Origin of the sequence: Acidithiobacillus thiooxidans ATCC 19377 (assembly GCF_009662475.1) — a bacterium.
Taxonomy (GTDB): domain Bacteria; phylum Pseudomonadota; class Gammaproteobacteria; order Acidithiobacillales; family Acidithiobacillaceae; genus Acidithiobacillus; species Acidithiobacillus thiooxidans.
In genome coordinates this window covers 3,220,866-3,276,840 of sequence record NZ_CP045571.1, presented here as the reverse complement: position 1 = coordinate 3,276,840, position 55,975 = coordinate 3,220,866, and the positions used below count along the sequence as shown (strand labels likewise).

The window sequence follows — 55,975 nt, the reverse complement described above, 5'->3', positions numbered from 1 at the left end:
TGCGCCTGAATATGGGCGCGCAATTCGGAGATGACTTGTTCCTGACGTGCCTGGACAGCTGCTGCCTCGTCCTGCTGGCGACGTAAGTTTTGCCGGCTCAAAAAAAACAGAATACCCAGACCGAGCAGCATCCCGGCCAGAAAAACCAGAAAAAGTTCCCAGATCACATGATCCACCCGTGTACATAATGAGTCATGAGCATACGGCAAGTGCGCAGGAAAGGCGAAGGGGCTCTCAGTGAGCGGGCTTCGCCAAAGTAATTACCTGATCAGGATTCCAGTTGGGAGGTGCAACTGGGGCAACGCGTAGCCGCCAAAGGGATGGAGGAAAAGCAATAGGGGCAGTTTTTGGTGGAAACCGGTGCAACAGGCTTGGGGTAGAGTTTGTTGATGACGCGGACAATGGAAAATATGACCAGAGCAATGATGAAAAAGCTGATCAGTGACATGATGAACAGGCCATAATTGAGGGTGACTGCGCCTGCTTTTTTCGCCGCAGCGAGGGTCAGGTAAGGACCGGGAGTGCTGCCCTCTTTCAATATGACGTATAGATTGGAAAAATCGACCTTGTCGAGCAGCAGGCCGATGGGCGGCATGATGATGTCGCCTACCAAAGCGGTGACTATGGCAGAAAAAGCCGTACCAATAACAAAAGCGACCGCCAGATCGATCACATTCCCACGCTGCAGAAATGTTTTGAAGTCTCCTATAAAATCCTTGAACATGGTTTCTCCCTTTTTGAGTTATGGGCAGGAAAATCTTTTAGTTAATTGTAAGGTAATTGTTTTCTACCGATTTTTATCCTACTCAATTTCTCCAGAGATGCCTATAGAGCTTCGCCTTAAAAAGTGGCCTGGATCATTATTTATTGGTGCATGCAAAACTGATTCACCTGCTTCTTCTCCTGATCCATTTGCTGATGTCCTGAGGCTTGGGTACATGCAGCACCGCCATCTTCGCAGGTCATGGCCCAGCTTTGGGCCAAATCGAAAAAGTGTGCGGCATGCCCTGCGGGTTCCGCGTAGGGGCTGTGGGTGAATAAAGGATGCAGAGCATGAAAATATTGGCTTTCTTCGTTGGTCCATTGGGCAACCGCCTGCCAGCAGGCGGATTGGGCATTGATCGGCATTTGGGCGCAGCCGATAGCATTATTACGGGCGTGTAGGAGTGCCTGTTGCCAGTTGGGACAAAACTGCCGTTCTGCAGTAGCCCGTTGGCCAGCAATGGCTGCCAGGTGCCGTTCGGCCAGTTCAGCTTTTTGTTGCGCAAGTTGGGCGCTTTGGGTGGCGGCGCTGCTCGTCAAATGGTTGGGCCCGGAGGGCGTTATAGTGGCGCAGCCGGCCAGGCTGGCAAGGACCAGTAATAACAGGATTTTTGCAGGCATTACGGACTCGCTATTCTACGGATAGTTGTTCGTTATATATCACAATTCAGTGATAATGCAGAACTTATCCATTCAGATGTCATACCGAAACAGGTCCGCGCAGCCTACGGCGCGGACCAAGGTCGCTGCAAAGCTTCCCGCCCAAGCGCCGTTTTGAGGTTTATGGGTGATCCCCGGAAATCCCCGGGCTGCTCTGTGCCGGCTGAGGCTGGCGTCGCCAGCGTCCTTTCCAGTTTTCAAAAAGTACATAAAAAGCGGGAGTGATATACAGGGTCAAAAATTGTGAAACAACAATGCCCCCGGCTACCGCAACACCCAGCGGAACCCGCGATTCTGCACCAGCGCCGATGCCGATGGCGATAGGCAAAATACCCAATACCGCCGCAAGGTTGGTCATCATGATCGGGCGAAACCGGGTAATGCAGGCATCGACAATGGCATCTTCTGCGCTGGCACCCTCGCGACGCCGATGGACGGCAAAATCCACCATGATAATGCCATTTTTCTTGACCAGACCCACGAGCATAATAATGCCCACAAAGCTGAACAAATCCAGTTCCTGATGGAATATCCACAAAGCCAGCAGCGCGCCGAAACCTGCCAGTGGCAAGGCGGTCAGAATGGTCAACGGGTGGATGAAGTCTTCGTAGAGAATGGCCAGAATCGCATAAATCAGGGCGATGGTGGCAAGAAGCAGCAAGGGCAGCGTGTTCGTGGATTGAGAAAAGGCCGCTGCCGAGCCGCCAAACTCACCCTGCACGTTGGCGGGAAGAATTTGTGCGGCAGCCTTTTGCACCCTTTGGGTGGCCTCTCCCAGGGAGACACCGGGGGCCAGATTGAAGGAAATGGTGACACTGGGCAGGCCATCATAATGACTGATACTCAAGGGCCCTACGCCATAGGCAAAATGGGCGATGGCTGCCAGGGGGACCAGACCGGCAGTACCGGGAATGGTAATTGCCGAAAGGGCTCCCAGATTTTCCTGAAACTTTCTCTCCAGATCAAGAATGACCTCGTACTGGTTGGTGGAAGCATAAATGGTGCCAACCTGGGTGCCACCGAAGGCAAAGTTGAGGGCCTGCTCAATACCTTGGGGTGTTACCCCGAGGGCCTGGGCACGTTGGTGCATTACATGGACCTCGATTTCGGGGTTGGCTAGCTGCAGATCACTATTGACGGCCTGGAGTCCCGGCACTTTGCGCAGGGCTTTTACCAAATGGGGGACTGCTTCGTTGAGACTGTCCTGATCTTCGCTCTGGAGAATGTATTGGTAGTGAGACTGCGACGATACCGGCCCCATCTGAATGGCTGGAGGCAACTGGAAGCTGGCCTCGACACCATTAAAGTGACTGACAATTTGGCGTAACTGGATGATGACCTGCTCTCCGGAAGCTCTTTGTCCCAGGGGCTTCAGACGGATAATCAGGCGTCCGGTATTGGCGGACCCGAAAGCGCCCGCTCCCTGCCCGGCACTGGACATGACCGCCTGTACGGCCTTGTTGTGACCTACGGCCGTGGCGATACGTTGCTGGGTATCTTCCAGTTGACTGAAGGAAATACCCTGAGGGTACTCCAGATTGCCCATGATCATGCCGCTGTCTTCGCTGGGAATGAACCCTTTAGGCAGAATGACGAACAGGCCGATCATGCCCAGCAGACTGAGCAGTGCAGCTATATACACCCAGCCGCGATGCTGCATGGTTTTGCGCAAGCTGCGTCCATACCAGTTGCGCAGCCGCGAGAAGCCCGACTCAAAGCGGCTGGGACTATGATGTTTTACCCGCAAATAACGGGCGCAGAGCATGGGGGTCAGGGTCAGCGAGACCAGTCCGGACATGAGGATGACGATGGCTATCGTGACCCCGAACTCCCGGAACAAACGACCAATAATGCCACCCATAACCAGAAAGGGCAGGAACACCACAGCTAGCGAAAGCGTCATGGAAATGACGGTAAAACCAATTTCCCGGCTGCCGGTAATGGCCGCATGGAAAGGTTCTTCACCATTTTCTTCGTGGCGGGTGATATTTTCGAGCATGACCACGGCGTCATCCACCACAAATCCGACGGCCAAAGTCAGGGCCAGCAGCGTCAGGGTGTTCAGGGTGTAGCCCAGTTCGTAGATAATGGCGAAAGTGGCCAAAATGGAGGTTGGAATGGCTACTGCCCCAATCAGCGTGGGGCTTCCCCGGCGCAGGAACAGCCAGAGCACGCCCGCTACCAGCAGGGAAGCCAGAAGCAAGGTGATTTCCACTTCTTCCACGGCGGAGCGGATATAGTCCGCTTTGTCATAAACCACCGTCATTTTCGCCCCGCCGGGCAGACTGGCAGCAAGCGTCGGCAGGCGCTTGCCGATGGCATCGGAAATGGCGACCGTATCGGCGTCGGGCTGACGGACGACCGCCAGAATCAGGGCGCGCTGGTTACCAATCCAGCTGGCAATCTGGTCATTATCCACCCCATTGCGCACCTGAGCGATGTCGGAAAGGGGGACTACAGCGCCGTTGGCAAAAGTTACGGGCATGTTGGCAAAAGCCTGGGCGTCCTGTAGCTGACCATGAACATTCACCGCGTAATTACGGACGGCGCCCAGAACCGTTCCCTGGGGTAAATTCACATTGTGATTGTTGATGGCCGTGCTGAGATCCTGCAGGGAAATACCATGCGCCTGCATGGCAAATGGATTGGCATGAATGCGTACGGCGTAATTCTGCTCACCAAATATTTGCACCTGCGCTACCCCGGGAATCCCGGAAATGGCTGGCACCACCTTGTCTACTGCGTACTCATTGAGCTTGTAGATGGGCATATTGGGTGCGGAAAGGGCGATGAATTCGATGGGGGCCGCAGAAGGATTCAGCTGTTTGACAAAAGGCAGGCTGGTCATGCCGGGTGGCAACAGATGACTGGCCTGGGTGACGGCATTGGATACATTCTGGGTGGCTACGTCGATATTCTGGCTGAGATCAAACTGCAGAATGATGCGTGTGGAACCCTGATTATTCACGGAACTCATCGAAGACAGTCCGGGAATGGAAGAAAACTGTTTTTCGAGAGGCGTGGCGACGGCACTGGCCATGGTCTGAGGGCTGGCGCCAGGCAAACTGGCCGATACCATGACGGTTGGGAAATCGACGCTGGGCAGGAGGGCGACGGGCAGATTGGTAAAGGCAAAAATGCCGTAAATCACCAGCCCGAGAATGATGATAACGGTCATCACCGGGCGCCGGATGAATAACGCCGAGAAATTCACGAGGGGCTACCTTGATGCTGCTGCTTGGTAGAGTGCCCGGCCGCACCGGTTTGTACGGCGGCACCGGGATATAGTCGCGCCGGGAGCGGGAAAATGACCCGGGTTTGGGGCGTAATACCACTGATCACCGCCTTTTTTCCTGTTTCCCAGAGAACCTGAATGGCCTTGTCCGTTGCTTTGCCCTGTTCGACGGTATAAACGAAAGGACCGGAACTACCCTGCTGCACAGCTCCTACGGGCAGAACCAGAGCATTAGCGATGTGCTGGACCGGCATTTGCACCAGCACGTACTGACCCGGCCAGAGTTTATGGTTGGTATTGGGTACCGTGACCTGCAGGCTGACCGTGGCGGTGCTGGCGCTGACGGTGTTATCAATAAAAGTCAGCTTGCCTTGAGCCAGTAGGGTCCCGCCTTTTTCTTCCTGGATGGGCAGGTTGGTGTTTTGGGATTGTGCTTGTCTGGCGGCCCCCAGTTGTGCTTGAGGAACACTGAAGTTGATGGTGATGGGGTTGATTTCATTGATGGTGGTTAATTGGGTTTGATTGGCGACCACCAGATTCCCGGCTTTGACCAGCGCCAAGCCGATGCGACCATTGATAGGTGCGGTAATCCTGGTGTAAGACAGATTAATCCGAGCCTGCTGAACAGCAGCTTGATCCTCGGCCACCTGAGCCGCCGCCGCCTGCGCCTGGGAAACCGCCTGGTCAAAACTCTGGCGGGTAATAAAATCTTTTTCCGCCAGGGGGCGATCCTGATCAACCAGATTGCGGTTGTAGCGGGCAGTAGCCTGATCAGCAGCCAGTTTGGCCAGAGCCTGGGCAAGCTCCGCTCGGGTTTGAGCTGGATCAATGGTAAACAGGGTTTGACCCTTGCTGACCATGGCCCCCTGCGTGAAAGAGATGTTTTGTAGCAGTCCCGAAGTCTGGGGAATGACGGTGACGGTCTGGATAGGCGTCACGGTTCCAAGATAACCGACGTAGTGGGTCATATTTTCTTGGGTCGGAGTGGTCAACTGTACCTGAAGCGGAGGCATTTCATGGCGGGCTTTGCCCTGACAGCCCGTCAGACCCAAGGTAACAGCGGTCAGAAGAAAAATAAGGGGATAACGCATCACGGTTGTTGTGCTCCCAAAGGCATGCCCACGGCCTGACTGAGTTGCGCCAGTGCCACGTAACTGCTGACCAGATTTTGAATGAGGGTGTAACGCGCCTGCGCCAGGGTGGATTCTGCCAGTAACACATCCTGGATGGTGGCTTGCCCAACGCGATATTGTGCCTGTACTACTTCCAGAGCTTTGTCGGCGTTTTGCAGACCACTGCGAGCTCCTGGCCATGCTGCCGTCGCACCCTGAAAATTATGATAATCCTGCCAGACTGTGCTTTCGGTGCTGTTACGGCTGCTGGCAAGGTTGGCTTCAGCCTGATCACGCAAGGCCTCGTTCTGGCGAACCTGGTAGTGGTTATTGAAGCCCGTAAACAATGGAACGGTCAGAGTAAAACCAACGGTCCAGGTGTCGCCGGGCCGAAAGCCACCCTGAAACAGGTAGCCATAGGAACTGCTGGCCCCCAGAGTGGGCAAGCCGCTGGCCTCAGCACTCCGCAGATTGGCCTGGGCTGCAGCCACCTGGGCTCGTGCTTCCTGCAAGGCCGGGTTGGCGCTTAGTGCGGATTGCATCAGGGTGTCTGCCGCATCGTGCAGTTGCGGGGGTGTCTGATTGAGTTGCAGCGGGTGAATTTTCAGAACGGTTTTGGGGCTCAGGCCGAGGGTGCTGGCCAATACGCCCTGACTGCTACGCAGGGTCTGCTGTTGGGCGGCAAGGGTGGATTGTGACTGAGCCATGGCCGCCCGCGCCTGATACAAGGCTCCAACTGTTGCTTGACCGGCGCGGTGCATGACTTCTGCGGCTTCCAGGTTTTTCTGATTTTCGGCAACGGTTTTTTCATCGGCAAGGAGCAGGGACTGGTTGCCGAGCACCTGATAATAGGCCTGGGCCACGCTGAAGGCCACAGACTGGATTTCCTGATTCTGGGTGAAGCCGGCTACCCATTCCTGGGCTTTTGCCGCATCGGTTTTGGCGGAGCGCAGGCCAAAGTCCCAGAGGGTGTAGCTGAGGGTCAGATTCGGATTGACGCTGTTGCGCGCGGGTACGGTAAAGCCCGCCGTAGAAGCCGACTGGCGACGTGAAGCCGAAGTGCTGAGGGTTAAAGTCGGCAACCAGGCACTTTCTGCTACACCCACTCCTGCCGCTTCGGCACGCAGAGAATCCCAGGCGGCTGCTGTTTGCGGATTGTGGGCAAGGGCATAGGCGGTCAGTTGCGGCAGGCTCCAGACCTGCTCCTGTTCAGCCTGAGCAAGCGTATGGGCATCGGGTATGGTCGGCAGTTTACTGGGGCCGGTCCACGGCTGTCCGGGTTGCTGGCTGATTCCGCCATCGGTATCAAAGGGATCTGCCAACCAGCCCATCACCCCGGCATCCGCCTGAGTCAGTCCGGTGACCGCCAACCAGACGCCAGTGACGGCGTTTAGCACTTTATGGGGCACGCTCAAGCTCCTCATTCGTGGAGCCTGCATTCTCCTGAAAAAGCGTCAGGGAGGGAAGTAGGTTTTTGTGCAAAATTGTTGCAAAGTGTGAATGGATTCGGTGCCTTATTCACAATTATTGACAATTTGTCGCTGGCAACAGAGGGGGCAAGCCGTTAACGTGTATTCCACGGAAAGGGACGAACCTTTTCCCCCTGAGAGACGAGGAGCAATACAATGTCGAAACTGAAATATGCAGTATCCGGTTTGATGATTGCCGCATTCGGTATGACTGCTTTGCCGGCATTTGCCGAAGATGCACCCCCGCCGCCCATGGCCGGACATGGCCCCATGGAACCGGGGATGATGCATGGCCATCACGGACCATGGCAGCATGGACCCATGCGTGGCCCCTGGATGCAGAATATGCCCGTTCCCATGTTGATGCCTATTGTCTGGCAACACGCGATTGACCTGAAATTGACCCCGGCACAGGAGAGTGATCTGAAAAATTGGCGGAATACCCAGCGTAAGGATTTTCCGGCCTGGCGTCAGGGCATGATGGCGCATAACAAGGCATTGCGCGATGCTCTCCTCAACGGTGAATCGGGGGCCGCACTGGCACCCCTGAAAGCGGCCGTGGTCAAGGATCATGAAATGATGCTGGATCGGGGTATTGCGCAGGTCCAGTACCTGCACAAAATCCTGACCCCGGTACAATGGCAGACCGTCGTGAAGATGGCGGAGCACAAGGGCCATCGTCCAGGACCCTGGGGTAAATAAAATGGCTGAGAACGGCAAGATACTGCTGGTCGATGATGATCCCAGAGTGCGGACCATGCTGGTCCGCTATTTGGAAGGGCAGGGTTTTGCCGTTCAGGCAGTGGGGTCCGGGGTACAAATGGACCGCCATCTGGAGCGGGAATATTACGATTTGCTGCTTCTGGATGTCATGATGCCCGGCGAAGATGGTTTCAGCATCTGTCGTCGCCTGCGTGCGCAGGAACCTCATCTGCCAATTATCATGCTCACGGCACGGGGCGACCTCAGTGACCGGGTAGAGGGGCTGGATGTGGGCGCCGATGATTATTTGCCCAAGCCTTTTGAACCCCGTGAACTGACGGCCCGTATTCGGGCGGTGTTACGGCGTAGTCAGGAAATCCGGACGGTGGATCCGGCGCCTGGGGCCATAGAATTCGGCCCCTTTCGTCTGGCTCTGGATACGCGCAGCTTGTGGCGGGGAGCGGAAAAAATCTCCCTGACCGATAGCGAGTTTTCCATTTTACATGCCCTCGCCAGTCACGCCTGGCAACCCTTGTCCAGAGAGCGTCTGCTGGCCATGAGTCATGGGAATGAAGAAGTCACTGCGGGATCGCGGGGCGTTGATGTATTTATTTCCCGGTTGCGGCGCATTGTCGAAACGGATCCGGGTGATCCGCGTTATATACAAACCGTGTGGGGACGCGGCTATGTGCTGGTGCCCGATGGTGGCAATGCTGCTGCGGAGCCGGATGAAACCTAGCACCCCCAGGTTAAACCTAAAAACGGCAGTTGCCGTGGATGCTTTTTGCTCCATTGTTCCTTGCCTGTTGTTCTAAGGCTCATCCTGCTGTCAGGAGAGAACTCGCCCTACGGGCTCAAACAGCTCTCCTGACGGGCGCTGGATTTCGCCAGGAACAACAACGGCTCGAAACAAAAGTCGCTGCAAAGCACCCACGGCAACTGCCGTTTTTAGGTTAAAGGGTTATTTTTGACGAGGGCATTTTGGGCAAGGCCGGGGCGGTGCTTCTCCGACATCGCGCTCTGTTGGTTCAGAATGTCCTCGTCAAACAGTGCATTGGGATGAAGGATTATGAAAAAAAATCAATTCTGGTGGCCGGATACTCTGTTTAACCGGATGTTTCTGATTATTGCCGGATTGCTCTTTCTGAGTCAGTTAGCGGTTTACTGGTTTTTTAATATTTATCAGGCTAATCCCCAGGCCGAGCATATGGCTCAGAATTGGGCGCAGGTTCTGACCCTCAGCGAAACCCTCAGTCCTGCCCAGCGGACCGCCATTCAGCCGATTTTGTCCCGGCAAGGTTTGCAGGTGTTGCCGGCCAGCGCGATGAGCGGGCGCAATCCTCGCATTCCTCCCTTGGTCAATGCCCTGCAGCAACTCCGGCAGATGGGCTGGCCGGACGCCCTGTTGCGTTTTGATCCGCGCTCCGGGACCTTGTGGTTGCAGACGCATCCCGGTGCGGCTCTGGCTCTGGCCATGCCGATGCCACGTCCGGCAGGCTTACCTCTGCCCTGGTTCAAGCTTGCCGCTATTCTGCTCTTGTCCTGGTTGGGCGCGTATTTGGTTGTACGCCAGGTTACCCGCCCCCTGACGCGTTTGATGCAGGGCGTAGATCGCTTGCGCAGCGGGGATACCCTGGGGGATTTGCCGGAAGCCGGGCCTGCGGATTTACGGCGTCTGGCGGAAAGATTCAATCAGACCCTGCGGGACCTGCAGCGTTTGTGGCGAGAGCGGGAAATGGTTCTGGTGGGAGTTTCCCATGATTTGCGGACGCCTCTGACGCGGATGCGTTTAAGTGCGGAGTTTCTGCCAGCTGAGGAAGAAGCCCGGCAGGAAATCATCGACAATATTCAGGAAATGGACAAAGTCATCCATCAGTTCATGGGGTATGCGCGCAGCGGCGAACGCGAGCTGCTGGTGGAAACCGATATCGGGAGATGGTTGCAGCAACTGGTGCTGCGTCAGCAGGCTGAAGTGCGCTGGCATCCCGCGCCTGGTCCTTTGCCGAAATTGGCCATCCAGGAGGTCGGTTTGGCGCGCGCCCTGCAAAATCTGATTGATAATGCTCAGGTGCACGGCGTGGGACCCGTAGATATTTATGCCGAAAAAGTCGGTCAGCAGATGCTGATCCGGGTGCGGGATCATGGTTCAGGGATTGCTGAATCCCAGTTACAAACCGTACGCGCTCCTTTTGCCCAGGCGGGCAAGGGCGGTGGGATTGGTCTGGGCTTGGCCATTGTCGAACGGGTTATGGCCTACCATAACGGGCAGTTGAATTTGTATAATGCCCCTGATGGCGGCCTGGTTGCCGAACTCGTCCTGCCCTTGAGTCAGCCTTACTGAACCGATCTGTTCAGGGTGTCGGCTTTTGCGCCGAGCACAACTTGCGGAGATTGGCTTCGGCGGAAGGGCTGAGATCGTGCCAGGCAATATTGCCGCATTTGCCACTGAGGGGGCCTTGCAGAGAGCCTTCCTGAGAAATGGTTTTTCCCACCGGAAAGTCGGCCACGGACACTGTAGACACTGTTGGTGCCGCGAGTTTTACGGCGGCGGCCGCTTCAGCTGCTTTTTGGGTCCGTTGGACCGATTGCTTATGCTGCCAAAAGAAAAAAGCCAAAACGGCGATCAGCAGCACAATAATGACCACGATCAGCCAGCGCCAGCTTTGGTATGATTGCTCTTGCTTCATTGCTTCGGTCCCTCACGGTGTTCAGCAGGCTAACTGTAGCAAGGCATCGGCTGTTTTGCCAAAGTTGCTGCAAAGCCTCCGGGCCAACTGCCGTTTTTATCGGGAAGCATGGGTTAATGCTGGCGTAAGCGCTGAGGTTTTCGTTATAGTCGCGGGCAGAAAGGAGGTGCAGGCATGAGTGAAAAAATGTGGGGCGGGCGCTTCGCTGCAGGTACGGATAGTTTGGTGGAAGCCTTCACGGCATCCATTCAGGTGGACAGCCGGTTATATGCGGAGGATATCCGAGGTTCGCAAGCCCATGCCCGCATGTTGGGGCGGGTTGGCGTGCTGACCGCCAGCGAGGTGGAAGCCATTGTCGCCGGACTGCAGCAGGTGGAGCAGGAAATTGCCGAACAGCGCCTGCCATTTGTCGACAGCCTCGAAGATATTCACATGCATGTTGAATCCCGTTTGACCGAAATCATCGGGGACGTAGGGAAAAAGCTGCACACGGGCCGTTCCCGCAATGATCAGGTGGCCACCGATCTGCGCCTCTATACCCGCTCCTGTGTGGATGATCTGGTCGCCGCTTTGCGCCATCTGCAGGGAGTATTTGTGGACCTGGCCGAGCGCGAGGTGGAAACCATCCTGCCCGGCCTGACCCATATGCAGGTGGCGCAGCCGGTCAGCTTCGGCCACCATTGCATGGCCTATGTTGAAATGTTTCAGCGCGATGCCCAGCGTCTCCAGGACGCCCGCAAACGAGTTAATGTGCTGCCCCTGGGTGCAGCGGCTCTGGCAGGTACCACTTTCCCGATTGATCGTTGGGATGTGGCGCGGCAACTGGGTTTTGATGCCGTCGCGGAAAACAGCCTGGACGCCGTTTCCGACCGGGATTTTGTCATGGAAGTGCTGGCTGATCTGGCCATGATTGCTGTCCATTTATCGCGTTTATGCGAAGAATTGATTTTGTGGATGTCCGCACCTTTTGGCTTCATTGATCTCCCGGACAGTTTTTGTACGGGTTCCAGCATTATGCCCCAGAAGAAAAATCCGGATGTGGCGGAAATCATTCGTGGCAAAAGCGGTCGGGTAGTCGGTGATCTGGTCGCCATGCTGGTGCTGATGAAGGGCCAGCCCCTGACTTACAATCGGGATAATCAGGAAGACAAGGAAACTTTTTTTGATGCGCTGGATCAGGTGCGGGCCAGCGTCGAAATCATGAGTCGCATGTTGCCGGGCCTGCAAACCCGCCCCGCAGTTATGCGCGCCCAGGCAGAACGAGGTTATGCCACGGCTACGGATCTGGCCGATTACCTGGTGCGTAAAAGTTTGCCTTTCCGTGATGCGCATGCGGTGGTGGGTAAAGCCGTGCGTCTCGCCCAGGATCGCAATATAGGCCTGGAAGCCATGCCCTTGCCTGACTTGCAGGCCCTGTCCCCGCTTATTACCGAAGAGGTTTATCAGGTGCTGACCCTGGAGGGTTCGCTTGCGGCCCGTAATCATCTCGGCGGAACGGCCCCTGATCAGGTGCGGGCGGCTATCGCCCGTGCCCGTGCGCGCCTGGCTGAGGAGCAGTCTGCATGAAATCCCTGGCCGCTGTGGTCTTCGTCTGGGTGTTGGTCCTCGGTCTGGCGGGCTGTGGACGGAAGACGCCACTGAGTCTGCCGCCACCCCCTCCGGCACATCCTGCCGCCAATACGGCTGTCGCGCCAGCACCAATCAGCCCGACCAGCAGTGCCACGGGGAGTGCTGCGCGGCCATGAATCCCTTCCATTACCATCAGGGAGACTTGTACTGCGAGGATTTATCCCTCGCCACCATTGCCCGGCATTATGATACTCCCTGCTATGTATATTCCGGGGCGGCGCTGCGCGAACGCTACCATTCCTTCAGTAACGCACTGGGTGACGGCACGCAGGTGTGTTATGCCGTCAAAGCCAACAGTAATCTCGCGGTGCTGCGTTTATTTGCTGAAATGGGTGCCGGTTTTGACATTGTTTCGGGCGGAGAACTGGAACGGGTGCTGCGTGCCGGAGGTGCAGCGGAGAAAATCATTTTTTCGGGCGTAGGTAAGTCTGCTGATGAAATTCGTGCCGCCCTGTCTGCCGGCATTGCCTGTCTCAATGTGGAGTCTGCTGCAGAGTTGTGGCGGATTGCCGATATTGCTGCTGATATGGGCCTGCGCGCGCCCATTGCCCTGCGCGTGAATCCGGATGTAGACCCCGGCACCCATGCGTACATTGCCACCGGCCTTAAGGAAAGCAAGTTCGGGATCCCCATGGATGCTGCGCGGACTCTCTACCTGGAGGCCGCAAAACATCCTGCTCTGGAGCTCAAGGGCATAGCCTGTCATATCGGATCTCAATTACTTAATCTTGCGCCCCTCGGCGAAGCGGTGACGCGGGTGCGTGCCCTCTATGCAGACCTCTCTGCCCAGGGCCTTACCCTGGAGCATCTGGATCTCGGGGGGGGGGTGGGTATTCGTTATCACGATGAGAACCCGCCCAGTCCTGCGGATTATGCGGAGGTTCTCAACCAGGCCCTGCAGGGCCTGGCCGTCAAAAGGGCGGTAGAGCTGGGCCGGGCCCTGGTGGGGAATGCAGGGGTTCTGCTGACTAGGGTGGAATACCTCAAGGATAATGGCAGCAAGCAGTTTTGTGTGGTGGATGCCGCCATGAATGATTTGTTGCGCCCAGCTCTTTATGGGGCCTGGCACGATATTTTGCCACTCCGCCAGGATGCGGCAGCCGGGCAGGTCATGGATGTGGTTGGGCCGATCTGCGAAAGCGGCGACTTCATCGCCAAGGACCGCCCCGTTCGTGCGGAGGCAGGACAGTTGTTGGCCATTATGGGTGCCGGTGCGTACGGCTTTGCCATGAGTAGCAACTACAATACCCGGCCCCGGCCCCCGGAGGTGCTGGTCCATGGTCATCAACATCGCCTCATTCGGCGACGGGAAAACTGGGATGATCTGATGGGCATGGAGCTCCCCTGACCCCAATTCATTGTCCAGGGCTTGGTGTTTGATCTGCACCATGACTTGCCCTGCGGCCATCGCGAGTGCTCATTTTCTGCTATCGTTATATAAAGCTGGTTGTTTTTTTTGCGGGCGAAGTGATTGCACCGTTTGTCGATGTTTTGGCCAGCAGCCCGCACGTCAGTGAGGAGGCAGACATGGCAGCAGAAATGAAAGTATTCAGTACCGGAATTGATCCAGAAGACTGGATTCCCAAACGTTTCGCCCATCCCGGTGAAGGCAGGACCCCGTCCATTTTTTGGCAACATCTTCCCCCCAACACCAAGAGTCTGGTGTTGCTCATGGAACATCGGGAGGCCGAATCGGGGCAACGGGTACATTGGTTGCTCTACGATATTTCTCCAACGATCGAAGGTTTACACGAGGGGGGTCCTCTCCCCGATGGCATCCTCACCGGACGCAACAGTTTCGGGACGTTGGGTTATCGCCCCCCTGAGGCAGCGGCTGATCACCAGTTGCAGCATTATGATTTCCTGCTGCTGGCGACGGACAAAGCCACACTGGGTCTGGCCGAAGGGGCTGATTGGGAGGCGGTAAAGGCGAGATTGCATACGCCAGGCCATGACGCCGACCAGCTTGGCCCGCCCCCTGCCGCAGATCCGCGTGCCCGTGAAATGCACAGTTTGGGGCATGTGCTGGATCATGCCGAATTCTCAGGGCATTTCGCGCTGGATAATCCTTGACTTGACCGAAGCTGCTCCACCGCTGATAATACGCGGCCTTGACGCTGTTCTGGTGTCGTTTGCGTATGTATGGGAATGTAGCTCAGTCGGTAGAGCAGCGGCCTTTTAAGCCGTGGGTCGCGGGTTCGAATCCCGCCGTTCCCACCATTAAAAACAGCAACTTATAAAATCATATTGATTTAGTTTGGAATTTGTGCCACCTTTATGCCATACTTGGACTCAGAAAGAGAGGCAAGAGATGGCAACCATCAGATCCCGAGAAGACCGGGATGGTATCACGATAGGCTGGCAAGCCCAGATAAAGCGCAAGGGATTTCCTCTACAAGTTAAGACCTTTCGAACCAAAGCCGAAGCGACGCAGTGGGCAACGGTGACGGAATCGGAAATGATACGCGGCGTTTTTGTGTCGCGCAGCGAATCCGAGCGCACTACGGTGAACGAATTAATGGATAGGTATGCGCGAGAGGTGTTACCTACCCAGAAAGGTGGCCGTCGTGAAGTCTCCAGGGTGAAGCATCTAAAGGAAGGACTGGGTAAATACTCACTCGCTGCCCTGACATCTTCCTTGATTGCTGATTATCGTGATGTACGTTTGCAAAAGGTGGGTCCGCAATCGGTGAAGCATGAACTCGGTATACTGCAACGTGCGTTAAAAAAGGGTACCCATGAATGGGGTATTGCATTACCCAATGGGATACCAACTTTTCTGGTAAAGAAACCTAATCTGCCAAAAGGTCGCGAACGACGCTTGGTCGACGATGAGGAGACTCGTCTTTTGGCTGCTTGTCAATCCGTAAATCCAGAGCTTGCTGCTATAACGCGATTCGCTATTGAAACCGCCATGCGGCAAGGCGAGATCATGGGTATGACTTGGGACATGGTTGATCAGAAGCGAGGCGTTGTGCATCTTTCTGAAACGAAAAATGGGTCATCGCGTGATGTGCCATTATCATCTACTGCTGGACAGATATTGGGATCGCTACTCCATCGTTCAGATGGGAAAGTCTGGAATTACACACAAGATGGTATGAGAGCATCTTGGCGTCGTGCGCTGGCTCAAGCCACAATTTCAGGACTCACTTTTCACGACTTGCGTCATGAAGCTACCAGCCGCCTTTTTGAGAAAGGCTTTAATACGGTGGAAGTCTCGGCTATCACGGGCCATAAAACCTTGCAGATGCTCAAACGATACACGCATTTGAAAGCAGAAGATTTGGCAAAAAGGATGGACTAAAAAATACCGGATGGACAGCATTCTCACCTACTTGCAGAGCCAACTGAACACGGTGTTTTCGATGGCAAGCCGCTACACTTACGGCTGACCGTGAAGCGAGTGAGTCTCTGCCGCTTCCGATACCGTCGTTTCGCTTTCTGCAGTTTTTTTGGTGTTCGATTTGCGCTCCGCTTCGCGCTCAGCGAGTAAGGCATCGCCGGATTGTTTCCATTCCTGGAAACGGGGAGATTCCGGTCCATCTCTCCAAGTCTCTGCTGTTTCCAGCAAGCCACCGAGCAGTGCGCCTTTATCGCATTCCAGCAGCCCCGCCAGCTCCACGAGTCCCCCGACTTTGAACAAGGCATGATTACGGGCCTTACGCGCGATGGCCTTATCCTTGCGCTCCTGTTCTTTACGCAGTTTTATGAGTTCATGTTTGGCATTATTGGTCTTTTCAAGACTTTCTTTATACTGCTTTTATAAGCGTTCAACTTTTGATACCATAATGGATAACATCCTGTCTCAATTAATAGAACATTTTATCATGAGTATAGTTTAAAAGTTCCATGATAATCTATTAAAGCATTTTCCTGCTTGTTAAAGCAGGCGCGCTTTAATGTTTCTCTCCGAGAAACAAGCACGGTCTTGCAGACGGCGAAAAGAAAGATGAGGTCAAAATGGCGGAATATCATTTACATGCAAAAACTCACAACCGAGGCGTCGGCAAAGGCGCAGGCGGGCATGTGCGGTACATTCTGCGAGAAGGTCCTTACGCTCAGAAAACGGTGGAACAGGTCGACGGCAATACCGTAAAAAAGGAGCGTGTCTCCCGGGCTGATCAAGTCCTGCATGCTGAATCAGGATATCTACCCGCGTGGGCGCAAACGGCAGCGGACTACTGGGATGCAGCCGATCAGTACGAGCGCAAGAATGGGACCGTCTATCGGGAGCTCGAGTTTGCGCTGCCGCAGGAACTACCGGAAGCCGTGAACATTTTATTGGCGCACAACTTTGCAGAACGCCTGGGCGCTGTGGAAGGCGGGCATACGCCCTATACACTCGCGATTCACCGGAGCGAAAGGGACGCCTCCCTGTTGCACTGCCACCTGATGCTCTCGGACAAAATCAACGACGGGATAGCGCGGGACCCGGCCTTATGGTTCAAACGGGCGGCGGTCTCCCCGAAGAACAAAAACCCGGTGGATCCCGCTTGAGGTGGTGCCCCGAAAACCCAAGCGCGGATTGGGCAGGACTGGCTGAGCGAAGTCGTCCGGCCCTTATGGGCAGATCTGGCCAATCAAGAACTGGCGCATGCCGGCTATTCATCGATCCGCATCGATCACCGAAGTCTGGAAGTCCAGCGACAGGAAGCGGAACAGCAGGCCGCCCGGTTGTGGGAACAAGGGGACCATGACGCGCATCGGGCAGCCCTGGAACGGGTGATCGCCCTGGACCGTCCGCCCCAGCCGAAGCGGGGACGGGTATTGACCCATGCGGGCGCGGAGAAGGCTCCGGACCGGGCGGCGATGGTTTTAGGGTATGAAGCGCACAAACAAGCCCGCCAGGTGGCGGCCCAGGCAGCGGCCCAGGCCCGCCTGGAAGCCCTTGCGCTCGAAAAGGCCCTGCATGATGCGGAACAGGTTCTGGAACGTGCCCGCTTACGGCAGGGGTACCGTAGGGACAGCTGGGAGATTCGGGAGCGCTGGGCCTTTCGCCAGCAGGAACGGGCCAGGAGACGGGAGGAAGAACGGTTACTGGAAGTCCAGGAACAGCGGGAGCGGGAAGAACAGGCCCTGGATGACCGGGTGGCCGCAGAAACCGCGCCGGGTGTCCGCTATCCACAGCGCAGCCGCTGGCGGGAATGGCGGGCACAGACCCTTTCCCGGAAATACGACCCTGCGTATTCGGCAGAGATGGCCGAAAAAGACCTCTACTGTCGCTGGATGCCAGAGCATGGCGGATTGTATTTGCGCCTGGGTAAGCAGGAAGTGATTGATCAGGGGCCGTTACTTTTAGCAAAGAATGGCGCGCAGGATATTCCGCTGTTGATCGAGACCGCTCAAGGGAAAGGCTGGGAGACCCTGACGTTTACAGGCCCTGCAGAATTTCAGGAGAAGGCAGCCATCGCCGCGTTACAGGCGGGTTTGGCGGTAGCGGATGCGGAGCTCGCGCAACGGGCGCAAGCGGTCATCGATGCGCAGCGGGAGCAGGAACGGATAGCGGCGGCGCAACGGGCAGAGATTCCGGACGCCGTGGGTCTGGCCAAGAAAGTCTCTTCCGAAGTTGGCAGAAATTTGTGTGCGCTCATTGAAGAACGCCAGACCCTGGAAGCGACGGCGGACGCGCTGGCTGCGCTTGGATTCGATAGCAAAGTCATTGCCGTGGGGGTCACGTACCTGGTCAATGAGCGCTATCGTGGTCAGACAAAAGACAGGCAGCAGCTGACGAATGAAGCCGCTGCCCAGATCGGACGGGAGGCGGTATTCCGCCATCAGCAGCAGCCGGAGGTACTTTTTGCCGGGCCGGAGCCGACGGCCAAGGGAAAGAAGCGCCCGGGCCAGAACAAGGGGCATGGGTTAGGGGATTGAGCGAGTTACTGCGTAACTATGTTATATCGTGACTGGTCACAAATAAGGCGTTTTTCGGGTTCACTTGGGCAAAATTTGGGCAAATCGGCGAAAATTACGGCATGACACAGGCTGAAATGCCTTTTATTGCAGGTTTTTTATTCGATCAGACCATCAGATTATCAATCCGATGGTCTGGGAAATATCCATTACGGTAACGCGTAACCCAGCTGGTCACGCAATATAAAAACTCATCATGCAGAGCCTGAACTCAAGAAGCTGAATAAAGATTAGTCTTGAGAACGGTAACAAGCTGATTGCGATGGATCCACGCTGGATTTTCAATTTCATAAAATTATTGAAGCAGATTAAGGAGGAATTGTTGATAAGCCGCCATTACTGCCTATATAAATTCTACACACACCAAAACCATAACCATTGCAAACCGGCCGTTGAAAATTACCAAGTTCTAATCCGTCAACTGCATTAATTATATCATCTTTAAGCGTGGTCGATGGTAGAGTACTGGCGTTCATAGTGATTTGCACATAATTCCCAGAATTGACCGTGCTAGGATTTATCCTCTGAGCTAACGTCCGAGTGCCGCCTTCGGCTACAACAGATATTTCCCCATCTGTTGATGTACTATATGTGTAAGCATGATTGGTTGAAGCGTTGTCTACAGGATCCGGCGCGTTACCACTCAAAACCCCAACTGACGTGCCAGTTGTTCCACCCACGAGAGTTACCTGCTGTCCTGCAGCTGCGGCAGCAACTGCTGATTCAGCCGCAATTATTGCAGCGTGGAAGTTCGCAGCTTCGTCTGTAGCTTTGGTTCTTTCAAGATATTCTTCATACTGTGGAATAGCGATGGCTGCTAGAATACCGATAATAGCAATCACGATCATCATTTCGATAAGAGTGAAACCGGTCTCGAGACTAAACTGTGTTTTTTTTAACGAGTATACTCATTAATCCTACTTTGTACCTCCATTTAGTGATTGCTAGACTGGATTAATCCCCGTTGTTAATCGCTTGCTCTATTGCTATCGAACAGTGTTGGTGTTTTTTGGATCCCCTCAGAATTCGGAACTTAAAGTACGCTAAGCACCTAGAGCTTGGTTCTGTTTAAAAAGGGACTCCTATAAAACCTATTATACACGAGATAGAGAATGCATCACTCTGTCTCGTGGGCGTTTCTTCTCTGTCGCTAATGTACTGATTCTCCTCATCCCCGGCAAGCCGACTTTACGACGGATAACTCTGTAATCCGTTTTCTGAGGTAACTCCAATTAAAAAAAGCCCCTGAACGACAGGGGCTGCAAGCGGGGCGAGTAGAACACTTTAAAACGGAAAATTAGCGGATGATCAGTGCCTGAGACGGCAGGAACGGAAATGTTTACCGACCAGCATGAGGAACTGGATGGTTTGCTGGGTTTCCGGTTTTTTCATCATGTCCCAGAGTCCGGCGATTCCTCCCTTGGGAATGGGGGCGCTGGCGGCCTCCTCAGTGGCGCCACTGAGGCAGTGCAGGAAATCGGTGAGGATATGATCCTGATCCATTTTCTCAGCGACAGCGAGCAAACGGTCCATGACCCCGGTGCGCGTTGCCCGATCCAGCAGGCACATGGCATCGGTTGCCAAAGTGGCCAGGCGTGAGACCATCTCATCATTCATAGAATCGCCAGCGGCACCCGCCATGCGGGCCAGATGAACGATGCGCTCCAGATCGCCGTTTTCGACCAGTGCCGAGATGGCCGGTAAAGCATTGACCACCTGACTGCGGTTCACCCGATCCAGTAAATCCATGCCATCGCTGGCCAGACCGGCCAAGCGACCCACCATTTCATCGCTCATGGAATCGGCGGCGGCCCCACTCAGCCGGGCCAGTTGCACGATGCGCTCCAGATCCCCGTTTTCCACCAGGGAGCTGATGGCCGGCAGGGCCCGCGCCACCTGACTGCGGGTGACCTGATCCACCAAATCCAGACCGTCGCTGGCCAACCCCGCCAGACGACCCACCATCTCATCACTCATGGAGTCTGCTGCCGCACCACTCAGTCGTGCCAGGTGCACAATGCGTTCGAGATCCCCGTTCTGCACCAGATGGACCAGGGCTTCCTGCGCGCGTTGCAGTTCATCTTCAGAAGTTTCTGCCATGACCGCAGCCATACGTCACCTCCTCAGAGTAAACCACGGGCGGTAGCCCAATAGAGTTTGTTATAGGACATCTTGAAGGCGTGTACGGCTCCGGTAGGCGCTTTCGGCTGGGGTGGGGTTTTATAATCGAACATGGCATACGTTGCCCGGTCCTTGCCCGCCTCAATGAAGCAGAACACCTTGCCATCATAACTGCGCACCGGCCGTCCCATCTTGATGACCGCCGCCACATTCTCGGCAGCCACTTCCGCTTCGAAGTGGGCGGTTGAACCGGCCTTACTGATGGGCAAATTGGTGGTATCTCCCAGTACCAGAACATTCTTGCCATGTTCTCCTTCCATGTGCAGGGAAGAGCGATTGGTGGGAATCCAGCCGTTTTCACCCAGACCGTTCTTCTCGATGACTTCCTGACCCTTATGGGGCGGCACGGCTACCAGCAGATCGTATTTCACTGCTCCGCCTTCTTCACTCAGTACCTGGGCATTCTTACCATCCACTTCCTTCATGTTGAACAGGGTTTCGTATTTAATGCCCATCCGGTCAAATTCCGGCGCTGCCCACTTGGCGACATTTTCCAGACTGTGCACCCGGCCAATGGGGTAGGTGTAGTAGAACTCGGTCTTGTCCAGCAGGCCGCGATCCTTGATGAAGTCGTGCATGGCGAAGGTGATCTCCAGGGGAATCATCGGGCACTTGTGCGGCAGACCGACGGTGACCACGATGCGTCCACCCTTGAAGTCCGACAGTTGCTTGAAGAATTCGACGGCATTTTCTGCGGTATAGCAGTTGATGGAATTTTCCTTGAGACCGGGAACTTTCTCGGGCAGGGCACGCGAACCGGTCGAAATGACGATGAGGTCATACTCATGCACCTTGCCGCTTTTGCATTTGACATGGTTCTCGGCCAGATGAAATTCTTCAACCGGATCCACATGAAATTCAATCCCCGGCTCCAGCAGGCTTTGCTGTTCGCGGACCAGTTCATCGGGCGTCGCCCGACCCATGGCGACATACAACCAGCCGGGTTGATACACATGCTCATGACTGGCGGACAACATCGTGATGCGTGCCTTGCCGGTTTTCATTTCATGGTGAATACGCCGTGCCAGATGATTGGCAAAAATAGTACCGCCCATACCGCCACCTATGACCAGAATTCTCATGATGTCACTCTCCTTAGGGTTTTACGCCTGCGATTGTTTGTGCGCTTACTTGGCCTTGCGGACCCGAATGTGCCAGGTGCCTTCGCCGTCCTGCTCAGTATCTACCATTTCGTGACCGACTTTTTTGATCCACTCCGGCACATCCGCAGCAGAACCGGCATCTGTGGACAACAATTCCAGGGTGTCCCCGACCTGCATCATTTTCATGTTGGAAATCAGTTCCATCAGCGGCCCCGGACAAAAACTGCCACGGGCATCTACAACGCGTTCACTCATGTGCTCCTCCTTTTAAAAAGTCAGAATCTGACCATTTTCGGCGTCACTCAGGAATTTGGTCAGGCCCAGAGGCCCGGCTACGATTTCCTCCATGCCGTCCTCTTTGACGCCGAGAACATCCATAGCCATGGAGCAAGCCCAGATTTTGGCATCGCCCAGTTCCACCGCCTGCTCGAAAATCTGGTAGAAGGGGGGCACTTTACGTTCGGCCATGACTTCTCCCAGCTTGCCTTCAGCGGGGGCTTCCTTACTATGACCCTTCACAAAGTAGGGGAAGGCGTTCATCGACAGAAAAATATGGACGTCGGTTCCGGATACCGCCGCTACGGACGCCGCCATGGCTGCGAATTGCAACTTCTCGCGCTCGCCACTTAAACAAATGATGTACATGCCTGACATGATATCTCCGATGCATCGCAAAGGTTAAGTGGTGAAACTAACGCAAATTCAATGCCAACATGCTTGTCGGTTTTGATTAACCGGTAGTCTTAAGTGATTAAATGTTTACGTTAAAAATTCAATAAAGTAGCTAGACACTTAAAAATATTCATGCTTATAAGTTAAATGTAAGATAAAAATAGTCATGACACGTCATGACGTGTCATGACTATTTGCGCGGTTATTCCATGCATGAATCATTAATAATTACTGAAATTCTAATTATTGAGCCCTATATAATGCAAAATATCTTAATTTTTTCATTGTATTGTTTAACTCATCCATCGAATATTATCCAGAGAAAACAAGCGAACCACTCGACGTGAAATTGTTTCAAGCGTTTGTGTTTTGGCATGTATTTTGCTGAAAATTTTTCAGCTATCAGTCATTTCTGGTAGTAAAATTTGAATTCCTGTTTTAGGAGGAGGTTATGAAAAATATGAACGTCGTCAAATCGATGAAAAGTAAAGGATTAGCCGTTGCAATCGCTTGTGCATTAAGTGCAATAGTACCGGTAACCGCCAATGCGGCGATCGGGGCTGCCAGTCTATTTGGCCAGGGCCGCATTCTGGGCACCGGGGCAGTAACAGCCGTGGACGGTGCTGCCGGTGGTGGTATCAACCCCTGGGCCGTCATTTCGGGTTATGGCACCAATCAGCAAATTGGTGCGACCGCTTTTTATTCACACGTATTGCTGAATAACTATAACTTGAACGCCTACGGCGCTTCGGTCGGATTATTCAACCGCATTGAGATCTCTTTTGCCCGACAGGGGTTCAGTTTAGGTAATACCGGGCAAACGCTGGATCATCGTATTCTCAGTGTCGTCAGCGGAAAGTCGGTCCCCTTGGGCACTTCCACGACTTCTGCAGCACTTGGTCTGAGCGGTCCCGCATTCTTTGGCAGCAACTATGATCTGAATCAGGATATTGTCGGCTTAAAGGCAAGACTTTTCGGTAATGTTGTCTATGATCAGAATTGGTGGGAGCCGGAGGTATCCGTTGGCGTGGATTTCCATCATAACGAGATGCCCAGAAATCTGGCGGCCACGTTGCATGTGGCGCGCAATGGGGTCAGCTATTACCTGAGTGCGACCAAGGTGTGGCTGAATGGTCTGTTCGGTCTGACCACCCTGGCAGACGTAAATATTGATGTAACCAATGCGAACCAGCAAGGCTTGTTAGGTTTTGGTGGCGTCAATGGTATGGGCTATAAGGTCGTACCCGCAGCCTCTGTGGGTGTTTTCTTGAACCGTCATGTGGTACTGGGTGCAGAATATCGAGATATGCCACAGAACCAGCTGATTGCCCCGTCGAGTGGGGCCGGGAATTTCAGCACATTGGGTAATGCCGTATCCAAGACCAGTTCCTGGAAAGACGTCTATGTCGCCTGGTTCCCCTACAAGCAGCTTTCTGTGACGGCAGCCTATGTAGATTTGGGTACCATTGCCACTGAGCAGAATCAAAACGGTCTGTATCTGTCTCTGACCACCAGCTTCTGATCTGATTTTAAGAGGAGTTTACCATGTCATTTATACCAACCTCTTTCCGTCTTTCGGCTGTAGCCAAGGGTGTCGCTTTGGCGGCAGGGTTTACGGCTGTTGCCATGATGGGGATTTCGACCGCATCCGCTCAGGATTACTATGCCCAGTACGGCGGTAAGGCGGGCATTACCAAGCTGATTAATACGTTTGTGGGTAATGTGGCTAGTGATCCGCATATTAATTACTACTTCGCACATACCAATATTCCTCACCTGAAGTATGAATTGGTGCAGCAGGTGTGCATGGCGGTGGGCGGTCCCTGCAAGTATACAGGACTCAGCATGCGGAAAGCCCACGAAGGGTTACATATCACCACTGCGGCTTTTAATTATCTGGCTCAGGACATGATGGATGCGATGCAGACTCAAAAGATTCCCATGTCGGCACAGAATTACCTGATTGCTATTCTGGCTTCCATGGAACCGCAAATCGTCACCGCTAACGGCCCATTGGGCTGAACATAATTAACCGCAATGTGATTACAAATGGACGATGAAACGACTCCTCCTCCCTAAGCCTTTCGGGAGTTTCAGGCTCCACGACAGTGGGGCCTTTTTTGAAGTTCAGTAGTGAATAATGAAGTAGTAATGGCCACTTTGGCCGCTTAGCCACTTAGGAGAGTATAAAATGAAAGACCCAATTGCTATTGGTTTGTTTGGATTTGCCGTTCCGCTGTTCATCATTGGTGCTGTATTTTATGGCATTGTGCCGCTCGCTGGATTGGGTACCTTGCTGGCCCTCTGTTTCGGGTTTGGTGCGGCCGCCATGTATATGGCGGGCGGATTTACTTACCAGATGCCAAATTCATACATTGCCACCGTATTTTTTACCTACGGATCGTTTTTTCTGAGCTTTGCCATTGCGGCTATCAGCGGCGGTTTGGCAGCGACAATGAAGAGTGCGCCCCAACTTTTGATGGTGTGGTTCTGGTTGATGGCTTTGATTACTTTTATTTTCTTTATTGCATCCCTGCGCGCTAACATCGGTCTGGTGTTACTGTTTGGAATTCTCTGTGCAGCCTTTGTCCTGATGGCTATTTCCGTGTCGAACATCGCGGGCTTGCTGTTCATGATCGTTGCACTGATTGGCTTCTATCTGGCCGCAGTGCATGTCATTAATCCCGTGATAGGTAAAGCGATATTGCCCGTAGGTAGTCTGGCCCCGAAAAAGGCCTGATCAGCTGTTTTGAAGCCGCCGATATGGAATCGGTGGCTTCACGTGTTTAACCCGAAATCTAGGCTGCCAGAACTGATTTTCGCTGATTGTATAATTAAATCTTAAAGTAATTCAGAAAACAAAAAACGTTGCTCCTCGTTTTGCGATTAGATTTCAGCTTGATGATTGGAACAATGATAATAAAGGGTCATGCAGAATGATGTCCTTTTCTGATAATTTTATGACTACTGAAGCGAGTAGATAAAAATGATCCATCCAGAAGCCTCATCCAATACCGGCATCATGACCATATCCCATGAGCCGTTTGTCTTTCACTGCAACCACTACAATCGCTTTCTTCAATTGGTGATCGAAGACTGCCATTACATTGACCGTGAACCCATTCTGGTAAAATCGGCTACAGAAGTCAGCTTCCGACAACTTCAGGCGGCCTTTCGGGAACACCCGGAATGGTCCATGGCAGATCGCCTCCAGTATGCAGAAGACCTGTACCGCTTTTGCGGATTTGGCGACCTGCCCTTGGGCACCCTGCCTCACTCAGCAGAACCAGAGTTGGTACTCATCGAAAATCACTCCCATTACGGGGCCGCACTGCGCCTGAATTATGGCAAGCGGCGCTGGCCGGGGGAGCATTTTGATCTGGGCTATGCCATAGGGGCCGTATCGGCCATTTATGGACAGTCTTATGGGGGTAAAATCGATAGAGATGCGCTCTCCATGGGGCAGGTGTCGACCCGCTTTCATCTACATCTGCGCAATGATGGGGATCCATTCCCCTTGGATATACCGGAGATCCCCCAGGCTACTCTGCCCCAGGGTGCCGATCAGGTTCCTCCGCGACATATCGGCCTGCATATCGATGAAAACACCATTATGGCTGCGGTGGGCACCTTGCCACTGACCGGGGATGCCGACGGATTGATTCCCGCCTTTGGCGTTTTTCTCACGCGCCACTACGCGGACTACTACAATCTGGTGTCTTTTCGCTTTGAACGGGCACTTCAGGAAGCACTCAACACGCATCGCTATTTAGGAGAGATGCTGTGGTACGAGTATCCCGCGCTGTTTTACTACAAGGAGAAATTCCAGCATCTTCAGGGCCAGGAACTGGCCAGAACCTTGTTGATTGAAGCGGGCCATATTTGCGGTTTCAACACCATGGGCGGCATCATGCGTTCGGATCCTTGGTATCAGTTGATTGTCCCGCAACTGCAATGCCGTGAGGACTGGTTATCCGGCATCATTGCCTGCATCAATGCGCTCGGTTGGGGTGTATGGCGTATTCAGGAAATCATTCCGAATGAACGTCTGGTACTGCGTGCCTGGTACCCTTACGAATCGCTGGGTCATCTCCGCGCCTACGGGAATGCTGATCATCCCATTGATTATTTGATGACGGGCATTGGCTCTTCTCTGATGAACCTGCTCTATACGGCAGACATCACCGCCAGGCCCGATCTCACTTTGGAATTTTACTATCAGGTAAACCGTTCCAAAGCCGGCTTCTGGGCCAGACAAACGCGTTGTGTCGCCATGGGAGATCCCTATTCCGAGATTGTGGTGGAGCGCAACATTTTATGATTCCTTGTGATTTTTTTGCTGCCACACAAAGTCCCTTTTAAATGACTACAGCATTTGAGGACATTACATTGCGAATTTTCGATTCAAATGCCCCCAGAGATGCTTGTGAATCTATAAGTCTTCGCGCAGTTAGCAGAAAAGGTCTTAATGGTTGTTCAGTTTCATATATACATAGCCTGATAGCCTGCTCAGCGAAGAGGCTCTTACTCCAATCAATCAAAAGGTTTCAATGGATAATCAATCCCCCCTAAAAATCTGGTTGGATATTTTTTCCAGCATGAGTAAGGCCCCATTCACAGGAAGTGTAGACCTGCCTTGGGATCAGGCTCAAAAGCGGCTTATGGACCAGATGTTGAGCAGTCTGGATCAAAGCGGGCTGTTTCATACCTGCGCTATCGCTCGGGCCGATACCGGTCACATTTTGCAGCCTTTGGCGGTTTCCGGTCCATTGCAACCAATAGTTCTGGAGAATGTGGCTGTACTGTTTTCGCCAGACCATCCTCATGCGCGCAGCATGACGGCACGGGCTCAGGTTGAGGACCGTACCTTGCTCGTGACTGACTATGTGCACAGCGAATATTTGCAACATCCCGATCTGGCTGGATGGCGACAGGCGATCGAAGCCATTGGCATCCAGTGGCTTCTGGCCACGCCGATCCATCGTCATGCCACTGTATGGGGAGTGCTGGTGTTGAGCGGCTTACAGGATGAGCCGCCGGAACTCATGGCCGACAGTGCGGAAAAGATGGCTGTGTTCATTGCTGACGCCATGGAGCATCTGGAAACACGTCGAAATGAACAGCAGTATCGGGAAACCCTCAAAAATCTGGCGCATACCGATGCTTTAACCGATCTGCCCAATCGACGGGCGCTGGAAACGCAGATGGAGCAAGCCATGCTCCGCGCCATTCGTCACAATCGTCTTCTGGCGGTCTGTATGCTGGATTTGGACGATTTTAAGCCAATCAATGACACCTATGGTCATGAGATAGGCGATGAAGTATTGGTGACCTTAGGTAAACGTTTGACCGATATGTTGCGCAAATCTGATTTTATTGCCCGTTACGGGGGCGATGAATTCGTACTCCTGCTGGAAGATTTGGCGGGACATGCAGACCTTACGCAAGTCTTGCAAAAGATCGAAGAAATCATCACTGCACCGATCCTTCTGAGTAATGGTGAAAGCGTTCAGGTTGGGGCAAGTATGGGTGTCGTGCTGTATCCTTTTGCCGATACAGACCAAGCGGATCAGCTGTTGCGCTGGTCTGATCAGGCGCTCTATGAAATCAAAGCCCACAAAGCGGATCGAGAAAATTGCTGGGCACTTTTCGGTGAGGAAAACTTCGCAGATCAGCGTAATCCCGCACAGGTCCTGCTGGATAACGGCGCATTGGAGGTCTGGTATCAACCCATTCTGGATAGCCGCAAAGGCAAGATAGTCGGTGTCGAAGCTTTGGCACGTCTCCGCGATACAGAGGGTACCCTTTGGCATCCAGCGAAGTTTCTACCGCAATTGCAGCCAGGAAGTCTTTCTGATCTGACCAAAAAAGTTTTGGTGCAATCGTTGAACGATCTCACTCTTCTGGATACGCAGGGATGGCCCCTAAGCGTTTCTGTCAATCTTGACCCGCAGTCCGTCTCGGCAGGCTGCGTCACTTGCCTGCAGGAAGTGATTGCGCAAAGTACGGTAGACCCTGCGCGCATCACTCTGGAGATTCTTGAGGGGGGAGATTTTTTTGAACGGCAGAAGGCTGTCGATGCTCTCCTGGAAATAAAAGCATTAGGCTTTCGTCTGGCGCTTGATGATGTGGGAAGTGCCTACAGCTCTCTGCTCCGCATGAAGGAACTGCCTATTGACGAAATCAAGCTCGACCAGGGCTTTGTCCGCACCCTCGAACAGCGACCGCAGGACCTTCATTTCTTAAACGCCATTCAGGATCTGGCCAACGGCATGCAGGTAGATCTCGTGGTAGAGGGTGTAGAGACTGAAGATATCCTGGATGCAGTCACCGTTATGGGAAGCACGCTTCTGCAAGGTTACGCCATTGCCAGGCCTATGCCGTTCGCGGAATTGCAGGCATTCCTCCAGCACACCGTTTTCCCGCACCGACATCGACCCATCAGTTTGCTTGGACTGTACGCTACGCGTCTTGCTCAACACGAAGCGCTGAAAAAAACCATCATTCGCTCTCCACGCGCAGTAGATTACCTGACTCTGGCTGATGCCACGGTCTGCTCCCTCCATGGGGATATCCAACGCTTGGGAGGCGATAACGCGAACCGGCTGGATCATCTGCATCGAAATTACCACCGCGCCATTGCCGTAATGGATGCCCTTATGCTGGCTGCTCCAAGCGGTGCAGATTGGAGCACTGTTGACCAAGCTGCAGTGGATTTTGAACAGACTATTTTGGAGACTTATTTTGAAGAAAAAAGTAAGAAACAGCAGATATAATGAGAATAATGATAGTTTTTCTGGGGTTTCACGTTAATCTTGCCTGTCGCTCCTTTGCGTATCGTTACCGAGGAGACAGAATCGGATTCTGGTAACCGCAGTGGAAACCGTAATTCGATACGTAGCACTATTTACTCTGTGCCCCCGACATTTTGACGAGCCAAGGGAATATCAGAGTTCTGAATCATTTAATGGATGCTGGTGGCTAATTTTCCAGCTGGCGAATTGGCTCAAACTCCGGTAGATGTGGGGGATTGTTTCATAATGTGCCATAGGGTAGTTTTGACCAAAGACGATTCTTCATATAGAAGGAGATCCCAATCGACTTAACTCAGAGTGATACCGAACTGGCTCTGCTGCTGCCGCATCGTGCGGATCTCCCGCTTGTGGAGTATCTGCCACTGGTTTTCCTCAGCGGTGCAGAGGATCTTCTGTTACCCGAACCAGAAGATCTGGGAATCGCGGTTGGCCAGAGCGCGATTATTTATGACGAAGAAGAGGATGACAGTGGCACCCTGTGCCATACCCAGGATTGGGACCTGGGAGATCTGGTTTTGAAACCTTCCTTATCCACCCTCGACAATATGCCCAGCTACCGCAAATCGCTCGTCTTCATTTTGGCTAAACCGTATTTGCTGGGTTTTTTTGCGGACTGGAAGTACTTTCAAAAAGAGGCACATCATTTTCGGCGACCGCAGCGTGTATTGCGCAGGCGGACGCGCAAAACGCAGCGGATAAGACTCGAAGGAAAGATTACTATCCGTCGTCGGGATGGCACATCGCTGTTTGCCCATCTCTATGATTTCACTCCGACAGGGGCAGGATTTTACACCAGTGCAACGGGATTCCGTGTCGGCGAGATGCTGTTGGTGGAATTTGATATTGCGGATTGTGGGACTTGTGAAACGACCGTCACCATTGCCCGTATCGAGAATCTGGTCCATTCCAGTCATACGTACCTGATCGGTGTTCATTTCAAGCTCACAGAAGCCCAGCATCGCAAAGCCGAGCAGCTGTATCTCTGCAAGAAGGCGGAAATGATTCAGCAACTGGCTAGTCCTGAACGGCACCGTTGGACGCCACCTAGCTCATCCGGCTAAAAACACTACATCCGCTGCCGATCGGCTACCCCTGGGATGACGCCACCAAAATGCGCCGTTATCCAACTGCCTCGCCACCAATACGATAGCACATTGGATTTGTCTGGAACCATGACAGGGCCATCATTCAAACCCTTTGACGCACCTGGTCACACGATATCAAAACCGGTGATATACAGGACATGAAATCGATAATCTGAACTGAGCGAGTAAGGATTCCCAGAAAAAAAGGCTTCCTTTAATAGGAAGCCTAATAATCCCTAAAAGCTCAGGGAGGAGGATTCTTTCATGGATGATTTTTTCAGTGTGGTAATCCGTTCCCCGCCATCTATCCAGTGTCAAATTCTGAAAATTTTCGCTATATAAATGACGGGGAAAATGCTTCATAAATGCGGTCAGAAGCTGGTGGTCAGAGACAGATACAGACCGTTTTGATTCTGCTCAGTAGCAATGGTACCCAAATCTACATAGGCTGCCGTCACAGAAAGCTGCTTGTAGGGGAACCAGGCGACATACACGTCTTTCCAGGCGCTCGTCTTGGATACTGCATTCCCCAATGTGCTGAAATTACCCGCACCACTCGACGGGGCAATCAGCTGGTTCTGTGGCATATCTCGATATTCTGCACCCAGTACCACATGACGGTTCAAGAAAACACCCACAGAGGCTGCGGGAAGGACTTTGTAACGCATGCCGTTGACACCACCAAAACCTAACAAGCCTTGCTGGTTCGCATTGGTTACATCAATATTTACGTCTGCCAGGGTGGTCAGACCGAACAGACCATTCAGCCACACCTTGGTCGCACTCAGGTAATAGCTGACCCCATTGCGCGCCACATGCAACGTGGTTGCCAGATTTCTGGGCATCTCGTTATGATGGAAATCCACGCCGACGGATACCTCCGGCTCCCACCAATTCTGATCATAGACAACATTACCGAAAAGTCTTGCCTTTAAGCCGACAATATCCTGATTCAGATCATAGTTGCTGCCAAAGAATGCGGGACCGCTCAGACCAAGTGCTGCAGAAGTCGTGGAAGTGCCCAAGGGGACCGACTTTCCGCTGACGACACTGAGAATACGATGATCCAGCGTTTGCCCGGTATTACCTAAACTGAACCCCTGCCGGGCAAAAGAGATCTCAATGCGGTTGAATAATCCGACCGAAGCGCCGTAATCGTTCAAGTTATAGTTATTCAGCATGACATGGGAATAAAAAGCGGTCGCGCCAATTTGCTGATTGGTACCATAACCCGAAATGACGGCCCAGGGGTTAATACCACCACCGGCGGCACCGTCCACGGCTGTTACTGCCCCGGTACCCAGAATGCGGCCCTGGCCAAATAGACTGGCAGCCCCGATCGCCGCATTGGCGGTTACCGGTACTATTGCACTTAATGCACAAGCGATTGCAACGGCTAATCCTTTACTTTTTAGTGTATTCATAAACTCCTCCTGACTTGGGATTCCTCATTCCCATTAAGCGTAGCTATCCAGAAAGACCTGCTGAATAGCGTGACGGACACACATGCGAGCTATTCAAATCAGCCCAAGGGACCATTGGCCGTGACAATCTGTGGCTCCATAGCGGCCAGTTGTGCCAAAAGGTAATTCTGTGCAGGCTTGGCGATTCCTTTCTTGTCCATGGCCTTGATCATGTCTTGTGCCAGATAATTGAAAGCGGCAGTGGTGACATGCAGTCCTTTGTGCGCGGCGGTCATGGTCGGACCTGTGTATTTGCAGGGTCCACCGACGACCTCGCAAACCTGTTGGGTCAGATTGTATTTGAGCGCCTTGATGTTGGTGTGCGCGAAGTAATAATTGATATGGGGATCTGCAGCGACATAACCCACAAAAGTATTAATCAGTGCTTTTACGCCCGACGGGCCACCAAAGTCACCGATGTAATTCTGAATGGGCATCTTGATGTCAGCACGCTGAATGGATGCGGAACCAGGTGCGGCGATTGCCAAAGGTGCTGCCAAGCCTAGGGTAAGGGCGAGACCTGTCAACATAGCAACATTTTTTAGTTTGAACCTTTTCATTTAAACCTCCTGACTTGTGTTTACGATTTAGGCGTATAGGCGTAGCAGTAACCGTGAGGGCTGATTTTTCCTGCCACTACTTTGCAAGTCCCGTCTGCGGTAGGGCTTGAGCCTGGAATGAAGTGCATACAGTTGCTACACATATCCTTGCCCGAAGGATGATCCTGATAACTGACGGACGCCTTGCTCGAAAGCGTGCCGGCTTCCGCCAGGGGTGAAAACACCAAGGGCGCTACAGCCGCGACGGCGGCAATCTGAGTACTCATTTTTAACCATTCACGACGACTCATCGATTTTTTCATAGAGATTGTCCTTAAAGCTGGCGTTGATAAGAAAATAAAAGTTCACGCAAATATCTATACGACAGCTTTTAGTATCTGGATGCACTCGCCTAACAGATATTTTTTTGGATCTACATCAGGAGGTTATTCGTATATCCACCAAACAGTTTTTTTATAAAGGGATTAACTTTGATGAGGTACGCTGAGTATATCGATGAGGTTCCTCGTCATTTCAAGTGGGTAGCCTGAGATCCAGCTTACCCAAGATCAGGTAGGCCATATTGATAAAGTTCTTGTGGGTACGGTAACCCCGAGCTTTCGCCTTGGCGGATTGAATGAGGCTGTTAAAACCTTCCAGAATTCCATTGGTGATCTGGCTCTCAAACCAGTGGAGCACACCATCCCAATGATTCATGATGGTGTAGGCAACCTTGACGATAGGCGGCAGATCGCTGGTCTTGGCGTTTTCCAACCAGGCTTTCAAGAGGGTAGCACCCTGATGGCGATTCTTGATCGTGAAGATGTCCTGAAAGGTCAGGCGGAATTGGTAGGCCTGCGCCGTCTTGAGGTTCTGGTCTTTGAGTAATGCCTGCAGCTTTTCTTTCTGCTTCACCTTGAGTTTCCGTTCATTCTTGAGCCAGAGCCAGCGGGTCTTTTTGAGGTCTGGCTGGGTAAATGCTTCGCTCCTGCGTACCGCGTCCACGGCCTCGTTGACGAGCTTCATGAGGTGGAAACGATCAAAGGTCACCTGGGCGTTGGGAAGATGCTCTTTAGCCCCTTTCTGGAAGGCGGGAGACAAGTCCATGCTGACGTCCGTGACAGCTTCTGCGCTGCCCCCATGGGCTTCAAGGTCTGTGGCAAATCGCGCAAAAGTGGAGACGTCCTTACCGGGGGTGGCAAACAGCAGTCGCCTAGCTTCCAGATCTACGAAGAGCGTGATGTAGTCATGGCCGCGCCGACTGCTGGTTTCATCGACGCCGACGGCATGGACATGGGCCATATCCACTCTGGTACGGGCTTCGGGCACATAGTGGTCAATCACCCGCCACAGGAGCGTGTCGGTCTCGCCGATCAGGCGGGCTACTGTCAATACCGGCATCTCCCGCACCAGGGTCATGATCAGCGCTTCAAAGAGCAGGGTGAAACGCGAGCCTTCCCGCGCCCAGGGAACAGGGATCTGATGCACCCCATGTTCCGGGCACATCACACGGGGTACGCGGGCGTGGAGATAGGCTTCATGCTGAAAGAAATCCATGTGCCGCCAAGTATGTTCACGGGTGTCATGTACCGGACACTCCTCACCACAGACGGGGCAAGCAAAGCGACTGCCCTTGGGAAAGTTGATGTGCAGATCCAGGCGCTTCTCCTCCACTTGGAAGGTCACATCGTCCACCAACCACGGCGGTACCAACCCTAACGCGAGAGAAAACAGCTCTTCTGGGACCATCAGCTAACTCCTATTCGGGACACAACTGCTCCGCTGCATTGTAAACCCTACCCACTCGATCTGACGAAGAGCCATCGATGATTCCTGTTACCGCTCCATATAGCCGCATCCATGACAATCGACCCAATCGTGCCAAGCTGCTCCATTTGTTGCTACTCTCCACCGTTGCTTTTCAAATGATTATGGGGCTCATGGGCTGGTTATTTGGATGGTTTCCCTTTGAGTGGCATGTCATCGTGGGGCAGATGCTGATCGTGGTCCTGCTTTTGCAATGGGGTTGGCTTATGTTGAGCCGCAGTGGACGCATTACGTTGTGTTATTTTTTCCCCCTGAATCCCGTTGGATTAAGAGCAATTAGTCAAGACATCAGGGGCCTATCTCAAGGAATTTTAGCGTCTCCCGGCCCACGCGCGGGGCTGCCTGGATTGATGCACGGGATATTCCTTCTCTCGGTGACTCTGGTTGCCGCTGCTGGCCTGACACTCTTAGGCGGATTTCGCGGGTGGTGGTCTGGAATTCCATTTAGATGGTTATTGGAGATTCTTCGTTGGGGGGCTGTTGCAATTGCTTTGCAGTGGATTGGGCACGTAGGAATGGTGTTTCTGCATACTCTTGCAGGGGATCCTCTCTGGAATATGTTTAAGCTGCGGTCAGCCCATAAAAAATGTTCCCAAACAAAAAATGACAGAACGTTATGTCTGGAGTTAGCTGTCACCTTGGATTTCTAATGTCTGTGTTATGGTTGTGCTCACGAGACGCAATGTATCGTTTTGTCTCGTGATCCCAAAACTCTGAACGGCAGATCGCCCGGTTTTGCCCGGTTCTTCTGCCACCCAGGAGGGCCGATTATGGGACATTACATTGAGTCTGCTTATACGGGTGAGGATGTTCTTCATTAGGCCGCTACGTGTTCACTGCGGGGCTTCGCTGTCAGATCAATCCCCAGGGCTTTCATGACGGCCAGCGTCGTTTTCAGCGTCGGATTGCCGGCTTCGCTGAATGAACGGTAGAGCTGTTCGCGTGAAAGACCGGTATCGCGGGCAATCTGGGTCATACCCTTAGCACGCGCGACAATACCAAGCGAGTGGGCAATATAGCCAGCATCCCCGGTTTCAAAGGCGTCGGCCATGAACGCCGCGATCTCCTCATCGTCGACGAGTGCGGCTGCCGGATCATAAGTCGTCAATTTCTCAGTCATTGGATGTACTCCATTCTTCCGCCAGCTTCTTTGCTGTGGCGATGTCGCGGGCCTGCGTTTTTTTGTCGCCACCACAGAGCAATACAATCAGGATGTCGCCACGCTGCTGGAAGTAGACGCGGTAACCAGGACCGTAATGGATACGCAAGTTCGCTGACGCCTTCGCCTACGGGTTCTACATCCCCCGGCAACCCGTGGGCCAGTCGCGCCAATCGTGTGGCGATGATGGTCCTGGCGCGCTTGTCTCGGAGGCGAGATTCCCAATTCGCGAAGGCCTCGGTCTGTTTTAGCTACGATCACTGGCGTAGTGTAGTCAAAGAACTACAATCGTTCAACCCTTGCCGGCTTTTTTTGAATTGTGCAATCCAGAAACAGTAGACGCGATCGCACCCATATCCTATATACACCAAACGACCGTTAGCCGGCCAGGCCGGGCAATGTCCGTGCGCGTGCTTGTTTAACACTGAAGGGGCCCCGAGATGGCCGCAGACAATCAAAATTCTGTAAAATAGAAAACAAATATATTGACTACAGTAAAAATGCGGGGACGAGAGACGACACTCGCATATGTACCCATGTCGGAGGCAACTGAACTCAAATGAAACAATCGCTGCGTATCGCCCTTGCTGCTGCACTCCCGGCGGTAGTTCTTGCGTGTATCGCGTGCGTTAGCAATCAGGCTCTGGCCAATACTACCCCTGCGCAAACCCCCGCTCCGTCTGCTGCGACTTCAGGAGTGGCCGTCGTGGACGGACGGTTAGTCGTGGCTGGAACCAATCAATTATTTATACCGCGAGGATTCACCTCGGTTTCCTTGGCCTATCCCACGCAGTACGCTGCCACTTTATGTAGCAGGCATTTTCGTGCCTCTCCCGCAGCAGCCAATCTTCAGGAAGCACAGGCCGCCATGACGGCGACCGCAATGCCTGGTTTCGGTTATAACCCGTCCTTGGAAGCGATGGTAAAGGACTGGCACGCCAATACGGTACGTTTCAATCTCAGCCAGGGAGCACTGCAGTACGAATATACTCACGGGCTTTCTGCCTACACCGACATGGTGCGCAACGTGATTGAACAGGCGCGAAGCGCCGGCCTTATCGTTATCTTGTGCATGCAAACCGAGCGATACAGTTGTACGCCTTATGAGGATGGAGGACTCCAGAAGCTGCCCGATCTCCGGACCGAACAAGCCTGGAAACAACTCCTGGATTCGCGTTTGACGCATGATAAGGGCGTGATACTGGAAGTCTTTAACGAGCCTTCAACGACTCGCGCATGCGATGACGGTACCTTCAGGCATCCTGACTGGAAATCCTGGGCGCGTGGCTGTGGCAGAGAGCCCGATCAGGGCATGCTCACGGTAGGGAGATGGCTTCGTCAGCAAGCTCCAGAAAATGTCCTTCTTTTCATGGGTGACGGTGTGGATTTTGGTTTCTCCGGCTTCACTGTGCCGCATGGAATGCCGCCTAACTCAGCCTACAGCGTGCATCCCTATCAGTATGTGGTGCGCGGAAATCTAACCGACAGTATCCATGTATGGAATACACGGTTTGGAAATCTGGCAGCCACCGGTCATGCCGTCATCGCTACAGAATGGGACGAGGGCCTCAAACATTGTCCGAATGATCCGAATCAGACCATCACCCGATACTTTATTCAGCGATATCTCCCAGCGCATGCTATTGGGATAACCGTTTACGGGTGGGATGCTCCCGTTCAAGCGGCTGGTTATATCATCAACAGCTACAACTACCCCGGAAATACGGCCACGTATCAATTTGTAGATCCTAATTCTGATGGATGTGGCCATGACGCAGGGAGGATCCTACAAAAGACATTCCGGGCTGAAGCTGTCCAGTGATGATTTCCAATGAAAAGCAGAACAGATGACGTCCCATCCGATTATTCAGGTGGTTGGTTGCGTATGACCTTCAGCACCGCTTGGGGTTGCTTCGAAATCAGTGCAGGCCCATTTTGGGGTGTACTCACTAATACTGAAAAATCAATCAAGTAAATTTCACCGGGATAGGAAATCGCTTTCCTAACCGTCACATTGGATTTGCCGAGTGGATTTCTCCCTCGAAAAGCGGCACGAGCAAACACCCCATAGGTCTCCGGTCGTCCAACTGGCGTCGTATAAAAAATCCCGATGTTATTTCTGGTGTCGATGTTGGCGATCCAGCCTTTGGACGTCAGATGGCCTTCAGGCCAGCGGCTTCCACGAACCATCCTCACTGGCCATTTGGCATCTTGAAGCAGAAGAGACCGCCCCGCGCGCCCATAAGGCGAAACCAGCGGATATAGAAACGCATCCGTCCAGTCCGAGTAAAGCGTAGGGACCTCCGAGTCCAATAGGTAGGTCTGCATTCCGTGGTTGTAAAACGTAAAATGAAAATGGGCAACACCTTTCGCGCTAATCCGAACATCCTCTACGTACACCCACTTTGTAGGATGGCCCGTATCGTAATCCACCGGATCAATCACCGCATGAAAATGCGTTCGACTCGCGTTCCACCTCACCACCTTACTTCCAATTTCCGGATGTATGACCCCGTGGGGGTGCAGATAAAAGGCCTGGTGTCCAAAAGATCCCGCCTGCGTAGGGTTAAGCATCAGGCTCCAATGACCGTTTATCATCAAAAACAGAAACTGGTCCACCTGTAATTCACGCCCCGGATCATGGGTGTCGACAATGTTCAGCCCATGGGCTACGTGTCGATTCGACACCGAAACCACCACCCCACCCCAAGGAATGTTAAATTTTATCGAAAGGCCGCCATTCGAAATGGTGACGTCCTTTCCTTTCGGCCCAGGTCGAAAATGACTCCCGTAAGCCTCGGCCGGAATGCCCGCAAATACCCAGACCATACAAGCAATCAACAAGCACGCCTTCCATCTATTTCTGATCATATATTTCCGTTTTTCGGTAGCATCGCAAAGTATAGATTGAGTCTGTCAACCAAAGTAGCGTGTCACACGTTAAAACACCGTAAGATCCGGAGGAATACGATTCTGACATGTTTCAAACTGAGGCTATTCTCATTGACACCAGCCTGAAAGAAAAAGCCTGGTCCCAGCTGTTTTATGGGTTGGAAAAACGTGCTTTTCGCTTTGCCTGCCTGGAACTTGGAGACTCCGGCCAAGCTGGAGATATGGTTCAGGAAGCTGCCATAAAGCTCATGCAGAAATATTCAGACCGCCCGACAGAAGAGTGGGTGGCGCTGTTTTACGCCATCCTGCGCAACCACATTCGGGATCATCAACGCCGCCAGCGTTTAGAGAGATTACTCGGATTCTGGAGAACAGAAAATGACGATGCCGAGGAGGACTTAAGTGCCCTACCCGATCTTTTTCCGAGTCCCGATGATCAGTTATCCGGACAACAGTTAGGCACACAGATTGAATCGGCTTTGCGCCAATTGCCCAATCGGCAGAGGGAAGCCTTTCTATTCAGGGAATGGCAGGAATTAAGCGTGGAAGAAACAGCGATGGCTATGGGTTGCAGTAGCGGAAGTGTCAAGGTCCACCACTATCGAGCGTTGCGACGTCTGCGGACGCTTCTCGCAGATTGGGCACCTGGAGGATATAACGATGAAGCATGATCGGTTTTTTATTGCGCCTTCGGGGAGTTGTCACCCGCGATCAGACACTCTGGATCGGTGGCGTGCAGGAATGCTATCGGGGCATTTTGCACGCCGGATTGCCGCACATGTGGGCCATTGTCCACGTTGCGAAGAACAATGTGCATTTTCTAAAACGCTCCTGGATCATTGGTCGGCGGGTTATCAGCCGCATCATCAATCTATCAGACGGTCCGTAACAATCTGGCGACTACCCGTCGCGGCTAAGATAATTCTGGGTTTTTGTGCTATCGCACTGGTTGCGATGTCGCTGCATGTGTTCAGCCCTATGCCACGTTCAACACCGGTTAAGACAAATCAGCCCATTCCTCCTGAAGCACACAACATAGTTGCTCATCTTGGTTTTTACGAATGGTTGGAAGCGCATCCAGACAAACTCAATATGGTGGATCATGGCTATTAAGGGATTTCCCATTGTTTTACTGGGAATATGCATATTCGGTTTCTCATTGCCGGTATTGGCCTCACCGACCATGCATCGAGATCCACACTGGATACGACGTGCTCCTGTTCATAAACCTGAATGGGAGCGCCCAGCTCCGAAAATCCGCTGGGAGCGTCGGGCTGAAAGATGGAAACATTATTCTCAGACACGCCGACAGCAAATAATGGATCGCGCCAGACGCTTTCATAAACTTCCTCCTGCTCAACAAAGAAAGTTGTGGCAGGAATACCAGCAGTCCCGTAAAGCCTTACATCCCTAGAGGAGAGTTAACATGAATCAGATAATGAAAAGCGCGCTGTTAATTTCTGCATTTTTCTTTATGGGCATCAGTACAGCGCAAGCTGCCCCGCATCCAAATCTGCAAAGAGCTATCCGTCAGATTGACCATTCTATTTTCATCTTGCGGCATGAGGCTCCTGACGTGTTTGGGGGTCACAAGGCGGCTGCTATTCTGGAACTGGAGCGTGCCCGTCAACAATTGATGATTGCTGAAAGATTTGCTGCCTGAATACAGGCAATTCATCTGAACTGGGAGAGATAACCGATGTTCCCTATTCGCAAAATAAATGCTGCACTATTCCTCCTGCTTACTATGAGCCTACTCTCCGGCTGTTATGTGGTGCCGCCTAGAGGACCGGTCGCTGTGGTTCGACCTGGTCCTGTGGTTATTCACCCCGTGCCTATCTATCGTCCGTATCGTCCATGGTGGGGTTGGCATCGTGGGTGGTGGCGCTAATTTGCTGTTAATCAGCGCCATTCGTTTGCCATCTGTCAGCATCAGGTATTTACCAACCCATATCGCGGAATATGAATCATTAGTTTGTTGGCGAAATACCGAGGCTCTCAATGGCGAACCATTCAACCGCTGATTTCTGCTGAAAATTGGCTAATCACCATCGCTGATTGACACTTGGGTAAGCTAGATCTCAGGCTACCCACTTGAAATGACGAGGAACCTTTACAAGGTATACTTATCATCTTTACTCTCGGAAGACGTTGACTAATACGAGGAGAGCATTATGAGCAAAATACTGGTGTTATATCACAGCCTCTGGGGGCATATCGAAACCATGGCCGATGCCATAGCTGAAGGTGCACGAGACATCTCCGGCGTGACGGTGGATATTAAGCGGGTGCCGGAAAGCATGCCAGCGGAAACCTTGGCCGCTGTGCATGCCAAAACTAATCAAGCTGCGCCAGAGGCGCACCCCGATGATCTCGCGGATTATGATGGGATTATTTTCGGCACGCCAACACGCTTCGGCAATATGAGTGGGCAAATGCGTAATTTTCTTGATCGCACAGGAAATCTCTGGCAAGAAGGTAAACTGGTGGGCAAGATCGGCAGCGTTTTTGCCAGCACAGCCACGCAGCACGGTGGTCAGGAAACCACCATCACTTCTTTTCACACTTTCCTGTTCCATCAGGGGATGATCGTGGTTGGCGTCCCCTACAGTTGTCAGGAACTGATGAATATGAGTGAGATCAGCGGAGGTACACCCTATGGTGCCACGACACTATCCAACGGAGATGGCAGTCGTCAGCCCAGTGCCAACGAGCTGGCCATCGCTCGTTTTCAGGGGCGGCATGTGGCCGAAATAACCCAAAAGCTACGGATATGATCTTTGGAGAACATCGCTTTGCTATCAGAATCCGTCAGTCTTCTGGGGCCGATTGGGCGTATTGTGGCGGGTCAGGCAGCCGCTGACGTCACTGGCGTTATAAATTAGCCCTGGTTTAACCGATCGCTGCAGCGCAGGCTGATACTTTTCTGATTCCCGACGCTTTCGGTATTGACGATCCAGGTAACCACGTTGCCGGGTTTTCCGACCACCCGCTGCCGTCTGCACGCCCCCAGCAGGAACTGGCGGGCGATCAAGCCTTCGCTGCGGATCGTGGTGAGGTCATCGAAGACCACAGACAAGTCCTGATCGATCAGGGGGCGCAACAGTCCGGCTACTACGGCATCGACGGCAGACTGTTGCTCCATCAGGGCATCCATGCTGCGCAGGAGTTGCTGGTGGGTGATCGCTGCTACCGGTACATCCGGCAAGGCGACTGTTTCCACCCAGCGCAATACGCCCAGTTTCGATTCGGGATCGCAGAGCCGGTTAAGGACCATGATCCGGATCAGCGCTTCCACATTGGTCATATGGCGGGTCTTGCGGAATATCTGGCGCAAAGCATCAAACCCCAGTTCTCTTCCTTTGTCGTTTTGTTCTGGTTCAGATCATCCACCGCCGCGCGTTGTTGCGCAGAAAGATGCACTGAAGGCAAATGCCAGTTCAAAAACTGAAGTTGGGCATCCTCGATGAAACGACATCCAACGCCGTTTGGATGAATGCCTGCACCTTGGGCGATGCATATTTTTGGCCCGCGTAGACGAAATAGAACGCGCCCCCTCCTTTCCATTTCCATTGCGGAAGAACTGGCACAAGCGTGCCGGCGTCTACCGCATCTGCGGACAGAAAGTCAGGCAGCCAGCCGACTCCTTCACCAAGAATGGTCAATGCTTTAATGGTTTCGAGATCGTCTGCAATGACGCGGCTGACGACAGGTACATCGACTTCTGACTTGCCGTCCGTAAGCCGCAGTACGTCGACACCCTTGCGCCCAACGAACGACGCCATGACTAAATCCTTGGGATGCGTGAATTTTCTGAATTCTTTGATATAGCTGGGGGAAGCCCAAAGATTGGCGCGCAAGTCAATAAATCGCTTTGCGATCAACGATGAGTCTTTCAGCATGCCCGCGCGAATAGCCAAATCAACACCTCCCCCCACCAGATCAGCGATCTGGTTTGAAATCAGTAATTCAATGGTGACATCGGGATACTTCGCCAGGTAGGCGCGCGTAACGTGAGGAAGCACCGCATGTCCTATGTCGACAGGAGCAGTGACTTTGAGCAACCCGGTCGGCGTGCCTTGCGACGATTGAAGTGCGGCCTCTCCGAGTTCCATCTCCCGAACGGCGTTCGCGCAATGATGAAAGTATTTCTCGCCCGCTTCGGTCACATGCAATTTACGGGTAGTGCGGTAGATCAGGCTCGTCCCCAGCCGTTTTTCCAGAGCAGCGAGTTTGGCGCTGACCGTCGTCTTGGGCATATTTAATAGTCTTGCCGCATTGGACAGACTACCTGCTTGTACAACTTTCACGAATACCTCAATTGCATCGAGATCCATTTGATTGTCCCAAATTATGCACAGTAATTCCCAGTTTTACCATCTAGTGCATGATCAAACAAACTCCTAAAGTGCTTCCATCGACGTACGCATCAAGGAAAGCACATCACTAATGAGTGCATAGCGGCATCGAACCTAACAAACCTACTTTTTATCTACAAGGAGCAATTATGAAACACAAAATCATCATCATCGGAACAGGGAACGTCGGCAGCGCCCTCAATAAAGGTCTTGCGCGAGCCGGATACGAAGTTCGGGCCGTCAAGAAAGGGGAAATTGCTGGGGATGTTTCTTGGGCCGATGTCATCGTGTTGGCTATCCCCTTTGGTGCGGTACAAGATGTGGCACGCGAGTTGAAAACGGCAGCTGACGGCAAAATTGTCGTCGACGTGACCAATGCGCTGACACCAGAAATGCAATTAGCTATGGGATTTACGACGAGTGGTGCCGAGGAACTGCAAAAGGCGCTTCCACGCGCACATGTGGTAAAGAGCTTCAATACCGTATTCGCTCAGCACATGAGTGACGGGTTGGTGGCGGGTCAACAGTTAACCGTCTTCGCTGCCGGTGACAATGAAACGGCACGCAATGTCGTTCTTGAATTGGGTAAAGCGATCGGCTTTGATGCAATTGATGGTGGCCCATTGCAAAACGCACGGCAGTTGGAATCACTCGGATACTTCAATATCCAGCTTGGCTATGTGCTAGGCAACGGGACTGATATCGGCTTCAAGTTGTTGCATTGAAATAGAGCCTGGCATCAATCCGGGCTGTGATAAGGCTAGGGGGATATATAGATGAACAGAATGCCAGTCTATTTCCTTTCGCATGGTGGCGGGCCATGGCCGTATGTCGACGACATGCGGCAACAGTTCGCCAAGACAGAACAGGAATTCATCGCATTGCCTGGACGTCTGCCCGCGAAACCGGAAGCAATATTAGTGATAACCGGTCATTGGGAAGAAAAAGATTTTACCGTTTCAACCGCCGAGCGTCCGCCCATGGTTTATGACTACTACGGATTCCCGGAGCACACTTATCACATCAAGTACCCGGCGCCAGGCTCGCTCAAGCTTGCTTCACGCGTGCTAGCTTTGTTGTCGAATGCTGGCATTGCGGCGAAGGAAGATGCCAGACGTGGTTTTGATCATGGGACATTTGTCCCAATTACACTCATGTATCCGAATGCAGATGTACCGGTTGTGATGCTATCGATGAAATCGAATTACGACCCGCACCAGCATATTCGCGTTGGTCAGGCACTTACCCCTTTGCGTGATGAGGGTATCCTGATTATCGGCAGTGGCTTGACTTACCACAACATGAGAGGGTTTGGTCGTGATGAATCCACTCCGATTGCTGACGCATTTGAAAACTACCTCAGTGAGGCGGTTAAACAAAATAATGCTGAGGTAAGAAATGACATGCTGGCGAAATGGGAAACTGCACCTGGTGCACGATTGGCTCATCCGCATGAAGACCATTTGATTCCTCTCATGGTTATTGCCGGCGCAGCGGGAGAGGATAAAGGAAGGTCAATGTTTGTAGACCATGTAATGAAAGTTCCAATGGCAACTTATGAGTTTGGGTACGGTAAATAAGAAAAGCGCAAGCTTGAATATGACCTTCACTAAAATGAAAGAGAATTTCAAAATGGAAAAATATGTTTCCACTTTTCTGTTGTCAGCTGCTGCGCGGAATCGATGCTTCCTCGACTCAGAAGTCAGATGATATCGGCGTGATGAAGTATTTGCATGCGGATTAGGAGTGATAAATGAGGATTGGTTAGTCTTATGCACATCGTCTGTACGATTTGAAAATCTCAATATGATCCAGGAGAATAGTGATGAAAACGTTTGGTTCTGACAGAATAAAGGAAGAAGTGATTTTGGTAGCCCGGTTTTTGCTGGTTTTACTGTTTCTCATATTTGGATGGGGAAAGTTGACAGACTACTCCGGAACAGTTGCCTATATGCAGCAAGTTGGGGCACCGATGCCGCCAATTGCTACGATCATTGCGATATTTATGGAAGTTTTTGTTTGTTCAGCAATACTTGTTGGAATATTTACCCGGCCACTAGCCGTTTTATTGGCTATTTACACTCTGGGAACGGCATTGATCGGCCATCATTACTGGACCATGACGGGAATGGCTCATTTCGAGGGTAAAATCAATTTTTATAAAAACATCAGCATCATTGGTGGATGTTTCCTTCTATATGTTACCGGAGCCGGGAAATACTCGTTAGATAATAAATTAGGGCTATGATGGAAATATTTCGCTCTTCGATCTTTTGAGTGGGATGGATGAGTGGAGACCACAGACCACGTGTCTGGACTTCGCTAATGGCTGGTCAACGATGGGGGTAAATCCGATAACGAATGGAGATATCCCCATCGGTCCGTTTTCGAGAGGCTTCGTATGGAGGTGATTGCTTCACGACCCAATCAGCTTTTTGATCCAGCGTGCGGCATTACGTTGTACGCTCAAGGCTTCATAATCGGTGGCGGCGTCCCGGTAATATGTGCCACGAGAGAGCATGAAGTAGATGATGCGCAGCATTTTGTGGGCCAAGGCGATAAGAGCTCGCACCGGTTGCTGACGGAGTATGCGAAGTTACGCAAGAGATACTGGGGCCAACATTTATGGGGGTGGGGCTATTGGGTCGCGAGTAGTGGGAATGTGACGGATGAGGTTTGGCAGGAGTACATCAAGAGTCAAACTCCACCAGATCCAGACGATGACTTTCATGTCGTGTAGCGACAGCCGTCGGCCTCAGTGCCGACCGATCCAGCTCCCAGCCGTAACCTGAAGCCACCGGCTTTTAGCCGGTGGAGTATTCACAGGGGGTGGCTGCGACCCGTCGCAAAACTTACAAGACACGCGACAATTGATTAGGCCCGTAGGAGGGCCTCGATCACGCCTGGTTCGTGCCGAATCAGTACCCAACGGTGAAACGCTGACGCACGTGCCGAGGTGTCTCTAACTCGTCAATGGAGAGGAGCCGGGGGTGGTGAGTGTGGCGTGGGCCGTATCCTGGGGTTGATAGAGGCTATGGGAACACCGCATAGAAGTAGTGCGGGAGGTGCCGAGCAAGGGACTCTTGGTGGTCGTGATATATTGCCATTCGCCGGGTTGAAATCCGTAAGTCCAAGGAAAGTCTCCGGCGGGTGCTGAACGCGCATGCGCTAATCCAACATGGACCAGCAGTGCATATATTATCGCCAATGCGGTCACGCCTGCCAGCATCCTTTTGACCTTCATGTGCATGGATATCCTCCAAAATTCGGTGGGTAGTACTGGACAACCTTTCCTGTAGCACGGGAAAATAGTGGTCCGTTTGTTTTTTATGACTCAGTTTCGGAGAAATTATGCGTATTCGTCAAATAGTACTGATCACTTGTGTGACAGCGTTTTGAACGGGGGCGTTCGCGCAAGGATTGCCGCACATGAAACGCGGCGAATGGAAAGAGACAAGCATTGCCACCGGACGGGGCATCTAAGGACACCTATACCGTCTGCAATCACGGTCAGGCCTTTACCTCCTGGATGATGTCAAAGCAAGGATCAACCTGTACGACTACGGGGGTACCAGTTATCGAAGGGGACGGGCAGGCCGTTTTTCAGGAAAACTGCCTTTCGAAGCAACCGCAGGGTGGTGCTGCGCATATGCACATGACGGTTCATCTGGCGGTAACTGATGCGGGCGTGCTTTTCAGTCTACCATCACGGGGCAGGGAAATGCGGATGGATATGACTTTCCAATCAACGACACGGTAACTGGGCGTTAGGTAGGGTCTTGCCGCCACAGTGGCTGATGATACCCCGAAGCACAGAGTTGACAAGGAGGGTCAACGGGTGGGCGTCTAGGTAGAATAATGTAGTCCGCCCTTGCAATCTTAAGGTATGATTTTAATCGTTCTACGAGGGTGTTTGGCGGCATCCCATTACCAGTAGAAGAGATAGAATGGTCTCAACCGCTCGATTTCTGTGCCACCCTTGCGCCATACTGAATATAGGAATGTCATGGAATTAAAGGGAATATATTTACCAGAAATCACCCACAACAATATGAATATACTCTTTATTTTTTGTAAAACATTGATGCAGAAAGTGTCAAAAACTTACTATTTCGGCCTTTTAAGCCGTGGGTCGCGGGTTCGAATCCCGCCGTTCCCACCATTAAAAACAAACAGTTGTGAATCGCGTAAATTACTCCATAGCAGCAAAATGTGAATCTGGTCCCCATACAGTCCCTACTTGGCGGGATTTTTTCGCGCTGGCGCTTCCCACGCCCAGATACCATCGAACCGTTACGGTAACGCAATGGCGAGAGCAATCTCAGTTGTATTCGCCAAAGGTAGAGCAGTGGGCAATGCTTCTCACCAGTCCTTCTTCTTTCTTGGCGGGTGTGAACATCTTGTTCGAATAGTAAGCACCTCCATTACCCGGAAGGGCGCCGCTATTTTCAAAAAGTATGGCTGGAGTGACTGATTTTTACCAGGAAGAGCGCAGCGCTGGCATCTTTTGTCCCAATAAGGTTTCCAGTTTTTCAATATCCGGTGCGTAAATTTGTTCCAGATACTGACGTGCAGCCGGATCTATCTGCGGTTTGGAAGCGGCTTTCAGGATCAGATTCTGATATAGCCACCATTGCAGCTTTCTGGGCATCAGATGATAACCAATCCAGCGGGCTAGCGGACTGGATGCGCAACGCCGCGACCAGTTCCCCCGGGGGGCCTTGAAGCCATTGTGCACCTGGTCTACATCCATTTCCTGAAAGGGTGCAGGGTCAATATGCAAGTGAGCAGCTACGCGCTTTAGAGTCTGTTCAGGCGCATTCACCAGATCGTCAAATTGCAGGACCAGTACCTGATCCTCACCAAAAATTTGCAGATAGCGCTGCACCTGATCGTGATACAAGCCAAGATCCACATACAGTCGGGACACACCCCAGCCTTTTTCACTTTGCGCAAAATCCCCCTGGAGTAACTCTACTGAAAAAGGAAGATCCACAAGACCCTCACGAAAATCCATCAGGTAGTGGGAGTGGGCGCGGCTGACCGGGTCGCGCAATAAAATGATAATACGGGCATCGGGGGCGACGTCATGAATGCGTGCTGGAGCTTCCGGATACCAGAGGTTGGAAGTACTGGCATCACCAATGGCCGGAAAGTCTCCGGCATTTTCGTAAAGATGCAGGTAGGCATGTTCTTCACTAATGTGTTCAATGAGATGCCGTTGTTCTGGCTTGGGCTGAATCCGGGCAAAATAGTGTGGTTCTTTAAAGGCCGGTAAAAATACCTCGGGATGCCCGCGAAGGTGACGATACATAGAGGTGGTGCCACCTTTCACTGTTCCGGTAATAAAAAAATTGGGCCAGAGGGCATGGCTGACGGAATTTAGGCGGGAAGGGACTGAACTGGACAAATCAACTCCTTGACTGAAGGTTGGTGTTGCATCCGAAGCTGTAAGCCCGGCGAACTCGCCCCAGTATAGCATTTCCTGTCTCTATCGTGCCTGAAGCAGCTAACGGGGTGACTGCCCTGCTTGGCTACCATGGCGCACAAAAACCCTTCAGGAAAGCAGATACTCCGGCATTTCAGGGCAAATTTCTGATCATGATGCGCAAATACGCTTTTTGTGCGCCGGTGCTTAAATTCTCCGCTTCATGCAAGCGCGCTCTAACCCATGCGTCGGCTTTTTCTGCATTACCTTTGGCGGCAATCAGGTTTTCCCAGTCTTTTGCTCAGGTTAAATTCTCAGGGTTTTCGATCATCTCAAGAAATTTCTGGAGCATTATCGAGCGCCGGTCGGGTTGTGGTGCGGCCATGAAATTCAGGCAGACCATCTGGTGGCTTTCCAGCGTGGCGGTAGCTACCTGCCAGTCGGAGCGTTTGTCTAACACTCTTTTGCTCATGAAGCCGATGCCCAGGTTGGCATTGATCATCGTGCCTACCGATTCAATATCGGCTACTTCGATAAAATGCCTGGGGACGATGCCACGGCGGCGAAATTCCTTTTCTATGGCGCCGCGTACAGCAGAACCCGGTTCGCGCCAAATAATGGGATAACTTTCCAACTCCTCAAAGGAAACATTTTGGCGTCCGGCTAGAGGATGCTGCAAGGGAGTGACAATGACAATTTCATTATCCTGCCAGGGTACACTTTTAAAATAATCGGGCAGTTCCGGAAGATCGCTGTCACCTTCATAAAAAAACACATCTACTTCGCCCGCCGCTGCATCTTTCCAGTATCGTTCGCCGCTTTTGATGTAGAGATTGATCCCCGGATATTGCTGTCTGAATCGGGTTAGAAAAGGGGGTAAATAATAATTGGCAATGAGGCTGGTAGAAACAATATTGAGTTCTCCTTCCATGAGGCGCTGACGACGCCTGATAATACTGTCAATATCGCGCAGGACGCGGCGTAGGCGTTCAATGTCGGGAATGAGTACGGCCCCCGCCTGAGTGAGCTTTACCCCATTGATTTCACGCGTATAAAGAGGCTCTCCGACCAGTTCGGTCAGTTTTCTCAGGCGTTCGGAAATGGCCGATTGGCCCCGATGTAAATGCTCGGCGGCCGCACTGATGCTACCGTGCTCGGCGATGGCCAGTAGGGAAAGAAGTTGTTCCTCATCTGCCATTATCGATTTCTCCGATAAAGTTACCAATAAAATACATTTGCTATGATGTCTGGTGTATCCGTATGTTTAAACCCTATATCGCACTTTACAAATATAGGGAAAATATTTCCATGGCCACAGAAAGTTTAGCGCCCTCAGCCGATACACTCTCCGTTACAGTACGTCGGACACATTCTCAACATGGTCAGGTTCGTGCAGAAACTGCCCTATCCAGTCATCGTATCAACGCCTATTTGCAGGAGATCGCTTATCATGAACTTTTGACTGCATTGGAAGAAGAACATCTGCTTAACAGAATTCAGCACAATGATCGTGAAGCCTGGCATGAATTACTCGAAATGCATTTACGATTGGTGTTACGTATTGCACGGAGCTATCACGATCAAACACCGCACGCTTTGATTGATTTTATTGAAGCAGGTAACCTGGCGCTGATTGACGCCGCTCGCCAGTTTGTGGTGGATGGCAATGAGCGTTTTGCCATTTATGCGACCCGACACATATGTCAGAGACTGGATTCCAGTATGTCGGTGCGCGGTCCGGCGGTAGCTTAGACCGAAAGATCAATATGGCTCGATAGTTACGCAGAGCTGGCGGGAGGGGGTGCTGTGACGGCAGATCTTTTTGAAAACTTTCTCTTGCCTGCTACGGCGGTGGAATCGCTTGAAGAAGGGGCCACGATTCTGAGGGGTTGGGCCTTAGCCGATGCCGAATCCCTGATTCATGCGGTGCAACAGGGGTTGATGCAGTCGGCACTGCGGCAGATGAGCACCCCGGGTGGAAAAACAATGTCCGTCGCCATGAGTAATTTCGGCTCATGGGGATGGGTGTCGGACAGGCAGGGTTATCGATATGTGTCCAAAGATCCAGAAAATGCGGAACCTTGGCCGGAAATTCCCGCCATTATTTTGAATTTGGCTCAAGCTGCGTCAAAAAAAGCGGGTTTTGCCGGTTTCACGCCAGATGCCTGTCTGGTGAATGTGTATGTTCCGGGAGCGCGGATGTCTTTACATCAGGATAAGGACGAACAGGATATGGATGCGCCCATTGTTTCCATATCTCTGGGTTTGCCAGCTACTTTTCTGTTTGGCGGTGCACAACGCCGGGATAAGGTGAAACGTATTTTTGTAGAGCATGGTGATGTGTTGGTCTGGGGTGGTCCTGCCCGCCTGCGCTATCATGGTGTTGCTCCGATCAAGCCGGGAGAACATCCTCTCGTGGGTGCACGGCGCATTAATCTGACTTTGCGCAAGGCGCACTGAAATTGCGGATGTCGGTCTTTGCACGCTGAACGCGATTGACGTCGTCCCAACGGGAATTGTTTTGCTTTTTCCGCAGGAGTAACATGAGCCCTCGTGTTCCGGTAGCCAACAACAGGAGTGCTCGTGAGCGTAGAAAATTCCGACGGAAAAGAACTGAGAAGTGTGGCATTGGCCATTGGTACGGCGCGCACCAGATGGGGCCGCAACCTGAAAATCATCACCTTTTTTATTACTTTTGTGTTGACCCTGCTCATCCCTATGGGGGTCATCGTCATTTATTATCTCTGGAAGCACGGCGCGCAGATTGTCAGTGAAAGGGAAGCGTTGACAGTTTCCGCATCCGTTCTCGACTACGGCAACAGCACCGGCGAAGAATAAGCCGAGGCTGGAGCAGGTGGTGGCAAAAGAACGGTCGGCGGACGATTGCTCGGGGGGCGGATAGGTCTGGGTGGAGGCCGCCGCCAATGGGGTGGACGACCGGGTCGATACGGTGGAAAAGGCGCAGGGCCGATATAGGCCGGTATGTAAACATGGTGCTCGGGCTCCGGGGGCGGTCGCAGGCTGTTTTGATAGTTATTCAGTGCCGCCAGGAGATTCAAGCGTTCTATGGCTGTCAGGGTTTTATCGCTGGCTGCTGAAGATGGGGTTACAGTTGCTGCCTTTTGCGGAGTTTGCAGATGCGCTACGGGCGGTGGTGCCGGAGGAATGGGTGGCAGAGACTGCAGCTTTGCTGCGTTTGGTGGTGGCTGATCACCATAGCTGACGGTGCCATTGGGAGACACCCAACGGTAAATGGCTGCCTGGGCAGGTAACAACGCGTTACCTGCAGATAAAATAAAAACGGCAGCCAAAACCCGACAGGCACGGCTGCAATGAAGCAAAAAACCTTTCAGTAAATGCTGGTCCATGGTTATTGTTATTACTTAAAAGGCCGGACATTGTAAAGTTTTCGCCAATAGGAGTCCGGTGAACTCTGGCATAAGGCCGTGACAGGCTATTCCGGCTTTCCCCAGGCATTTTCAGGCAACCGGGCATATTGTCCGGTAAACTTTTCCGGTTCCATGCTGAAGGAAACAGGGGTTGTGTCGCCGGGTTGGTAACGAACAATCCAGAAGTAGTCGAAGGTTTTCTTGGGCCAGGTTTGCGGTACATTCTTGAATTTGTTGAGATGCAGCAATTGCCGGAAAGTGATCTGTTGCCCAGGAAACTGGGCTTCCAGCTTGGCATTGGCAATATGTTTATGTTCCCACATGATGACCACAACCTTCTGATCATAGGCGGGATTGGTCATGATGTCGTGAACGGCTTCCCGGGTGCGGAGATTTTCCTGCACCATTTTCTGATGTTTGCTCAGACCTGGTTCCGGAACGACCGTAAAGGCCGTCACCGGAAGCCCCCAACTCTGCGCTGTCGGTGTCATGGTTTCAATGGTATGCAGGGTGATGGCCATGAGGGCGGCGGGCTTTTCGTGTGCTGGCAGCAGGCTATGGGTTGCGTTTTTTCCCAGATACTGCCGGGCGAGGGCCGCTGCGCGGGCCTGACCCACGGGTGACAGGGCGTAGGGGTTCATTTTTTCGCCATGGCGCAGCAGGATGATTTCAGCCGGTGTGGCAGAAGCTACGAGGGGCAGGCAGACGCCACCTAAAGCAGCAATCAGCAGGGTGGTAATAAGCTTGCGGTTGTTCATGTCTGGACTCCAGTACGAGTAATAGTGGCAACACGATAAAATTTAACGACGCAGCAACAGTCCCCGGGCTACTCCCAGGATGAGTGCCGAACTGAGCACGCCAATGACCGACATGGCCATGCCATCACCAATGACGCCTTGCCGGAAATTGGCATAAATGTAAGTGGAAATCACCTGTACCCCCGCAGGCTGCAGCATCAACGAGGCCACCAGTTCGCGCATGGACAGAGCAAATACTACGGTCGCACCCCCAATCAGCATCGGCCAGGCGATGGGAATATGCACTTTCAGGAAAGTTCGCAAGGGCCCACTACCATGTACCCGGCTGGCGTTATCCAAAAGCGGCGGTATTTGCGCCAGCCCGGCGCGGGCATAGCGCATGGCAAAAGGAAAGGTGGTGGTGGCATAGGCAACGCCGAGAATGGCGGTAGTGCCGAAGACGGGCAGGTGGTTCCATGGCGCATTCCAGAAAAGGATCATGCCCACGGCCAGGACAACGCCGGGTATGGCCATGGGCAGGGTGGCCAGCAAATCCAGAAAAGCAGCAAAACGACCACCACGGCGGACAATATTGGCCGTCAGCAGGGCGGCCACCATGGTACCAAAAGCCACCAGGGCGGCGAGTTCCAGGCTGGTTTTAAGGGCTCCGAACGCACTGGATTGATGAGAGAGAATATGATGGTAGTGATGCCAGGTGAAATTGCTGAATTTCAGTCCTACCGTAATGGCTTTCTCGAAAGACACCGCCAGCACCGCCCCGATGGGTAACAACATGGCAATCAAAACAAAAGCGGCTAGAGGAAGCATTGACCACCAGCGGCTTGGGTAGTGAAGCTGGTGGATTTGTCCACGATTTTCGTTGGCCAGGGGACGATAAAAAAACCAGGCGACAATGCCCAGGGTACACAATACCAGGCCGATGGCGGAGGCGCGTGGCAAATTGACGGGCCAGACATTGGTGGCGGCCTCAATGCTGGTGCTGAGCACAGTAACTCCGGCATAGCCACTCAGCAAGGCAGGCACACCAAATTCTGCTGAAGTATCCAGGAAAACCAGTAAACCTGCAGCGGCCAATGCGGGCAAAACCAGGGGCAAAACGCCGACGCGAAAGGCCCGCCACAGTCCTGCCCCATGTACACGGGCTGCCTGAATCAGGCGAAAATCCCCATTTTGTAAGGCTGCGCGCAGAATAATGTACACCAGCGGGGTGAGATGCAGGGCCATTACCGCAGCCATTCCCGCCAACGAGTACAAAAAATTTTCCAGGGGCGTTCCGAGACCATGGATGAGTTGTTCAATGAGTCCTACCGGACCAACCAGCAAGGTCCAGGCCTCGGCAGTCAGGTAAGGTGGTATTAAAAAGGGGATAAGAATCAGCCCTTCCCAAAGCAGGCTGAATTTGGGCGGGGCGTAAAACATCAACAAGGCCAGAATCAGCCCGATGGGCAGCGCAAAAACCACCGCCAGAGCAGCCATGCCTGCGGTGCCCAGCAGGGCGTGGATAAAGTGCTGGTCTACTCCCAACTGCAGCAGAGCCATGCCATGATGATGGCTGGCGTCGGGCTGCAGCGCCTCGAAAACGATGGTGGCCAGTGGTGCGAGAACCAGCAGGCCAAGGATGCCAAAAACCAGCAGCCGATTCAGGCTGCGTACCATCATTGACCGAGAATGTCCTTGCGGAATTTGGCCAGCACGCTGGCGCGGGTTGCGGCGACCTGATCCCAGTTGACCTGCATGACCGGATAAGTACCGAGCTTGGCCAGAGCAGGTTTGGCGGCAACGCCATTCAGGGAAGGATAGAGATTATATTTGGCGACGAGTTTTTGTCCGGCAGGGGACATGGTGAAATTGACAAACTGTTCGGCCAGCTTTTTATCCGGCGCCGACTGCATGATCATGATGGGGCGGGGAATCAGCATGGTGCCTTCTTTCGGGTAAATCAGCTGAATGGAGTTGCCCTGTACCTTGGCCTGCACGGCGGCATGCCCAACGCACTCCACCATCCCACTGCGTTCACCGGAAAGTACCGGCATCAGTGCGGTATGATTAGTCCCCGGCCAGACGGTGCCATTGGCTTTCAGGTCGGAAAAATATTGCCAGGCCTTGTTGCCGTATTTATCCACAAAGGCAATGACAAAATCCGAAGCCGTGCCCGAGAGCAGCGGGTTGGGCGCGGTGAGGTGATTTTTCCAGACGGGAGCGGTCAGATCAAACCAGCTGGTAGGCATGCTCGCGCCCTTGGGCAAGGCTTTGCTGTTCATGACCATGGAAACCGTATCGGCACCATAGGGCAGGAAGGGTCCTTTGAGCTGCATGGCCGGGAAAAGATTTTTGTCGATGCTTTCAGGTTGATAGTCATACACCATCTTGTCTTTGGCGAGTTCCAGGCCGGCTGTCCAGTCGGCGACCATGACCACATCGGCATGCGGATGGTCAGCTTCGGCCGCAAGGCGGGCCATGACTTTTCCGGTGCTGGATGTCCACACGGCGACGTGATCACCGGTTTTTTTGCTGAATGCGCGCGCCAGAGCCTTGGCTAAAGAAGCTGGCGCAGCACTGTACAAAGTCAGCGTGGCGGCAGAAGCAGTGCCTGCAAATGCCAGACTCATGATGGCCAAGGTAACTTGTTTGACTACGGGGTTCATAGGGTTTTCTCCTGAGTTGCGGAAGTTTCGGCAGGAATGCACCAGCCGTGATTTGGGTAAATTTGCCAGTGGCGCGGACCCAGACTGCTTTGCTGGGAGTAGCTCAATAATTCGTGCTGGCCGAAAGCCTGCAAATGCACCAGATAGCGACCATCACTCCAATGGGAATGAATGGCTTCGCCAGCAAATGCGGCTTCCGGGCCGTCGCAGTCAATGTCTCCGGGGCGCAGCAGCAAAAGACCAGGTTTGCCTTCACGCAGTGTATCGGCCCCGGGTACCCATATTTTCTGGCCATTTGCCAACGCGACTTCGGCTTTACCGCCCTGATATTGAATAATCTTTACGGGTAGGCTCCGGACGGAGCCGCTGAGTCGAGCTACATTTTCACTAGCCGGGAAACGGAACAGTTTCTCCGGTTGATCCCATTGTTCCAGATGACCGCTGTGGAGAACGCCGACATGTTGGCCCAGATAAAAGGCTTCGCTGGGATCATGGGTGACATGCAGGGCGGCAATGCCTTCTTCACGAAACAGGGTACGGAGAAAGTAGCGGATTTCTTCGCGAACCCCCTGATCTACGGCGGATAAGGGTTCATCCAGTAAGACCAGACGCGGACGGGCGATGATGGCGCGGGCAATGGCGACCCGCTGCCGTTGCCCACCCGATAATTCGTGGGGTTTGCGCTTTGCTGCGGTAGCAGGAATGTTCATTTTTTCCAGCAGCAGCATGGCCCGCTCGCGATCTACCGGAAGTCCCTGAGCGCGCAGGGGAAAAAGAACATTATCAATGACCCGGAGGTGGGGCCAGAGCGCCGCATCCTGAAAAACCATACCAATGCCGCGTTTTTCGGGAGGAATCTGTATGCCCCCGGCGGTGAATACATGCTGACCGCGCAGGCGAATACTGCCAGCCCGGGGCTTGATGAGCCCGGCAATGGCCGCCAGCAAGGTGCTTTTGCCTGATCCTGATTCACCCAGCAGGCAGGCGTAACGACCATCTTCAAGATCCATCTGGACGTTACTCAAGACCGTCTGGGCGCCAAAGCGCACATTCAGTCCCTGCACCGAAAGCGCCGGTTCGTTGGGCACCGCCGCGATTGCCGGCCGGCTTTTTACCTGCAGTTCAGCAACCATGGAACGTTAGTAGATGTGTAGTTTTTTTAATTACAAGGGTATTCATCATTGTACGGCTACAATCAGCTTGTTTCGAGGCATGACAATTATCTCCATCTATTTATGGAGCGTAGTGTACGCCTCGAATGTGACAGTTTTATGACAACGGGTGCTAGGAAGAGGATTCTCCTGAACGCTGGTCGGTCAGAGGCCGGGAATGCTGGTCAAGCCGCCATAGACACCCAGCCCGGCAGACAGAATGACCACAAAAAGAACCAGCCAAAGGTACGGGCCACGCAGGCGATGCTCAGCGGGGAGTGCTTTCATTGCCAGAGCGACCAGGAAACCAAGAACCAGGGGCAGCAGCAGGGCGTTCATGA

General features: G+C 52.8%; 58 protein-coding genes, 1 tRNA gene and 3 pseudogenes (2 of these 62 only partly in view). 30 read left to right on the top strand and 32 right to left on the bottom strand.

Going from position 1 to position 55,975, the window contains the following annotated elements; genetic code table 11:
• The 6 genes from GCD22_RS17155 to GCD22_RS17130 all read right to left on the bottom strand — a co-directional run.
• On the bottom strand, positions 1 to 167 hold the 5' end (the start) of the coding sequence (locus tag GCD22_RS17155) for a DNA recombination protein RmuC (RefSeq protein WP_031573835.1). Its footprint begins 1,333 nt before the window's first position; only the first 167 of its 1,500 coding nucleotides appear in the window; it begins with the start codon at positions 165 to 167; the stop codon falls past the left edge of the window.
• 101 nt (positions 168 to 268) lie between these two features.
• The gene (gene mscL, locus GCD22_RS17150) at positions 269 to 724 is read right to left on the bottom strand and encodes a large conductance mechanosensitive channel protein MscL (protein ID WP_010642476.1); all 456 of its coding nucleotides are present in this window, start codon (positions 722 to 724) and stop codon (positions 269 to 271) included.
• Positions 725 to 864: 140 nt separating this feature from the next.
• Positions 865 to 1,383, bottom strand: a complete 519-nt coding sequence (locus tag GCD22_RS17145) for a hypothetical protein (protein WP_031573832.1) — start codon at positions 1,381 to 1,383, stop codon at positions 865 to 867.
• A 160-nt stretch (positions 1,384 to 1,543) separates the two neighbouring features.
• The gene (locus tag GCD22_RS17140; RefSeq protein WP_035210997.1) at positions 1,544 to 4,636 is read right to left on the bottom strand and encodes an efflux RND transporter permease subunit; all 3,093 of its coding nucleotides are present in this window, start codon (positions 4,634 to 4,636) and stop codon (positions 1,544 to 1,546) included.
• A complete protein-coding gene (locus GCD22_RS17135; RefSeq protein ID WP_035210995.1) occupies positions 4,633 to 5,748 on the bottom strand; it encodes an efflux RND transporter periplasmic adaptor subunit in 1,116 nt (371 codons plus the stop codon). The genes GCD22_RS17140 and GCD22_RS17135 overlap by 4 nt, the downstream gene beginning before the upstream one ends.
• A complete protein-coding gene (locus tag GCD22_RS17130; protein ID WP_031573825.1) occupies positions 5,748 to 7,178 on the bottom strand; it encodes a TolC family protein in 1,431 nt (476 codons plus the stop codon). Before GCD22_RS17130 ends, GCD22_RS17135 begins: the two co-directional genes overlap by 1 nt.
• A gap of 216 nt (positions 7,179 to 7,394) precedes the next feature.
• Between GCD22_RS17130 and GCD22_RS17125 the strand changes: the two genes are divergently transcribed.
• From GCD22_RS17125 to GCD22_RS17115, 3 genes are all read left to right on the top strand, one after another.
• Positions 7,395 to 7,940 carry a hypothetical protein gene (locus GCD22_RS17125; protein ID WP_153940878.1) on the top strand — a complete coding sequence of 182 codons (546 nt, stop codon included), beginning with the start codon at positions 7,395 to 7,397 and terminating at the stop codon, positions 7,938 to 7,940.
• A 1-nt stretch (position 7,941) separates the two neighbouring features.
• A complete protein-coding gene (locus GCD22_RS17120; RefSeq protein ID WP_031573823.1) occupies positions 7,942 to 8,679 on the top strand; it encodes a response regulator in 738 nt (245 codons plus the stop codon).
• Positions 8,680 to 9,009: 330 nt separating this feature from the next.
• Positions 9,010 to 10,281, top strand: a complete 1,272-nt coding sequence (locus GCD22_RS17115) for an ATP-binding protein (RefSeq protein ID WP_031575473.1) — start codon at positions 9,010 to 9,012, stop codon at positions 10,279 to 10,281.
• A gap of 10 nt (positions 10,282 to 10,291) precedes the next feature.
• Here GCD22_RS17115 and GCD22_RS17110 read toward each other — a convergent pair whose 3' ends face one another.
• Complete coding sequence (locus GCD22_RS17110) at positions 10,292 to 10,627, bottom strand: hypothetical protein (protein WP_031575475.1); 336 nt, start codon at positions 10,625 to 10,627, stop codon at positions 10,292 to 10,294.
• Between the two features lie 174 nt (positions 10,628 to 10,801).
• On the opposite strand from GCD22_RS17110, the gene argH reads away from it, so the two are divergent.
• The 6 genes from argH (at position 10,802) to GCD22_RS17080 (ending at position 15,563) form a co-directional block, all read left to right on the top strand.
• On the top strand, positions 10,802 to 12,193 hold the full coding sequence (gene argH / locus GCD22_RS17105) for an argininosuccinate lyase (protein WP_031575477.1): 1,392 nt from the start codon (positions 10,802 to 10,804) through the stop codon (positions 12,191 to 12,193).
• On the top strand, positions 12,190 to 12,372 hold the full coding sequence (gene lptM / locus GCD22_RS17100; protein ID WP_031575481.1) for an LPS translocon maturation chaperone LptM: 183 nt from the start codon (positions 12,190 to 12,192) through the stop codon (positions 12,370 to 12,372). The genes argH and lptM overlap by 4 nt, the downstream gene beginning before the upstream one ends.
• Positions 12,369 to 13,604: a diaminopimelate decarboxylase gene (lysA, locus tag GCD22_RS17095; protein WP_065974148.1), complete on the top strand. Its 1,236-nt coding sequence runs from the start codon at positions 12,369 to 12,371 to the stop codon at positions 13,602 to 13,604. Before lptM ends, lysA begins: the two co-directional genes overlap by 4 nt.
• Before the next feature lie 179 nt (positions 13,605 to 13,783).
• Positions 13,784 to 14,329, top strand: coding sequence for a YbhB/YbcL family Raf kinase inhibitor-like protein (locus GCD22_RS17090; protein ID WP_024893208.1), 546 nt, complete (start codon positions 13,784 to 13,786; stop codon positions 14,327 to 14,329).
• Between the two features lie 71 nt (positions 14,330 to 14,400).
• A tRNA-Lys gene (locus GCD22_RS17085) sits at positions 14,401 to 14,476 on the top strand.
• A gap of 91 nt (positions 14,477 to 14,567) precedes the next feature.
• A complete protein-coding gene (locus GCD22_RS17080) occupies positions 14,568 to 15,563 on the top strand; it encodes a site-specific integrase (protein ID WP_010639479.1) in 996 nt (331 codons plus the stop codon).
• 78 nt (positions 15,564 to 15,641) lie between these two features.
• On the opposite strand, the gene GCD22_RS17075 is transcribed toward GCD22_RS17080, so the two are convergent.
• The gene (locus GCD22_RS17075) at positions 15,642 to 15,929 is read right to left on the bottom strand and encodes a conjugal transfer protein TraD (RefSeq protein WP_254892762.1); all 288 of its coding nucleotides are present in this window, start codon (positions 15,927 to 15,929) and stop codon (positions 15,642 to 15,644) included.
• 290 nt (positions 15,930 to 16,219) lie between these two features.
• On the opposite strand from GCD22_RS17075, the gene GCD22_RS17070 reads away from it, so the two are divergent.
• Positions 16,220 to 16,756 carry a MobA/MobL family protein gene (locus tag GCD22_RS17070; protein ID WP_031575488.1) on the top strand — a complete coding sequence of 179 codons (537 nt, stop codon included), beginning with the start codon at positions 16,220 to 16,222 and terminating at the stop codon, positions 16,754 to 16,756.
• Positions 16,757 to 16,933: 177 nt separating this feature from the next.
• On the top strand, positions 16,934 to 18,130 hold the full coding sequence (locus tag GCD22_RS17065; RefSeq protein ID WP_031575491.1) for an LPD7 domain-containing protein: 1,197 nt from the start codon (positions 16,934 to 16,936) through the stop codon (positions 18,128 to 18,130).
• A gap of 347 nt (positions 18,131 to 18,477) precedes the next feature.
• Here GCD22_RS17065 and GCD22_RS18860 read toward each other — a convergent pair.
• The 5 genes and pseudogenes from GCD22_RS18860 to GCD22_RS17040 form a co-directional block, all read right to left on the bottom strand.
• Positions 18,478 to 19,035 (bottom strand): annotated as a pseudogene (locus tag GCD22_RS18860) (prepilin-type N-terminal cleavage/methylation domain-containing protein); the annotation flags it as partial.
• Between the two features lie 442 nt (positions 19,036 to 19,477).
• Positions 19,478 to 20,281 carry a helical membrane plugin domain-containing protein gene (locus GCD22_RS17055; protein WP_075323230.1) on the bottom strand — a complete coding sequence of 268 codons (804 nt, stop codon included), beginning with the start codon at positions 20,279 to 20,281 and terminating at the stop codon, positions 19,478 to 19,480.
• 11 nt (positions 20,282 to 20,292) lie between these two features.
• The gene (locus GCD22_RS17050; protein ID WP_024894824.1) at positions 20,293 to 21,432 is read right to left on the bottom strand and encodes an NAD(P)/FAD-dependent oxidoreductase; all 1,140 of its coding nucleotides are present in this window, start codon (positions 21,430 to 21,432) and stop codon (positions 20,293 to 20,295) included.
• Positions 21,433 to 21,477: 45 nt separating this feature from the next.
• Positions 21,478 to 21,708 (bottom strand): sulfurtransferase TusA family protein, encoded by a 231-nt coding sequence (locus GCD22_RS17045; RefSeq protein WP_010637198.1) that lies wholly within the window; start codon positions 21,706 to 21,708, stop codon positions 21,478 to 21,480.
• Positions 21,709 to 21,720: 12 nt separating this feature from the next.
• Positions 21,721 to 22,098, bottom strand: coding sequence for a DsrE/DsrF/DrsH-like family protein (locus GCD22_RS17040; protein WP_010637201.1), 378 nt, complete (start codon positions 22,096 to 22,098; stop codon positions 21,721 to 21,723).
• 478 nt (positions 22,099 to 22,576) lie between these two features.
• Between GCD22_RS17040 and GCD22_RS17035 the strand changes: the two genes are divergently transcribed.
• The 6 genes from GCD22_RS17035 to GCD22_RS17010 all read left to right on the top strand — a co-directional run bounded on the left by GCD22_RS17035 (position 22,577) and on the right by GCD22_RS17010 (position 30,001).
• The gene (locus tag GCD22_RS17035; protein WP_153940877.1) at positions 22,577 to 23,647 is read left to right on the top strand and encodes a DUF3034 family protein; all 1,071 of its coding nucleotides are present in this window, start codon (positions 22,577 to 22,579) and stop codon (positions 23,645 to 23,647) included.
• A gap of 23 nt (positions 23,648 to 23,670) precedes the next feature.
• Entirely contained in the window at positions 23,671 to 24,147 is a 477-nt protein-coding gene (locus GCD22_RS17030) for a group I truncated hemoglobin (protein ID WP_031573951.1), read from the top strand.
• Positions 24,148 to 24,316: 169 nt separating this feature from the next.
• Positions 24,317 to 24,865, top strand: a complete 549-nt coding sequence (locus tag GCD22_RS17025) for a GPR1/FUN34/YaaH family transporter (protein WP_153940876.1) — start codon at positions 24,317 to 24,319, stop codon at positions 24,863 to 24,865.
• 246 nt (positions 24,866 to 25,111) lie between these two features.
• Entirely contained in the window at positions 25,112 to 26,446 is a 1,335-nt protein-coding gene (locus GCD22_RS17020) for a hypothetical protein (protein ID WP_153940875.1), read from the top strand.
• Positions 26,447 to 26,675: 229 nt separating this feature from the next.
• A complete protein-coding gene (locus GCD22_RS17015; RefSeq protein ID WP_153940874.1) occupies positions 26,676 to 28,901 on the top strand; it encodes a putative bifunctional diguanylate cyclase/phosphodiesterase in 2,226 nt (741 codons plus the stop codon).
• 386 nt (positions 28,902 to 29,287) lie between these two features.
• A complete protein-coding gene (locus GCD22_RS17010; protein ID WP_080707770.1) occupies positions 29,288 to 30,001 on the top strand; it encodes a PilZ domain-containing protein in 714 nt (237 codons plus the stop codon).
• Between the two features lie 395 nt (positions 30,002 to 30,396).
• On the opposite strand, the gene GCD22_RS17005 is transcribed toward GCD22_RS17010, so the two are convergent.
• The 4 genes from GCD22_RS17005 to GCD22_RS16990 all read right to left on the bottom strand — a co-directional run bounded on the left by GCD22_RS17005 (position 30,397) and on the right by GCD22_RS16990 (position 33,776).
• On the bottom strand, positions 30,397 to 31,449 hold the full coding sequence (locus GCD22_RS17005; protein ID WP_153940873.1) for a DUF3034 family protein: 1,053 nt from the start codon (positions 31,447 to 31,449) through the stop codon (positions 30,397 to 30,399).
• Between the two features lie 98 nt (positions 31,450 to 31,547).
• A complete protein-coding gene (locus tag GCD22_RS17000; RefSeq protein ID WP_031571189.1) occupies positions 31,548 to 32,048 on the bottom strand; it encodes a group I truncated hemoglobin in 501 nt (166 codons plus the stop codon).
• 20 nt (positions 32,049 to 32,068) lie between these two features.
• Positions 32,069 to 32,350: a high-potential iron-sulfur protein gene (locus tag GCD22_RS16995; protein WP_031571187.1), complete on the bottom strand. Its 282-nt coding sequence runs from the start codon at positions 32,348 to 32,350 to the stop codon at positions 32,069 to 32,071.
• A 211-nt stretch (positions 32,351 to 32,561) separates the two neighbouring features.
• Positions 32,562 to 33,776 carry an ISL3 family transposase gene (locus GCD22_RS16990; RefSeq protein WP_065973572.1) on the bottom strand — a complete coding sequence of 405 codons (1,215 nt, stop codon included), beginning with the start codon at positions 33,774 to 33,776 and terminating at the stop codon, positions 32,562 to 32,564.
• Positions 33,777 to 33,853: 77 nt separating this feature from the next.
• Here GCD22_RS16990 and GCD22_RS16985 point away from each other — a divergent pair, with 77 nt between their 5' ends.
• Positions 33,854 to 34,504, top strand: coding sequence for a hypothetical protein (locus GCD22_RS16985; RefSeq protein WP_031571186.1), 651 nt, complete (start codon positions 33,854 to 33,856; stop codon positions 34,502 to 34,504).
• Positions 34,505 to 34,671: 167 nt separating this feature from the next.
• Here GCD22_RS16985 and GCD22_RS16980 read toward each other — a convergent pair whose 3' ends face one another.
• The gene (locus GCD22_RS16980; protein WP_031571182.1) at positions 34,672 to 34,974 is read right to left on the bottom strand and encodes an addiction module antidote protein; all 303 of its coding nucleotides are present in this window, start codon (positions 34,972 to 34,974) and stop codon (positions 34,672 to 34,674) included.
• Positions 34,967 to 35,122, bottom strand: a complete 156-nt coding sequence (locus tag GCD22_RS18810) for a type II toxin-antitoxin system RelE/ParE family toxin (protein ID WP_010642436.1) — start codon at positions 35,120 to 35,122, stop codon at positions 34,967 to 34,969. The genes GCD22_RS16980 and GCD22_RS18810 overlap by 8 nt, the downstream gene beginning before the upstream one ends.
• Positions 35,123 to 35,572: 450 nt before the next feature.
• Here GCD22_RS18810 and GCD22_RS16970 point away from each other — a divergent pair, with 450 nt between their 5' ends.
• Positions 35,573 to 36,835 carry a cellulase family glycosylhydrolase gene (locus GCD22_RS16970; RefSeq protein ID WP_226856210.1) on the top strand — a complete coding sequence of 421 codons (1,263 nt, stop codon included), beginning with the start codon at positions 35,573 to 35,575 and terminating at the stop codon, positions 36,833 to 36,835.
• A 41-nt stretch (positions 36,836 to 36,876) separates the two neighbouring features.
• On the opposite strand, the gene GCD22_RS16965 is transcribed toward GCD22_RS16970, so the two are convergent.
• Entirely contained in the window at positions 36,877 to 37,857 is a 981-nt protein-coding gene (locus GCD22_RS16965) for a hypothetical protein (RefSeq protein ID WP_031571110.1), read from the bottom strand.
• Between the two features lie 134 nt (positions 37,858 to 37,991).
• Here GCD22_RS16965 and GCD22_RS16960 point away from each other — a divergent pair, with 134 nt between their 5' ends.
• From GCD22_RS16960 to wrbA, 4 genes are all read left to right on the top strand, one after another.
• On the top strand, positions 37,992 to 38,576 hold the full coding sequence (locus GCD22_RS16960; protein ID WP_031571113.1) for an RNA polymerase sigma factor: 585 nt from the start codon (positions 37,992 to 37,994) through the stop codon (positions 38,574 to 38,576).
• On the top strand, positions 38,573 to 38,794 hold the full coding sequence (locus GCD22_RS16955) for a hypothetical protein (protein WP_031571115.1): 222 nt from the start codon (positions 38,573 to 38,575) through the stop codon (positions 38,792 to 38,794). The genes GCD22_RS16960 and GCD22_RS16955 overlap by 4 nt, the downstream gene beginning before the upstream one ends.
• Before the next feature lie 537 nt (positions 38,795 to 39,331).
• Positions 39,332 to 39,568, top strand: coding sequence for a hypothetical protein (locus GCD22_RS16950; protein ID WP_010642428.1), 237 nt, complete (start codon positions 39,332 to 39,334; stop codon positions 39,566 to 39,568).
• Between the two features lie 511 nt (positions 39,569 to 40,079).
• Positions 40,080 to 40,682, top strand: a complete 603-nt coding sequence (gene wrbA / locus GCD22_RS16945) for an NAD(P)H:quinone oxidoreductase (protein ID WP_010642426.1) — start codon at positions 40,080 to 40,082, stop codon at positions 40,680 to 40,682.
• 230 nt (positions 40,683 to 40,912) lie between these two features.
• Here wrbA and GCD22_RS16940 read toward each other — a convergent pair.
• Together GCD22_RS16940 and GCD22_RS16935 are read right to left on the bottom strand one after the other, a co-directional pair.
• A pseudogene (locus GCD22_RS16940) lies at positions 40,913 to 41,263 on the bottom strand (IS1634 family transposase); the annotation flags it as partial.
• Between the two features lie 82 nt (positions 41,264 to 41,345).
• A complete protein-coding gene (locus GCD22_RS16935) occupies positions 41,346 to 42,242 on the bottom strand; it encodes a LysR family transcriptional regulator (protein WP_153940872.1) in 897 nt (298 codons plus the stop codon).
• 170 nt (positions 42,243 to 42,412) lie between these two features.
• On the opposite strand from GCD22_RS16935, the gene GCD22_RS16930 reads away from it, so the two are divergent.
• The 3 genes from GCD22_RS16930 to GCD22_RS16920 all read left to right on the top strand — a co-directional run bounded on the left by GCD22_RS16930 (position 42,413) and on the right by GCD22_RS16920 (position 44,511).
• Entirely contained in the window at positions 42,413 to 42,988 is a 576-nt protein-coding gene (locus tag GCD22_RS16930; protein WP_153940871.1) for an NADPH-dependent F420 reductase, read from the top strand.
• A 51-nt stretch (positions 42,989 to 43,039) separates the two neighbouring features.
• On the top strand, positions 43,040 to 43,843 hold the full coding sequence (locus tag GCD22_RS16925; RefSeq protein WP_153940870.1) for a DODA-type extradiol aromatic ring-opening family dioxygenase: 804 nt from the start codon (positions 43,040 to 43,042) through the stop codon (positions 43,841 to 43,843).
• A 245-nt stretch (positions 43,844 to 44,088) separates the two neighbouring features.
• Positions 44,089 to 44,511, top strand: coding sequence for a DoxX family protein (locus GCD22_RS16920; RefSeq protein WP_024895067.1), 423 nt, complete (start codon positions 44,089 to 44,091; stop codon positions 44,509 to 44,511).
• A 168-nt stretch (positions 44,512 to 44,679) separates the two neighbouring features.
• Here GCD22_RS16920 and GCD22_RS18650 read toward each other — a convergent pair.
• Positions 44,680 to 44,832 (bottom strand): annotated as a pseudogene (locus GCD22_RS18650) (IS110 family transposase); the annotation flags it as partial.
• Here GCD22_RS18650 and GCD22_RS19065 point away from each other — a divergent pair.
• Positions 44,809 to 45,003, top strand: a complete 195-nt coding sequence (locus GCD22_RS19065; RefSeq protein ID WP_368014004.1) for a transposase — start codon at positions 44,809 to 44,811, stop codon at positions 45,001 to 45,003. The pseudogene GCD22_RS18650 and the gene GCD22_RS19065 overlap by 24 nt on opposite strands.
• A gap of 222 nt (positions 45,004 to 45,225) precedes the next feature.
• Here GCD22_RS19065 and GCD22_RS16905 read toward each other — a convergent pair whose 3' ends face one another.
• From GCD22_RS16905 to GCD22_RS16895, 3 genes are all read right to left on the bottom strand, one after another.
• The gene (locus tag GCD22_RS16905) at positions 45,226 to 45,513 is read right to left on the bottom strand and encodes a hypothetical protein (RefSeq protein WP_031571449.1); all 288 of its coding nucleotides are present in this window, start codon (positions 45,511 to 45,513) and stop codon (positions 45,226 to 45,228) included.
• 1,227 nt (positions 45,514 to 46,740) lie between these two features.
• On the bottom strand, positions 46,741 to 47,673 hold the full coding sequence (locus GCD22_RS16900) for a sulfotransferase family protein (protein ID WP_140390866.1): 933 nt from the start codon (positions 47,671 to 47,673) through the stop codon (positions 46,741 to 46,743).
• 319 nt (positions 47,674 to 47,992) lie between these two features.
• Positions 47,993 to 48,889: a LysR substrate-binding domain-containing protein gene (locus GCD22_RS16895; protein WP_031571456.1), complete on the bottom strand. Its 897-nt coding sequence runs from the start codon at positions 48,887 to 48,889 to the stop codon at positions 47,993 to 47,995.
• A gap of 110 nt (positions 48,890 to 48,999) precedes the next feature.
• Here GCD22_RS16895 and GCD22_RS16890 point away from each other — a divergent pair, with 110 nt between their 5' ends.
• The 3 genes from GCD22_RS16890 to GCD22_RS16880 all read left to right on the top strand — a co-directional run bounded on the left by GCD22_RS16890 (position 49,000) and on the right by GCD22_RS16880 (position 50,529).
• Entirely contained in the window at positions 49,000 to 49,443 is a 444-nt protein-coding gene (locus tag GCD22_RS16890) for a sigma factor (RefSeq protein WP_162175885.1), read from the top strand.
• A gap of 54 nt (positions 49,444 to 49,497) precedes the next feature.
• Positions 49,498 to 50,151, top strand: a complete 654-nt coding sequence (gene alkB / locus GCD22_RS16885) for a DNA oxidative demethylase AlkB (protein WP_024895072.1) — start codon at positions 49,498 to 49,500, stop codon at positions 50,149 to 50,151.
• A 123-nt stretch (positions 50,152 to 50,274) separates the two neighbouring features.
• A complete protein-coding gene (locus GCD22_RS16880) occupies positions 50,275 to 50,529 on the top strand; it encodes a hypothetical protein (protein ID WP_024895073.1) in 255 nt (84 codons plus the stop codon).
• On the opposite strand, the gene GCD22_RS16875 is transcribed toward GCD22_RS16880, so the two are convergent.
• From GCD22_RS16875 to GCD22_RS16850, 6 genes are all read right to left on the bottom strand, one after another.
• Positions 50,502 to 51,059, bottom strand: a complete 558-nt coding sequence (locus GCD22_RS16875) for a DUF4124 domain-containing protein (RefSeq protein WP_077272967.1) — start codon at positions 51,057 to 51,059, stop codon at positions 50,502 to 50,504. The genes GCD22_RS16880 and GCD22_RS16875 overlap by 28 nt on opposite strands.
• 86 nt (positions 51,060 to 51,145) lie before the next feature.
• Positions 51,146 to 51,838 carry a hypothetical protein gene (locus GCD22_RS16870; RefSeq protein ID WP_010639445.1) on the bottom strand — a complete coding sequence of 231 codons (693 nt, stop codon included), beginning with the start codon at positions 51,836 to 51,838 and terminating at the stop codon, positions 51,146 to 51,148.
• 42 nt (positions 51,839 to 51,880) lie between these two features.
• Complete coding sequence (locus GCD22_RS16865) at positions 51,881 to 53,497, bottom strand: ABC transporter permease (RefSeq protein WP_031571466.1); 1,617 nt, start codon at positions 53,495 to 53,497, stop codon at positions 51,881 to 51,883.
• Positions 53,494 to 54,483, bottom strand: a complete 990-nt coding sequence (locus GCD22_RS16860) for an extracellular solute-binding protein (RefSeq protein ID WP_051690541.1) — start codon at positions 54,481 to 54,483, stop codon at positions 53,494 to 53,496. The genes GCD22_RS16865 and GCD22_RS16860 overlap by 4 nt, the downstream gene beginning before the upstream one ends.
• Positions 54,480 to 55,571, bottom strand: a complete 1,092-nt coding sequence (locus GCD22_RS16855; RefSeq protein ID WP_162175886.1) for an ABC transporter ATP-binding protein — start codon at positions 55,569 to 55,571, stop codon at positions 54,480 to 54,482. The genes GCD22_RS16860 and GCD22_RS16855 overlap by 4 nt, the downstream gene beginning before the upstream one ends.
• A gap of 228 nt (positions 55,572 to 55,799) precedes the next feature.
• On the bottom strand, positions 55,800 to 55,975 hold the end of the coding sequence (locus tag GCD22_RS16850) for an NRAMP family divalent metal transporter (RefSeq protein WP_024894581.1). The gene runs 1,078 nt beyond the window's last position; 176 of the gene's 1,254 nt are visible here — the last part of the coding sequence; the start codon falls outside the window, past its right edge; its stop codon occupies positions 55,800 to 55,802.

Excerpts from the sequence above, each read along its gene's own strand:
- GCD22_RS16980 (WP_031571182.1), bottom strand. The coding sequence starts at position 34,974 with ATGACTGAGAAATTGACGACTTATGATCCGGCAGCCGCACTCGTCGAC.
- GCD22_RS16905 (WP_031571449.1), bottom strand. The coding sequence starts at position 45,513 with ATGCACATGAAGGTCAAAAGGATGCTGGCAGGCGTGACCGCATTGGCG.
- GCD22_RS16925 (WP_153940870.1), top strand. The coding sequence starts at position 43,040 with ATGAACAGAATGCCAGTCTATTTCCTTTCGCATGGTGGCGGGCCATGG.
- GCD22_RS17055 (WP_075323230.1), bottom strand. The coding sequence starts at position 20,281 with ATGGCTGCGGTCATGGCAGAAACTTCTGAAGATGAACTGCAACGCGCG.
- GCD22_RS17025 (WP_153940876.1), top strand. The coding sequence starts at position 24,317 with ATGAAAGACCCAATTGCTATTGGTTTGTTTGGATTTGCCGTTCCGCTG.
- GCD22_RS16935 (WP_153940872.1), bottom strand. The coding sequence starts at position 42,242 with ATGGATCTCGATGCAATTGAGGTATTCGTGAAAGTTGTACAAGCAGGT.
- GCD22_RS17115 (WP_031575473.1), top strand. The coding sequence starts at position 9,010 with ATGAAAAAAAATCAATTCTGGTGGCCGGATACTCTGTTTAACCGGATG.
- GCD22_RS17020 (WP_153940875.1), top strand. The coding sequence starts at position 25,112 with ATGATCCATCCAGAAGCCTCATCCAATACCGGCATCATGACCATATCC.
- GCD22_RS16920 (WP_024895067.1), top strand. The coding sequence starts at position 44,089 with ATGAAAACGTTTGGTTCTGACAGAATAAAGGAAGAAGTGATTTTGGTA.
- GCD22_RS17135 (WP_035210995.1), bottom strand. The coding sequence starts at position 5,748 with ATGCGTTATCCCCTTATTTTTCTTCTGACCGCTGTTACCTTGGGTCTG.
- GCD22_RS16995 (WP_031571187.1), bottom strand. The coding sequence starts at position 32,350 with ATGAAAAAATCGATGAGTCGTCGTGAATGGTTAAAAATGAGTACTCAG.
- lptM (WP_031575481.1), top strand. The coding sequence starts at position 12,190 with ATGAAATCCCTGGCCGCTGTGGTCTTCGTCTGGGTGTTGGTCCTCGGT.
- GCD22_RS17070 (WP_031575488.1), top strand. The coding sequence starts at position 16,220 with ATGGCGGAATATCATTTACATGCAAAAACTCACAACCGAGGCGTCGGC.
- GCD22_RS16895 (WP_031571456.1), bottom strand. The coding sequence starts at position 48,889 with ATGGCAGATGAGGAACAACTTCTTTCCCTACTGGCCATCGCCGAGCAC.
- lysA (WP_065974148.1), top strand. The coding sequence starts at position 12,369 with ATGAATCCCTTCCATTACCATCAGGGAGACTTGTACTGCGAGGATTTA.
- GCD22_RS16955 (WP_031571115.1), top strand. The coding sequence starts at position 38,573 with ATGATCGGTTTTTTATTGCGCCTTCGGGGAGTTGTCACCCGCGATCAG.
- GCD22_RS16985 (WP_031571186.1), top strand. The coding sequence starts at position 33,854 with ATGATTCCTGTTACCGCTCCATATAGCCGCATCCATGACAATCGACCC.
- GCD22_RS16950 (WP_010642428.1), top strand. The coding sequence starts at position 39,332 with ATGAATCAGATAATGAAAAGCGCGCTGTTAATTTCTGCATTTTTCTTT.
- GCD22_RS17050 (WP_024894824.1), bottom strand. The coding sequence starts at position 21,432 with ATGAGAATTCTGGTCATAGGTGGCGGTATGGGCGGTACTATTTTTGCC.
- GCD22_RS16870 (WP_010639445.1), bottom strand. The coding sequence starts at position 51,838 with ATGAACAACCGCAAGCTTATTACCACCCTGCTGATTGCTGCTTTAGGT.
- GCD22_RS17015 (WP_153940874.1), top strand. The coding sequence starts at position 26,676 with ATGGATAATCAATCCCCCCTAAAAATCTGGTTGGATATTTTTTCCAGC.
- GCD22_RS17120 (WP_031573823.1), top strand. The coding sequence starts at position 7,942 with ATGGCTGAGAACGGCAAGATACTGCTGGTCGATGATGATCCCAGAGTG.
- GCD22_RS17000 (WP_031571189.1), bottom strand. The coding sequence starts at position 32,048 with ATGAAAAGGTTCAAACTAAAAAATGTTGCTATGTTGACAGGTCTCGCC.
- GCD22_RS16860 (WP_051690541.1), bottom strand. The coding sequence starts at position 54,483 with ATGAACCCCGTAGTCAAACAAGTTACCTTGGCCATCATGAGTCTGGCA.
- GCD22_RS16960 (WP_031571113.1), top strand. The coding sequence starts at position 37,992 with ATGTTTCAAACTGAGGCTATTCTCATTGACACCAGCCTGAAAGAAAAA.
- GCD22_RS17040 (WP_010637201.1), bottom strand. The coding sequence starts at position 22,098 with ATGTACATCATTTGTTTAAGTGGCGAGCGCGAGAAGTTGCAATTCGCA.
- GCD22_RS16875 (WP_077272967.1), bottom strand. The coding sequence starts at position 51,059 with ATGGACCAGCATTTACTGAAAGGTTTTTTGCTTCATTGCAGCCGTGCC.
- GCD22_RS17110 (WP_031575475.1), bottom strand. The coding sequence starts at position 10,627 with ATGAAGCAAGAGCAATCATACCAAAGCTGGCGCTGGCTGATCGTGGTC.
- GCD22_RS17145 (WP_031573832.1), bottom strand. The coding sequence starts at position 1,383 with ATGCCTGCAAAAATCCTGTTATTACTGGTCCTTGCCAGCCTGGCCGGC.
- argH (WP_031575477.1), top strand. The coding sequence starts at position 10,802 with ATGAGTGAAAAAATGTGGGGCGGGCGCTTCGCTGCAGGTACGGATAGT.
- GCD22_RS17125 (WP_153940878.1), top strand. The coding sequence starts at position 7,395 with ATGTCGAAACTGAAATATGCAGTATCCGGTTTGATGATTGCCGCATTC.
- GCD22_RS17090 (WP_024893208.1), top strand. The coding sequence starts at position 13,784 with ATGGCAGCAGAAATGAAAGTATTCAGTACCGGAATTGATCCAGAAGAC.
- GCD22_RS17080 (WP_010639479.1), top strand. The coding sequence starts at position 14,568 with ATGGCAACCATCAGATCCCGAGAAGACCGGGATGGTATCACGATAGGC.
- GCD22_RS16970 (WP_226856210.1), top strand. The coding sequence starts at position 35,573 with ATGAAACAATCGCTGCGTATCGCCCTTGCTGCTGCACTCCCGGCGGTA.
- mscL (WP_010642476.1), bottom strand. The coding sequence starts at position 724 with ATGTTCAAGGATTTTATAGGAGACTTCAAAACATTTCTGCAGCGTGGG.
- GCD22_RS17005 (WP_153940873.1), bottom strand. The coding sequence starts at position 31,449 with ATGAATACACTAAAAAGTAAAGGATTAGCCGTTGCAATCGCTTGTGCA.
- GCD22_RS16865 (WP_031571466.1), bottom strand. The coding sequence starts at position 53,497 with ATGATGGTACGCAGCCTGAATCGGCTGCTGGTTTTTGGCATCCTTGGC.
- GCD22_RS16890 (WP_162175885.1), top strand. The coding sequence starts at position 49,000 with ATGGCCACAGAAAGTTTAGCGCCCTCAGCCGATACACTCTCCGTTACA.
- GCD22_RS16930 (WP_153940871.1), top strand. The coding sequence starts at position 42,413 with ATGAAACACAAAATCATCATCATCGGAACAGGGAACGTCGGCAGCGCC.
- GCD22_RS17035 (WP_153940877.1), top strand. The coding sequence starts at position 22,577 with ATGAAAAATATGAACGTCGTCAAATCGATGAAAAGTAAAGGATTAGCC.
- GCD22_RS17030 (WP_031573951.1), top strand. The coding sequence starts at position 23,671 with ATGTCATTTATACCAACCTCTTTCCGTCTTTCGGCTGTAGCCAAGGGT.
- GCD22_RS16990 (WP_065973572.1), bottom strand. The coding sequence starts at position 33,776 with ATGGTCCCAGAAGAGCTGTTTTCTCTCGCGTTAGGGTTGGTACCGCCG.
- GCD22_RS17045 (WP_010637198.1), bottom strand. The coding sequence starts at position 21,708 with ATGAGTGAACGCGTTGTAGATGCCCGTGGCAGTTTTTGTCCGGGGCCG.
- wrbA (WP_010642426.1), top strand. The coding sequence starts at position 40,080 with ATGAGCAAAATACTGGTGTTATATCACAGCCTCTGGGGGCATATCGAA.